At 67.5% G+C, this 57,671-nt stretch carries 52 protein-coding genes and 1 pseudogene (1 of these 53 running past the window's edge); 32 read left to right on the forward strand and 21 right to left on the reverse strand.

Annotated features, from left to right (window positions below; all coding sequences use genetic code 11):
• The 5 genes from OXG55_07645 to OXG55_07665 all read right to left on the reverse strand — a co-directional run.
• Positions 1–211: hypothetical protein (locus tag OXG55_07645; GenBank protein ID MCY4103114.1), on the reverse strand; the 211-nt coding region annotated here is incomplete at its 3' end.
• Between the two features lie 124 nt (positions 212–335).
• The gene (locus tag OXG55_07650; protein MCY4103115.1) at positions 336–719 is read right to left on the reverse strand and encodes a DUF4437 domain-containing protein; all 384 of its coding nucleotides are present in this window, start codon (positions 717–719) and stop codon (positions 336–338) included.
• Between the two features lie 140 nt (positions 720–859).
• Complete coding sequence (locus OXG55_07655) at positions 860–2,104, reverse strand: 4-hydroxybutyrate CoA-transferase (GenBank protein MCY4103116.1); 1,245 nt, start codon at positions 2,102–2,104, stop codon at positions 860–862.
• A gap of 34 nt (positions 2,105–2,138) precedes the next feature.
• Positions 2,139–3,899, reverse strand: coding sequence for an amidohydrolase family protein (locus OXG55_07660; protein ID MCY4103117.1), 1,761 nt, complete (start codon positions 3,897–3,899; stop codon positions 2,139–2,141).
• 128 nt (positions 3,900–4,027) lie between these two features.
• Complete coding sequence (locus OXG55_07665) at positions 4,028–5,320, reverse strand: glutamine synthetase family protein (GenBank protein MCY4103118.1); 1,293 nt, start codon at positions 5,318–5,320, stop codon at positions 4,028–4,030.
• 251 nt (positions 5,321–5,571) lie between these two features.
• Between OXG55_07665 and OXG55_07670 the strand changes: the two genes are divergently transcribed.
• Both OXG55_07670 and OXG55_07675 read left to right on the forward strand, forming a co-directional pair.
• Positions 5,572–6,786, forward strand: a complete 1,215-nt coding sequence (locus tag OXG55_07670) for a BMP family ABC transporter substrate-binding protein (protein ID MCY4103119.1) — start codon at positions 5,572–5,574, stop codon at positions 6,784–6,786.
• Positions 6,787–6,938: 152 nt separating this feature from the next.
• A complete protein-coding gene (locus tag OXG55_07675; protein ID MCY4103120.1) occupies positions 6,939–7,862 on the forward strand; it encodes a hydroxymethylglutaryl-CoA lyase in 924 nt (307 codons plus the stop codon).
• A gap of 1 nt (position 7,863) precedes the next feature.
• On the opposite strand, the gene OXG55_07680 is transcribed toward OXG55_07675, so the two are convergent.
• Together OXG55_07680 and OXG55_07685 are read right to left on the reverse strand one after the other, a co-directional pair.
• Positions 7,864–8,142, reverse strand: coding sequence for a hypothetical protein (locus tag OXG55_07680; protein MCY4103121.1), 279 nt, complete (start codon positions 8,140–8,142; stop codon positions 7,864–7,866).
• Entirely contained in the window at positions 8,085–8,249 is a 165-nt protein-coding gene (locus OXG55_07685; protein MCY4103122.1) for a hypothetical protein, read from the reverse strand. The genes OXG55_07680 and OXG55_07685 overlap by 58 nt, the downstream gene beginning before the upstream one ends.
• A gap of 135 nt (positions 8,250–8,384) precedes the next feature.
• Here OXG55_07685 and OXG55_07690 point away from each other — a divergent pair, with 135 nt between their 5' ends.
• Both OXG55_07690 and OXG55_07695 read left to right on the forward strand, forming a co-directional pair.
• Positions 8,385–9,128 carry a gamma-glutamyl-gamma-aminobutyrate hydrolase family protein gene (locus OXG55_07690; protein MCY4103123.1) on the forward strand — a complete coding sequence of 248 codons (744 nt, stop codon included), beginning with the start codon at positions 8,385–8,387 and terminating at the stop codon, positions 9,126–9,128.
• On the forward strand, positions 9,115–9,429 hold the full coding sequence (locus OXG55_07695; protein MCY4103124.1) for a HigA family addiction module antitoxin: 315 nt from the start codon (positions 9,115–9,117) through the stop codon (positions 9,427–9,429). The genes OXG55_07690 and OXG55_07695 overlap by 14 nt, the downstream gene beginning before the upstream one ends.
• An 87-nt stretch (positions 9,430–9,516) precedes the next feature.
• Here OXG55_07695 and OXG55_07700 read toward each other — a convergent pair whose 3' ends face one another.
• Positions 9,517–10,728, reverse strand: coding sequence for a hypothetical protein (locus tag OXG55_07700; protein MCY4103125.1), 1,212 nt, complete (start codon positions 10,726–10,728; stop codon positions 9,517–9,519).
• Between the two features lie 132 nt (positions 10,729–10,860).
• Positions 10,861–12,666, reverse strand: coding sequence for an AAA family ATPase (locus OXG55_07705; protein MCY4103126.1), 1,806 nt, complete (start codon positions 12,664–12,666; stop codon positions 10,861–10,863).
• Between the two features lie 304 nt (positions 12,667–12,970).
• Here OXG55_07705 and OXG55_07710 point away from each other — a divergent pair, with 304 nt between their 5' ends.
• Positions 12,971–14,242 carry a DUF4143 domain-containing protein gene (locus OXG55_07710; protein ID MCY4103127.1) on the forward strand — a complete coding sequence of 424 codons (1,272 nt, stop codon included), beginning with the start codon at positions 12,971–12,973 and terminating at the stop codon, positions 14,240–14,242.
• 26 nt (positions 14,243–14,268) lie between these two features.
• On the opposite strand, the gene upp is transcribed toward OXG55_07710, so the two are convergent.
• Complete coding sequence (upp, locus tag OXG55_07715) at positions 14,269–14,892, reverse strand: uracil phosphoribosyltransferase (GenBank protein ID MCY4103128.1); 624 nt, start codon at positions 14,890–14,892, stop codon at positions 14,269–14,271.
• A gap of 195 nt (positions 14,893–15,087) precedes the next feature.
• Between upp and deoC the strand changes: the two genes are divergently transcribed.
• The 10 genes from deoC (at position 15,088) to OXG55_07765 (ending at position 25,009) form a co-directional block, all read left to right on the forward strand.
• On the forward strand, positions 15,088–15,966 hold the full coding sequence (gene deoC / locus OXG55_07720; GenBank protein ID MCY4103129.1) for a deoxyribose-phosphate aldolase: 879 nt from the start codon (positions 15,088–15,090) through the stop codon (positions 15,964–15,966).
• Positions 15,967–16,042: 76 nt separating this feature from the next.
• Positions 16,043–17,515 carry an aldehyde dehydrogenase family protein gene (locus OXG55_07725; protein MCY4103130.1) on the forward strand — a complete coding sequence of 491 codons (1,473 nt, stop codon included), beginning with the start codon at positions 16,043–16,045 and terminating at the stop codon, positions 17,513–17,515.
• A complete protein-coding gene (locus OXG55_07730; protein ID MCY4103131.1) occupies positions 17,512–18,420 on the forward strand; it encodes an aldehyde dehydrogenase family protein in 909 nt (302 codons plus the stop codon). Before OXG55_07725 ends, OXG55_07730 begins: the two co-directional genes overlap by 4 nt.
• 58 nt (positions 18,421–18,478) lie before the next feature.
• On the forward strand, positions 18,479–19,165 hold the full coding sequence (locus OXG55_07735; protein MCY4103132.1) for a hypothetical protein: 687 nt from the start codon (positions 18,479–18,481) through the stop codon (positions 19,163–19,165).
• Entirely contained in the window at positions 19,158–20,144 is a 987-nt protein-coding gene (locus OXG55_07740; protein ID MCY4103133.1) for a 3-phosphoglycerate dehydrogenase, read from the forward strand. Before OXG55_07735 ends, OXG55_07740 begins: the two co-directional genes overlap by 8 nt.
• On the forward strand, positions 20,141–20,830 hold the full coding sequence (locus OXG55_07745) for a class II aldolase/adducin family protein (protein ID MCY4103134.1): 690 nt from the start codon (positions 20,141–20,143) through the stop codon (positions 20,828–20,830). Before OXG55_07740 ends, OXG55_07745 begins: the two co-directional genes overlap by 4 nt.
• Positions 20,831–21,109: 279 nt before the next feature.
• On the forward strand, positions 21,110–21,808 hold the full coding sequence (msrA, locus tag OXG55_07750; GenBank protein MCY4103135.1) for a peptide-methionine (S)-S-oxide reductase MsrA: 699 nt from the start codon (positions 21,110–21,112) through the stop codon (positions 21,806–21,808).
• Between the two features lie 40 nt (positions 21,809–21,848).
• Positions 21,849–22,706 (forward strand): bifunctional 5,10-methylenetetrahydrofolate dehydrogenase/5,10-methenyltetrahydrofolate cyclohydrolase, encoded by an 858-nt coding sequence (locus OXG55_07755; protein MCY4103136.1) that lies wholly within the window; start codon positions 21,849–21,851, stop codon positions 22,704–22,706.
• Positions 22,707–22,755: 49 nt separating this feature from the next.
• A complete protein-coding gene (gene icd, locus OXG55_07760) occupies positions 22,756–23,976 on the forward strand; it encodes an NADP-dependent isocitrate dehydrogenase (GenBank protein MCY4103137.1) in 1,221 nt (406 codons plus the stop codon).
• Positions 23,977–23,998: 22 nt separating this feature from the next.
• On the forward strand, positions 23,999–25,009 hold the full coding sequence (locus OXG55_07765; GenBank protein ID MCY4103138.1) for a malate dehydrogenase: 1,011 nt from the start codon (positions 23,999–24,001) through the stop codon (positions 25,007–25,009).
• Between the two features lie 25 nt (positions 25,010–25,034).
• Here the strand turns inward: OXG55_07765 and OXG55_07770 are convergent, their stop codons facing one another.
• The 6 genes from OXG55_07770 to OXG55_07795 form a co-directional block, all read right to left on the reverse strand.
• Positions 25,035–25,418, reverse strand: coding sequence for a hypothetical protein (locus OXG55_07770; protein MCY4103139.1), 384 nt, complete (start codon positions 25,416–25,418; stop codon positions 25,035–25,037).
• A gap of 38 nt (positions 25,419–25,456) precedes the next feature.
• Positions 25,457–26,053, reverse strand: coding sequence for a superoxide dismutase [Fe] (locus OXG55_07775; protein MCY4103140.1), 597 nt, complete (start codon positions 26,051–26,053; stop codon positions 25,457–25,459).
• Positions 26,054–26,101: 48 nt separating this feature from the next.
• Positions 26,102–27,088: a DUF368 domain-containing protein gene (locus OXG55_07780; GenBank protein MCY4103141.1), complete on the reverse strand. Its 987-nt coding sequence runs from the start codon at positions 27,086–27,088 to the stop codon at positions 26,102–26,104.
• A 14-nt stretch (positions 27,089–27,102) separates the two neighbouring features.
• Positions 27,103–27,864, reverse strand: coding sequence for a succinate dehydrogenase/fumarate reductase iron-sulfur subunit (locus tag OXG55_07785; protein MCY4103142.1), 762 nt, complete (start codon positions 27,862–27,864; stop codon positions 27,103–27,105).
• A gap of 20 nt (positions 27,865–27,884) precedes the next feature.
• A complete protein-coding gene (locus OXG55_07790) occupies positions 27,885–29,807 on the reverse strand; it encodes a fumarate reductase/succinate dehydrogenase flavoprotein subunit (protein MCY4103143.1) in 1,923 nt (640 codons plus the stop codon).
• 148 nt (positions 29,808–29,955) lie between these two features.
• Entirely contained in the window at positions 29,956–30,663 is a 708-nt protein-coding gene (locus OXG55_07795; GenBank protein MCY4103144.1) for a succinate dehydrogenase cytochrome b subunit, read from the reverse strand.
• 424 nt (positions 30,664–31,087) lie between these two features.
• Here OXG55_07795 and OXG55_07800 point away from each other — a divergent pair, with 424 nt between their 5' ends.
• From OXG55_07800 to OXG55_07810, 3 genes are all read left to right on the forward strand, one after another.
• The gene (locus OXG55_07800) at positions 31,088–31,351 is read left to right on the forward strand and encodes a WhiB family transcriptional regulator (protein ID MCY4103145.1); all 264 of its coding nucleotides are present in this window, start codon (positions 31,088–31,090) and stop codon (positions 31,349–31,351) included.
• 145 nt (positions 31,352–31,496) lie between these two features.
• Complete coding sequence (tatA, locus tag OXG55_07805; GenBank protein MCY4103146.1) at positions 31,497–31,691, forward strand: twin-arginine translocase TatA/TatE family subunit; 195 nt, start codon at positions 31,497–31,499, stop codon at positions 31,689–31,691.
• A gap of 126 nt (positions 31,692–31,817) precedes the next feature.
• Positions 31,818–32,132, forward strand: coding sequence for an AbrB/MazE/SpoVT family DNA-binding domain-containing protein (locus OXG55_07810; protein ID MCY4103147.1), 315 nt, complete (start codon positions 31,818–31,820; stop codon positions 32,130–32,132).
• Positions 32,133–33,248: 1,116 nt separating this feature from the next.
• Here OXG55_07810 and OXG55_07815 read toward each other — a convergent pair.
• A complete protein-coding gene (locus tag OXG55_07815) occupies positions 33,249–34,244 on the reverse strand; it encodes a nucleotidyltransferase domain-containing protein (GenBank protein ID MCY4103148.1) in 996 nt (331 codons plus the stop codon).
• Between the two features lie 114 nt (positions 34,245–34,358).
• Complete coding sequence (locus tag OXG55_07820; protein MCY4103149.1) at positions 34,359–34,661, reverse strand: nucleotidyltransferase domain-containing protein; 303 nt, start codon at positions 34,659–34,661, stop codon at positions 34,359–34,361.
• A 20-nt stretch (positions 34,662–34,681) separates the two neighbouring features.
• Here OXG55_07820 and OXG55_07825 point away from each other — a divergent pair, with 20 nt between their 5' ends.
• Together OXG55_07825 and OXG55_07830 are read left to right on the forward strand one after the other, a co-directional pair.
• On the forward strand, positions 34,682–35,110 hold the full coding sequence (locus OXG55_07825) for a HipA domain-containing protein (protein ID MCY4103150.1): 429 nt from the start codon (positions 34,682–34,684) through the stop codon (positions 35,108–35,110).
• Positions 35,111–35,429: 319 nt separating this feature from the next.
• Positions 35,430–35,558 (forward strand): hypothetical protein, encoded by a 129-nt coding sequence (locus tag OXG55_07830; protein MCY4103151.1) that lies wholly within the window; start codon positions 35,430–35,432, stop codon positions 35,556–35,558.
• A 294-nt stretch (positions 35,559–35,852) separates the two neighbouring features.
• Here OXG55_07830 and OXG55_07835 read toward each other — a convergent pair whose 3' ends face one another.
• The gene (locus OXG55_07835) at positions 35,853–36,221 is read right to left on the reverse strand and encodes a hypothetical protein (protein MCY4103152.1); all 369 of its coding nucleotides are present in this window, start codon (positions 36,219–36,221) and stop codon (positions 35,853–35,855) included.
• Between the two features lie 13 nt (positions 36,222–36,234).
• Here OXG55_07835 and OXG55_07840 point away from each other — a divergent pair, with 13 nt between their 5' ends.
• The 4 genes from OXG55_07840 to OXG55_07855 all read left to right on the forward strand — a co-directional run bounded on the left by OXG55_07840 (position 36,235) and on the right by OXG55_07855 (position 49,266).
• On the forward strand, positions 36,235–39,618 hold the full coding sequence (locus tag OXG55_07840) for a hypothetical protein (protein ID MCY4103153.1): 3,384 nt from the start codon (positions 36,235–36,237) through the stop codon (positions 39,616–39,618).
• A 50-nt stretch (positions 39,619–39,668) separates the two neighbouring features.
• Positions 39,669–42,992, forward strand: coding sequence for a hypothetical protein (locus tag OXG55_07845; protein MCY4103154.1), 3,324 nt, complete (start codon positions 39,669–39,671; stop codon positions 42,990–42,992).
• Positions 42,982–45,756 carry a hypothetical protein gene (locus OXG55_07850; GenBank protein ID MCY4103155.1) on the forward strand — a complete coding sequence of 925 codons (2,775 nt, stop codon included), beginning with the start codon at positions 42,982–42,984 and terminating at the stop codon, positions 45,754–45,756. Before OXG55_07845 ends, OXG55_07850 begins: the two co-directional genes overlap by 11 nt.
• 789 nt (positions 45,757–46,545) lie before the next feature.
• Positions 46,546–49,266: a tetratricopeptide repeat protein gene (locus OXG55_07855; protein ID MCY4103156.1), complete on the forward strand. Its 2,721-nt coding sequence runs from the start codon at positions 46,546–46,548 to the stop codon at positions 49,264–49,266.
• 18 nt (positions 49,267–49,284) lie between these two features.
• Here the strand turns inward: OXG55_07855 and OXG55_07860 are convergent.
• A pseudogene (locus tag OXG55_07860) lies at positions 49,285–49,817 on the reverse strand (HipA domain-containing protein).
• Between the two features lie 111 nt (positions 49,818–49,928).
• Between OXG55_07860 and OXG55_07865 the strand changes: the two are divergent.
• Both OXG55_07865 and OXG55_07870 read left to right on the forward strand, forming a co-directional pair.
• A complete protein-coding gene (locus tag OXG55_07865) occupies positions 49,929–50,186 on the forward strand; it encodes an antitoxin (GenBank protein ID MCY4103157.1) in 258 nt (85 codons plus the stop codon).
• A 67-nt stretch (positions 50,187–50,253) separates the two neighbouring features.
• Positions 50,254–50,679, forward strand: a complete 426-nt coding sequence (locus OXG55_07870; GenBank protein MCY4103158.1) for a type II toxin-antitoxin system VapC family toxin — start codon at positions 50,254–50,256, stop codon at positions 50,677–50,679.
• A gap of 266 nt (positions 50,680–50,945) precedes the next feature.
• On the opposite strand, the gene OXG55_07875 is transcribed toward OXG55_07870, so the two are convergent.
• A complete protein-coding gene (locus OXG55_07875; GenBank protein ID MCY4103159.1) occupies positions 50,946–51,245 on the reverse strand; it encodes a WhiB family transcriptional regulator in 300 nt (99 codons plus the stop codon).
• Positions 51,246–51,417: 172 nt separating this feature from the next.
• Between OXG55_07875 and OXG55_07880 the strand changes: the two genes are divergently transcribed.
• The 6 genes from OXG55_07880 to pstB form a co-directional block, all read left to right on the forward strand.
• Entirely contained in the window at positions 51,418–51,717 is a 300-nt protein-coding gene (locus OXG55_07880; protein ID MCY4103160.1) for a hypothetical protein, read from the forward strand.
• 11 nt (positions 51,718–51,728) lie between these two features.
• A complete protein-coding gene (gene ppk1, locus OXG55_07885; GenBank protein ID MCY4103161.1) occupies positions 51,729–53,834 on the forward strand; it encodes a polyphosphate kinase 1 in 2,106 nt (701 codons plus the stop codon).
• Between the two features lie 123 nt (positions 53,835–53,957).
• Positions 53,958–55,112: a substrate-binding domain-containing protein gene (locus OXG55_07890; GenBank protein ID MCY4103162.1), complete on the forward strand. Its 1,155-nt coding sequence runs from the start codon at positions 53,958–53,960 to the stop codon at positions 55,110–55,112.
• Between the two features lie 41 nt (positions 55,113–55,153).
• Positions 55,154–56,617, forward strand: a complete 1,464-nt coding sequence (pstC, locus tag OXG55_07895; GenBank protein ID MCY4103163.1) for a phosphate ABC transporter permease subunit PstC — start codon at positions 55,154–55,156, stop codon at positions 56,615–56,617.
• A gap of 4 nt (positions 56,618–56,621) precedes the next feature.
• Positions 56,622–57,578 (forward strand): phosphate ABC transporter permease PstA, encoded by a 957-nt coding sequence (pstA, locus tag OXG55_07900; protein ID MCY4103164.1) that lies wholly within the window; start codon positions 56,622–56,624, stop codon positions 57,576–57,578.
• A gap of 49 nt (positions 57,579–57,627) precedes the next feature.
• Positions 57,628–57,671, forward strand: partial view of a phosphate ABC transporter ATP-binding protein PstB gene (gene pstB / locus OXG55_07905; GenBank protein MCY4103165.1) — the 5' end (the start) only. Its footprint extends 856 nt past the window's final position; only the first 44 of its 900 coding nucleotides appear in the window; it begins with the start codon at positions 57,628–57,630; its stop codon lies off the right edge, out of view.

The following is a 57,671-nucleotide window of genomic DNA, read 5'->3' on the forward strand; positions in this document are numbered from 1 at the left end:
CCGCGGCGGCTTCGGCTGCTGCGTCGGCCGCGGTGGCGGCGCTGTCGGCGGCGGTGGCCTCCGATCGGGCCGCCTGCGCGTCCGAGAGCGCATCGGCGGCGGCGGCGCTCACCGCCGCCGCCTCATCGTCGCCGGTCTCGGCGCAGGCCGCGGCGAGGAGCAGGAGAACTCCGAACAGCAGAGAAGTACGGACGATTCGGGAGCGGTTCATGGTCGACCTCCTGACCGCTGCAAGCGCCTGACGGCCTCACTCCCCCGCGAGAGAATTCCCCTACCGGCAGATGCCGGGCCGCACTATAACCCTCGGCGGACCCTGGCTGCTGAGGCTCGTTCGGTCAGCCGTCGTGCGCCACGTGCGTGATGTCCAGCGGTCCCGACAGCATGCTGAGCACGACGTGGCCCTCCGATCGGGCAGGGCCGTGCACGGTGCCCGGCGGCAGGCAGAAGTAGGCGGGCGCCCGTAACTCCACGTCACCGTTGTGGTAGGTGCCCTCGAGGATGAAACCCTCCTGCAGCACGCTGTGCACCTCGGGGGCTGCGGTGCTCCACCCCGGCGGGGCCTTCACGAGCACGGTGCTGGCCCCGCTCTCGTCGTCGGTGCTGAGGACCTTGACGAGCAGCCCGCCGGGCACGGCCTCGCCGGTGTCGTCCCACAGGGTCTCGGCCGGCTCCCACTCCACGTCGTCCAGATTGATGCCCATCACGATCGGTCGGCCCATGGCGGCGACCCCCTCCCGTCTCCGAGTTCGGTCGTAGGTTGCTCCGGTTGATTCTCCCCGAAGCGGCGGCGTCCCGCTCAGCGCCGAGGATCACGCCGAGCCGGCGTCCCGAGACGAGGTCGTCCAACGGGTTCGGCCCCTCAGCCGAGGGAGTTCGCCAACCCGTCGCGGAACTGCGGCGCGGCCACGCCGATGAGAGCCTCCGCCCGCTCCCGCAGGCCGAGACCCGACAGGTCGGCGACGCCGTGCTCGGTGACGACGTACTGCGTGAAGTGCCGGGGAACGCCCACCGGAGCGGTCGGATCCAGTTGCGCCACGATGCGCGACACGTCGCCGCGGCGGTTCGTGGAGGGCATGGCGATGATGCTCTTGCCCCCGGGGGAGAGCCAGGCACCCTGCGCGAAGTCGTAACCGCCGCCCACGCCGCTCAGCTGCGCGCCGGCGAGATGTTCCACGTTGGCCTGGCCCATGAGGTCGACCTGTACCGCCGAGTTCACCGACACGAATCCCTCGAAGCCGGCGATCTGTGCCGGATCGAGGATCGTGTCGAAGGGATGCATCTCGAGAGCAGGGTTGTTGTCGGCGTAGTCGTACAGCGTCGCCGTGCCCATCAACTCCGCGCAGAGGGACGACGGCTGCCCGTCACGGACCGATCGGAGCTTGCCGGCGTCATCCAGCGCCGCGATGGCGTCGACGCCCATGCCGTAGATGCGCAGGTCGCCCACATCTGACGCGCACAGGTTCTGCAGCAGCGCCTCGGGAATGGCGCCGATACCGGCCTGCAGCGTCGTCCCCGACGGGATCAGCGCCACGAGGTGGTCCCCGATGGCCGCCGCGGTCGGGGTGACCGCCGCCCGGGCGTGCTCGCCGAGCGGTTCGTCCACCTCGGTGAGCCAGTCGATCTCGGAGACGTGCAGGCTCGCCTCGCCGGCGACCCGCGGCATCCGCGGGTTTACCTGGGCGATCACCGTTGGCGCCATGCGGGCCAGCGTCAACGGGTAGCTGGTCGAGGTGCCGAGGCTGCAGCGCCCGTCAGCGTCGGGAGGCGAGACGTGCACGACGGCCACGTCGAGCGGGAGGCGCCCGGTGCGGAACAGTTGCGACACCTGCGAGCCGCGGATCGGGAGGAATCGCACCGACCCGTCGGCGATGGCCGTCCGCACCGGGCCCATGACGTGCCACGTGGTGTAGGAGATGCCGTCGCGCAGGAACGGGTAGTCCGACAGCAGCAGGCCGCTGTAGACGTCGAGCCCGCGGAGCCGATCCGCCTGCCGGCCGATCTCACGCTCGATGGCGCCGGCGCCCCCGGCCCCCGGCGGCAGGACCACCGCGGAGGTCGGCTCGAGAGTTCCGACCGCTTCGGCGAGCGACACCCACCGGCCCATCGGGCGCCCCGTCGCGGTCCGGGGGTTCGCCGGCCTAGACCCGGCGCACCAGGGGGCTGCAGAACGAGAGCGTGGCCTGCTCCACGAAGCCGCGGTCCAGCAGCGAGTACTGCGGGATCGCCGTGATCGGCAGGAAGATCAGCCACATGAACGGGTTCGCCAGCCCGCAGCCCAACTCACCGGCGGCGGCGATGAGCCGGTCCTCGGCGGCCACCATCTCGGCGGGCGAGATGTCGCTCATGATGCCCGCCAGCGGCAGCGGCAGCTCGGCCAGGACGTCGCCGCCGCGGGCCACGACCTGGCCGCCGTTCAGTTCGATCACCCGGTTGATGGCCGTGGCCATCGACTCCGTGTCAGCGCCGATGCACACCACGTTCTCGTCGTCGGGTGACAGCGAGGTGGCCAGCGCCCCGTCGGTGAGACTGAAGCCCGACATGAAGGCGGTGGAGCGCGAGCCCGTGTCGTTGTAGCGCTCCAGGACCGAGACGTAGGACACGTCGATGGACGGGTCGGCCAGAACGAATCCACCCTCGATGGTCAACTCCACGTCCCGGCGCAGCCGCAGCGGGATCTCCGGTGGGATGAACATGGAGATGGCCTCCACGCGGCCGTCTTCCATGTCGGTGCGGAACAGCAGGTCGTCGGGCTCCACCGGCGTCAGCGAGAAGGTGCGGAGCAGCTCGGGCGGGCGTTCCGGCGGCGTCAAAGTCACCTGCAACGCGCCGCCGGAGGCGACGAGCTCGCCCCCGGAGTACACCGCCGACACCTCGAAGTCCGCCAGGTCCTCCACCAGGAGGATGTCGGCGTAGCGGCCCGGCGCCACCGCCCCCACCCGGTCGTCGACCCGCAGGGCGTCGGCGGCGTTGATGGTCACCATCTGGATGGCCGTCACCGGGTCGACGCCCTCGGCGATGGCCCGGCGCACGATGTGGTCCATGTGCCCGAGGCGCACCAGCGTGGAGGTGTCGGTGTCGTCGGAGCAGAGGCTGACCCGGCGGGTGGGCAGTCCTGCCTCGGTGACCGCCTTGATGCAGTCGGCCAGGTTGAAGGCCATCGTGGCCTCCCGCAGCAGGCAGAAGAACCCGTTGCGCAGCTTGTCGATGGTCTCCTCGGCGGAGAAGCACTCGTGATCGTCGCGGGCGCCGCAGTTGGCGTAGGCGCCGAGCGCCAGGCCGGTCACGAACGGGGCGTGACCGTGGACGGGCAGCTTGTGCGCCTCGCAGAGCCCGATGGACTCGATCACGTCGGTGTCGCCGGCGCGGATGAAGTCGAAGGTGGTCTCGGCGATGCCGTTGGCCTCGTCCCACTGCATGGCGATGCGGTGGTCGTCGGGTCCCACGCTGGCCCCCAGGGTGCCCTCGGGGATCGTGTAGGGGATCTTCGAGGGCGGCGGGTTGAAGATGCGCAGCGGCAGGTCGGCCGCCTCGTCGAGCATGTAGCGGATGCCGTCGATGCCGCGCACCGGGGCGATCTGATCGAAGGCGGTGCAGACCGACGTGGTACCGCGCGCCAGGACCACCGAGGCGAACCGGGTGATGGACATCTTGGTGACCTCGGTGTGCACGTGCGGATCGATGAGCCCCGGTACGAGGTGCATGCCGGAGGCGTCGATGACCTCGGTGTCGTCGCCGATGGTCTCGCTCACATCGCCGATGGCGGCGATGCGGTCGCCGGCGATGGCCACGCCGGCGTCGTACACTTCGGCGGTGAACACGTTGACGAGCTTCCCCCCGGTGAAGACCTTGTCGGCGGGGCGGCGCCCGAGTCCGACGTCGATGGCTCGCTGGCTGTACATGGCTGACCTCCGTGTGGATCGGGTCGGGAGTGCTGTGCCGGTGCTCGCGATCCGGGCCGGCACGCGCCGAGGCCGTCGTAGCCGGGGAGTCTAGGTTCGCAACCGCGGCCCGGTCCGGGCCGGGTGGGCTAGTGGAAGGCGAGGTACTCCCGTAGCTCCCAGTCGGTGACGGCGCGGGCGTAGCGGGCCCACTCGGCGCGCTTCATGGCCACGAAGTGGTCGGTGATCTCGGTGCCGACCGCTTCGTAGAGCGCCTCGTCGGCCTCGAGGGCGTCGAGGGCCAGCGAGAGGTTCTCCGGACAGCAGCGCTCGGTATTGGCGGTCTCCAGGGAGTCCCCCGTCTCCGCCGGCGGCGGAGGATCGCCGGCCTCGATCCCCAGTCGGGCGGCGGCCATCAGCGCCGCCGCCGACAGGTACAGGTTGGCGGTGCCATCGGGGAGCCGGTGCTCGAGGCGGCTGGCAGGCCCCCGCCCCGAGGGCACCCGCACCGCCACCGAGCGGTGGTCGTAGCCCCAGTTGGCCCAGTAGCCCGCCAACTCGCCGGGCTTCAGGCGCTTGTAGGCGTTCACGGTGGGCGCGCACAGGGCGGTCAGCGCCTCATGGTGGGCGAGCACGCCGGCGATGGCTCCCTTGGCCATGTCCGACAGCCCGTCGTCGCTCTCCGGGTCGTCGAAGAGGTTCCGGCCGTCGTCAGCGGTGACGCTGAGGTGGAAGTGGGTGCCGTTGCCGCCGCGGTCCTGGAACGGACGTCCCAGGAAGGTCAGCAGCAGGCCGTGGCGCAGTGCAACCTCACGGCACAGCTGCCTCAGCAGGAAGGCACGGTCCAGCGCCTCGAGGGCATCGCCGTAGCCGACCACCACCTCGAACTGCGGGTTGTCGTACTCGCTGCCCGCCGTCTCGATGCCGATCCCACAGGTCGCCGCCGCGGCCAGGATGTCGTCGAACAAGCCGACCGGATCCACGACGGCGCCGGTGCCGTAGCAGTAGGCGCCGGGCGTGTCCCATGGCTCCCAGCCCCCCGAGCCGTCGGGCTGCAGTACGTAGGCCTCCAACTCGACGCCGATCTTGGGGGTGCCGCCGGTGGCCGCGGCGAGCGCCTCGATGGCGCGCTGTGCCGCCAGGCGCGACGAGATCGCCAGCGGTCGGCCCAGCCGCTCGAGGTCGGCGATGACGACACCCGTGCCCTCGTCCCAGCTGGGACGCACGTCCTCGAGCGAGTAGAGCGCCGAGAGGTCTCCCATGCCCTCCAGCACCTCTGCTCCCGGCGCCGGGATGAGGTCGCGGTCGTAGCCGACGCCGAAGATGGTCACGGAGAAGCCCACCTCGCCGGTGACCGCGGCGGCAGGCACGTATTTGCCGCGGGCGAAGCCGAACTGGTCGGCGAACAGGACGCGGATCCGGTGCATTCCTTCTGGCAGCATCGTTGCTTTGCTCTCTCCGGTCGGGGTTCGTGGCTGGCGGCGCCGGACGCCGACGGACCGCAATGGCCCCCGCTGCACGCCGTCGCTCCGGCGCGGCGGATAGTAGCCTGCCGTACTGGTCGTACCGGCTGCGACCACGGCGAGTAGCACACGGGCCGCTGGTCCGCGATGAGGCCACACATCGGGGTGTGGCGTCGGGCTCAGCGCCGAACATCGAAGCGTCCCGGCGGGGCGCCCGAGGGGAGGACACCTTGAACGAATCCACTGCACGATGCACGACGAGGCGACGGGCACGGCGGCGCCCTGCCGGCCTGCTGATGGCCCTGCTGGCGGTGGCGCTGATTGCGGCCGCCTGCGGCGGGGATGACGACGACGCGCCGGCCGCGCCGCCCCCTGCGCCCGAGCCTGCCGCTCCGGCGCCCGCGCCTGAACCCGCGCCTGAGACCGCGCCCGCGCCCGAGCCTGCGCCGGCTCCGGAACCGGCCCCCGAACCTCCGCCGCCGCCCGAGCCGGCCCCGGCGGCTGCCGAGGACGAGGGGCTGCGCGTGGCGCTGCTGCTGCCGGGCATCAAGAACGACAACTCCTTCAGCCAGGCCGCGGCGGAGGGTCTGCTCGACGCCGTGGAGGCCGACGGCCACATCGCCGAGTTCCAGATGCTGGAGGAGATCATCGAGCCCACCGATTCACTGCCGGCGATCCGGGGCTTCGCCAGCCGGGGCTTCGACCTGATCATCGGTCACGGGATCGAGTACGTGGACCCGATCATGGAGCTCTACGCGGAGTTCCCCGACGTGGACTTCGCCATGACCGGCGGTGTGCTCGTGGAGGGCGCCGACCCGCAGGACAACGTCGTGGACTGGCTCTACAACGTCCAGGACATGGCCTATCCCAACGGCATCGTGGCCGCGCACGCCCTGATCGGCGACACAATCGGCATCGTCGGCGGGCCGGAGTTCGACTTCGTGAAGGTCATGCACCTCTCGTTCCAGCAGGGCGTGGCCTCGGTCAACCCCGACGTGCAATTCCTGGAGGGCTTCGCGGGCGACTTCGTGAACGTGCAGAAGGCCGCCGAGGTGGCGACGTCGCTCATCGACCAGGGCGCCGACCTCATCTACTGCTCCGGTGACGGCATCTGCATCGGCGCCGCCCAGTCGGCCTCGGCCGCCGGGATCCCGATCCTGGTGGGCTTCGGTTCGCAGTACGAGACCGCACCCGACGTGTACCTCGGGGCCACGGTCATCCGCCTCAGCGAGTTGTTCCAGACGTACTTCGACACGGTGCGCGACGGCTCGTTCGGCAACGCCTTCTATCCCGGCAGCCTGCAGAACGGCGGCATCGAGGTGCTGCCCATCAACATGGACGCCACCGTGGAGACCGCCACGAGTCTCGAGGAGTTGCAGCAGATCCTCGACGACTTCGTGGGTGCCGTGGTGGCCGGGGAGATCGAGATCCCGTTCCCGTTCTAGGGGGCAATCACCCGACCGCATAGACCTGAGCCCCCGCCGCTGGGCGGGGGCATCGGGTGCGGCGACATCCGGCGGGCCGCCGTGGCCCCGTGCCCGCCGGCCCCTGTACGATCCGCGCCAGTTGTGCAGAGAGCGCGATCGGGAGGTCGGCGATGCGATCAGGACCTGCAGCAGCAGTGGAGATCGTCGATGTCGCGGCGCGGGACGGGCTGCAGAGTGATCCGACGGCGGTCTCGACCGCCGGCAAGGTGGAGTTGATCGCTCGGCTGGTCGACGCCGGTGTCCGGCGCCTGGAGGCTGCGAGCTTCGTCAACCCCGAGCGCGTTCCGCAGATGGCCGACGCCGAGGCTGTCATGGCTGCGCTCCCACGGTCCGACGACGTGACCTACATCGGTCTCGTCATGAACCGGAGAGGGCTCGACCGGGCGCTCGCCGCCGGCGTGGACGAGATCAACGCTGTGGTGGTCTGCTCGGACACGTTCTGCGAACGAAACCAGGGCACGGACACCGCGGGGGCGGTGACGCTCTGGGAGGAGCTCGCCGAGGGTGCGCGTGCCGGTGGGATCTCCGCGGGGGTGACGCTCTCGGCGGCATTCGGATGCCCCTACGAGGGCCCCGTGCCTGTCGAGCGCCTCGCCGCGGTGGCCGCGGAGGTGGTCCGGAGCGGCCCCGCCGAGATCGCCATCGCCGACAGCATCGGTGTGGCCGTGCCGCAGGATGTGACCGGGCGCGTCGCAGCGGTCCGGGAGGCGGTCGGCGGCGGGGTGCGCCTGCGGGCGCATTTCCACAACACCCGCAACACGGGCTACGCCAACGCGCTGGCCGCGGTCCACGCCGGGGTGGAGGTGCTCGACGCCAGCCTCGGCGGGATCGGCGGCTGCCCCTTCGCTCCGAATGCCACCGGGAACATTGCCACCGAGGACCTCGTGTACCTGCTGGACCGCTCTGGTGTCGAGACCGGTGTCTCGCTGGAGTCGCTGTGCGAGTCGGTGCGATGGCTCGAGGGGATCCTCGACCACCCCGTCCCCGGTTACCTCTCCAAGGCCGGCGGTTTTCCCGACGGCGCCGCCCCCTGACTCAGCCTGCGTGCGCCGGGCAGCGGCAGCAGACCAGCACGGGCAGGAACGTCTGGGTGAACGTGTCGATGAGGCCCTTCTCGGTGAGGCCGTCGTCGGGCACGCCGGCGAGGCCGACGAACGACAGGATCATGAACGGCGAGGCGATGGCGCAGCCCAGCGACCGGGCCGCCGCGGTCACCTCCTCGAGGCCCGCGTGGACCTCCTCCCACGGCCGGTCGCTCATGCAGCCGCCGTAGGGCAGCGCCAGGGTGGCCAGCACCTCGCCGCCGGCCAGCACCGGCGGGGGCGGACGTCGGTGAGATCCTCCAGCAGCATCAGGTCGGCGAGGCGAGTGGGCGTGATCGAGCCGACCAAGTGGGCGCCGATGAAGTCGACGTCGCTCACGGACTCTCACTGTACGGGAAAGCTCTCGGGCGTCTGGATCCGGTCGGCGGGCCTTCGCACGAAGCTCGGCGGCGCAGTAGGCGGCGGCCGGCCCCCCCGGTGTGGCGGGCATCGGTGTCCTTACACTGGCCACCCATGCCGCCATCTGCGGGGAATTCGGGGCAGCGCCCGCCCCTCATCGGGCTGCCGGGACGGCGGAAGAGCGCCGGCGGCGTGGCGGGCATCCTCCCGGTACTGGCCAAGCTGGAGTTGGAGCTCTATTTCCGGGACTACGCCCGGCGGGTGGCCGAGGCCGGCGGGCTACCGGTTCTGCTGTCTCTCGAGACCGATCCGGCGCAGGTCGTCGAGCGCCTCGACGGGATCGTGCTGCCGGGCGGCACCGACGTGGACCCCGCCCTGTACGGTGCCGAGCCCGAGCCCGATGCACTGGACCCCGAACCCGCCCGCGACGCACACGAGTTGGCGCTGCTCGACGCCGCCGCCGAGGCCGACGTGCCGGTACTGGCCATCTGCCGGGGCCTGCAGGTGGTGAACGTCTGGCGGGGCGGGACGTTGAACCAGCACGTCCCCGAACACGGACTGTTCGACGAGCCCCCCGAGAAACTCCAGCACGAGGTGACCTTCGCGCCGGGTTCGGTCCTGGCGGGTGTCTACGGCCGGTCAGTGATGGTCAACTCGCTGCACCACCAGACCGTAAACCGCCTCGGCGAGGGTCTGGAGATCACCGCCGAGGCGCCCGACGGCTCCGTCGAAGGCCTCGAATGCGGCGACGCCCCCGTGGTGGCCGTCCAGTGGCATCCCGAACTGTTGCCCGAGCGAGACCCCATCTTCGACTGGTTCGTCGCCCGCACCCGGCGAGTCGGCAATGAACAGCGGTAGTGGTATGCAGCCTGTGCATCCCGGGGAGATTCTGGGCGAGGAACTCGCTGAGCGAGGCCTGTCGGCCAGTGCTCTCGCGTCAGCTCTGGGTGTTCCCACCAATCGGGTGACGGCGATTCTTAACGGCCAGCGCGGTGTCACGGCGGACACGGCTCTTCGCCTGGCGCGCTACTTCGGCACGACGCCACAACTCTGGCTGAATCGGCAGAAGACGTTCGAACTGCGCGTCGCGGAGATTCGATCCGGAAGCGAGATTGCGCGCCGGGTGCAGCCCGCCGAACCCATACGGGCAACCGGTTGACGAACACAGGGGCATGGTGGCCGTCAAGAATCTCCTACATGCGGGTGAGGATCGATCCGATAGTCGTGCGCCGGCGAGTCGTCGGGCTCAGGCGGCGTTCGGCCACGCTGTTGCCTCGTCGCGCAGGGCCTTCACTCTGTCCGCGATCGCGCTGAGGCGCTCCAGCACCTCGTCCAATGTCCCCGACAGGTCGAGGGCGACGACTTCGAGTCGGCGGTGTGATCCCCTGAGGCGGTAGATCGCGGGTTCGGCCTCGCCCTTGGCATAGACGAGCAGTCCGCCGGGCAGGTCGGCGGCGGTGACGTAGGCGAGCAATTGGTAGATGTCGGCGTTCGGCAGGCCCCCGGCGAGGTTCTTGTACTTGGCGTCGCCCACGAACACCACCGAAGCGCCGTGGCGCCAGGTGAGGTCGGGTCGGAGGCTCACCGCTCCGCCCTCGTCGAGGCTCCGGATCTTCTGTTCCCCGAATGTCTCGGCGGAGAGTCCGAGCGCCTGCCGGAGCCCGGTGGTCACGAGATCCTGGAAGACGGTGGTCATGTCCACCCGGAATCCGGACGCCCGCAAGCCGCCGCGGCCCGACTCGAAGGCGCAGTGCTGTAGCACCAGGCGAGCTAGCCCCACGACCTCGCGGTAGTGCTCGTTCAGCCGGTCGAAGTGAACGCCCGGGACGGCGCCGGCCGGATACTCCACCGTCGAGACGTTCGTCAGGATCCCAGCGATCCAGCCGAGTTCCCTGCGGGCGGCCGGCGAGCGGAGCCGCATCCGGCCCAGTATGCCGACCGCCGACTTCACGAGCCGGTTCGCTGTGATGTCGTCGGTGAATTCGTCGAAGCGAACCTCGATCGGCGGTGCAATGCCGTGCCGCCGGCGGATCTGCTCGTCGATCCTGATCCGGCCGCGCACCGTCGGCAGCGCGTCGTCCTCACTGCGGTACCCGTGAAGCAGGCCGCGCCCGAAGGCCCGGCGGGCGGCTGATCCCAGCGCCAGGGCCAGCACGTCGGCCGGTGCCTCGTCACGCGGATAGTCGAACAACTCGTGCCTGGGTTCGAAGGTGCCGGCGGCGAAGCAGACGAGCGTCAGCAGCTGCGGGATGCCGATCTTCGGTGCGATGAGCACCGACAGGTCGCCGACCTCGACCGCTCCGACGACCGAACCGGGTGTGAGATGGTACGCCCCGTCGGTCCCCGCAGCGGGCTCCATCGTCAGCGACAGCCCGGCCTGATCGAGGGAGTCGCGCTGCTCGACGGACAGGCGGTGCGGCCCGCTGCGGACGTGCTCCCGCAGGTCAAGCCGCCTCACGACTCGGGCCCCTCGGCGGAACCGGAGATGCCACCTGTTCGGGGGGCGCCCCGCGGTGGGTGCCCTGGGCCAGCCAAAGGGCCGGGAGATGTCACCTGTTCGGGGGGTCCGCTGCCCGCGGCGGCGAATGCATCACCCGGTCTCCTCGCCGTCGCCGGAGCCGTCACGATCCGTCCTGCCGTGCTCGTCGGGTGGTTCGCCGTCGGCCTGTGGCGTGCCCGGTCCGCCCGTCTGTTGCAGCGCGGCGAGGTCGAATTCGCTCAGCCGGTCGTGCTGCCCGTAGAGGCACTCCTCGACGTAGGGGAGGACGCTGTGCGTCCAGATGCGCTCCACGGCCTCGTCGTCGAGGCCGGACTTCATGAAGTGGCTCGGTCCGACGGCGGCGTGCCGGTCGTCGCGGAGGAGTTCGTTGGCTCGTTCCAGAACGTCGGCGACCCAATCCATGCCGCGGGCGTTGACCTTCAGCCAGCGGCGCAGCAGACCCTTGATCGGCTCGGCGTCCGGATGGAACTCCACGAAGTAGAAGCGCCGGCGCAGCGCCGAGTCGACCAGCGCGATCGATCGGTCGGCCGTGTTCATCGTGCCGATGAAATAAAGGTTGGGTGGGAGCGAGAAGTCCGCCTCTTCGCCGCTCTGGTACTGGAGCCTGATTCCCCGCTTGCGGTACTCCAGCAGGAAGTACAACTCCCCGAACACCTTGGCGAGGTTGCCGCGATTGATCTCGTCGATGATCAGGAAATGCTTCGCGGCCGGATTAGCCCGCGCCGCCTCGGCGACCCGCGGCAGCGGGCCGTCGCGCAACTCGAACCCTGGCTGCCCACCCTGCATCGTCGGGCGGAAGCCCTGCACAAAGTCCTCATAGGCGTAGGAGGGGTGCATCTGCACGAGCGTGACCCGGTCGTCGGACCCGGCAAGGTGTTGAGCCAGCGCCTGCGCGACGTACGTCTTCCCCGTGCCCGGCGGCCCCTGGAAGATGATCTGCCGCTTGTCGTCGAGCAGTTTCTCGATCCGGTGAAGGAAATCATCGGGCTCGGTCAGGAGCAGCTTGCGGGCGAGTTCGGCGAGACCAGGTGCCGGGGGTTCGCTGGCATCCTCCGCGGGGTCGTCCTCACCGGTGGCGTCGTCGTCACCCGTTGCTTGCAGTACGTTCACATAGAAGTCGAAGTCCGCGCCGTGCTCGGCCTCGAGGGCGCTGCGGATCTGTTGCAATTTCCGGTCGGTGTCGGTCGTCTCCTCGGTCACGAGATCTGCGAAATCATTGACGAGCTTCTCGCTATCGTCGGCAGTGAGGATCCGCTCGAACGTGTCGGGGTGCACCAAGTGGAGCACGGCCCTCCGCTGCGCACGGGCCTTGTTCGGGTGCCCGCGGAGCAGTCGGCCACGAGGGTCCACCCCGTTGACGAACTCCTTGAACGCCCACGGATCGTCCAGTCGGGGCCCTCGCTCGACACGCGGGACCTCCTTCCACTGCTCGGCGAACTCGATGATGAATCCAACCTGCTCGGGGCGGTAGAGGTTGAGCGCCTGACTGAAGGCGACTCCAGGTGTGAGGCCCTTGGCGACCGCGTCGGGCATTGTTGCAATCGGCGCCCCCCAGCCGAGCACCACATCGATCTTCCTGCGCTTGGTCTCACCTTTCATGCTGTTCCGGCTGATGATCAGAAGGTGTGCATACAGCACCTCTGCCATCAGCTGGTGGACCTCCGGCGGGCTTCCTTCGAGTTGCTCCCTCAGCTTGTCCTCGAAACTGCCAGCGCCCTCGTCGGGTCTGTCGAGAAATCGTTCCCGCAGCTCGCGCAGCCTGCTGAGCGTCCAGATCGGCGCGCCTGGCGTGAACAGCGAATCGTCGTCGCGCAGAGCGCGTTCCACCCAGAGGTCTGCCGCGGCGTAGACGTTCTCGACACCCTCCCATACCGCGCTGGTCAGTCTGCTGGTCATCGGTGTGGTGCCTCGCTTCGGTCGGGAGGATCGTCACGGTTCGATGGGAACTCGGGCTCATCGGTGTTGAACCGGTGGTGAGCCCGTCGTCCGCCGGGCAGCCTACGCCCCGCCGATAGGCGGTCGTCGTGGCCAGCGCCGCCTTGACGGAGTCTGCCGGGCCCGACCCGATCTCCGGCTGGTTCGTCGCCCGCGCCGCGCTCGACTGACTGGGCGGGACTTGCACAGTGGTCTGCGCAATACTTGTACTATCAAATGTGCAGTTCTTGTATTATTAGTTGTGCGAGAGGTGTAGTATCGCGGTGTGAGCGATGGCGGACACCTCAGCAGAGCGGCCACCCACGCCGGATCGGACGGCTATTTGCCCCGGTTGGTGGACCCTTGGATCGCCGAGATCCTGGACTCGGCGCCCGCGGTGATGATCACCGGGCCGCGGGCCGCGGGCAAGACCACGACAGCGTCGCGGCACGCGAGGCGCGTCGTGCGCCTCGACGAGGAGTCCGAGGCGCTGGCGTTCAGAGCCGATCCCGACGCGGCTCTGCGAGGTCTCCCCGAGCCTGTTCTGCTGGACGAGTGGCAGGAGTGCCCCGGGGTGCTGGGCGCCGTGAAGCGCGCGGTGGACAGTCAGCGGCAGCCGGGCAGGTTCATAATCGCCGGATCCGTGCGCACGGAGTTCGACCCGGCACTGTGGCCCGGAACCGGGCGCTTGATCCGGGTGGCGATGCACCCCTTGACCGCTGCCGAGCGCCTCGGCTCCGGCAGCCGCCCGTTTCTGAGCCGGCTCTTGGATGACGCCCCGCCGATGCCGGCGCCCGATACTCCGGACCTGCGCGGCTACGTCGAGTTGGCCGTAGTGGGCGGGTTCCCCGAGCCCGCGACCCAACTGCAGGGACGGGTGAGGGACGCCTGGTTCGAGACCTACCTGACGCAGCTGACCGTTCACCGGCCAGGGCCTCCCAACGGCCCCGACCCGGCGCGCATCGGCGCGTTCTTCCAGGCGTACGCGTTCAACACGGCGGGTGTTGTGAACGACGCCACCCTCGCCGGCACCGCCGGCATCAACCACCGAACTTGCGTGGCGTACACGCGGCTGTTGATCGACGAGGGGGCCATCGGGCAACTTCCCGCATGGAGCAGCAACCTATTGAAGAGGCTGACGCGAAGTCCGAAGCGGTACGTGGCCGATACCGGACTTTGGGCGGCTGCGGTCTCTGCCGACGCAAGCGTGGTCATGAGCAACGGCGACCTGCTGGGCCGCCTGATCGAGACCTTCGTGGTCAATCAGTTGCGGGCCGAGTCCGTGGTTGATCCGTGCCGGCCGCGCCTGTACCACCTACGAGACCGCGAGGGCAGGCACGAGATCGACGTGATCGCCGATCTCGGGGCCCGTGGGGTCATCGCCATCGAGATCAAGGCCCACAGCGCGCCCGGTGCGCGGGACGCCCGGCACCTCCTGTGGCTGCGCGACCAGTTGGGGCACCGCTTCGTTGCCGGCGCGGTGCTTCACACCGGCCCGAGGCACTTCCGGCTGACCGAGGGAATCGAAGCGATCCCGATCAGCGCCCTCTGGTCCTGACCACTCCGACCCGGTCTGAAGTTGGCTCAGGCCAGGCCGAATTGGCGGTCGCCGGCGTCGCCGAGGCCGGGGACGATGAAGGCGACCTCGTTGAGGTGGCTGTCGACGGCGGCGGTGAAGATGTCGGCGTCGAATCCCTTGGCGCGGAACGCCTCGACGCCCTCGGGGGCGGCCAGCACGCAGACGACTGTGATCGGCCCGGCGTTGGAGTCGGTGAGCAGGCCGCAGGTGTGGATGAGCGAGCCGCCGGTGGCGAGCATGGGGTCGAGCACCAAGACCGGGTGGCCGTCCAGATCCTCGGGGACGGTGTTGACGTAGGCGTCGGGCAGCAGGGTCTCCTCGTTGCGTTTGGCGCCGACGAAACCCACCCGGGCGTTCGGCAGCAGTTCCAGCGTGGCGTTGAGCATCCCCAGCCCGGCCCGCAGCACCGGCACCACCAAGGGTGGATCGGTGATTTGCACGCCCACCGACGGAGCCATGGGCGTGTCGATCTGCACGGTGGTGACCGGTTGGGATCGCAGCGCCTCGTAGACCAGGAAGGTGGACAGCTCGGCCAGGTTCCGCCGGAATCCGGCCCGCTTGGTCTCGGTTCGGCGGAGGCGCGTGAGCCTCTCGGCCGCGAGGGGATGATCGACGACGGTGACGTTCACGGCGTCAAGCATGCCCGATGGTGCCGCCGCCAGCCAGCGAGCCCGACCGCAGCCGCGCCGTGGACGCCGACTGTCCGAATCCGGGGCGCGGGCTCTAGTGTCAGGAATGTGAACACCGTGGCGACACGGGCGGCATCGGTGGCGGTCGCCGAGCGCACCGGCGAGCGAGAGGCGCTTCCCGAACGTCTCGTCGGTCTGCCGATCACTCCCACCGACGCCGTCGGGTTGACCGAGCGTGCCGACGCCCTCGCCAAGCGGTCGATCAAGACGACGGCCAAGGCTGCCGCGCTCGCGCTGGCGGTGCGCTGCATGGACCTCACCACCCTCGAAGGCGCCGACACGCCGGGCAAGGTGCTGTCGCTCTGCGCCAAGGCGCTGCGGCCCGAACCGGCCGACCCGGCGGTCCCGCCCGCGGCGGCGGTGTGCGTGTACCCCGAACTGGTGGGTGTGGCCGCCGGCGCCCTGGCCGGCGCGCCGGTGCGCGTCGCCAGCGTGGCGGGTTCGTTCCCCGCCGGGCTCGGCCCGATCGGGGTGCGCCTGGCTGAGATCGCCGACGCCGCCGCCGCCGGTGCCGACGAGATCGACATCGTGCTGAACCGCTCGGCGTTCCTGGCGGGCCGCTACCGGCAGGCATTCGACGAGGTGGCAGCCTCGAAGGAGGCGGCAGATCACGCCCACCTGAAGGTCATCCTGGAGACCGGCGAGCTGGGGTCCTACGACGCGGTGCGCAAGGCGTCGATGCTTGCGATGGCCGCCGGAGCGGACTTCATCAAGACCTCCACCGGCAAGATCGGCACGTCGGCGACCCTGCCCGTGGCGCTGTGCATGGCCGAGGCCATCAGGGATTTTGCCGACGCCGACGGCCGAGCCGTTGGCCTGAAGGTGGCCGGCGGCATCCGCACGGCCAAGCAGTCCTGGCAGTACCTGGTGGTGATGGCCGAGACCCTGGGGTCGCAGTGGCTGCACCCCGACCTGTTCCGCATCGGCGCCTCCAGCCTGCTGAACGACGTGCTGCTGCAACTGGATCGACTGGGCACGGGTCGCTACCCGCGCCCGGACAAGACAGTGGTGTGAGGCGGTGAGCGACCCCGGCGACCACCTGCCCGCCCCGCCTGCCGGGGACTCTCCCGGCGCCGAGGTCCCCGAGAGGGTGCCGGCCGCGCCGGCGGACTTCGGCCCGGCCTCCTACGCCCCGGCGCCCGAAGGCACCGACCTGGTGCAGATCGCGGCGGACTACGGCCTGTTCATCGGCGGCGAGTTGGTGCCGGCCCGCAGCGACCGGGCGGCGCCGACGGTGAACCCCGCCACCGGGGAGACCCTGGCGACGTTCGCGGTCGGGGGCACCGAGGACGTGGACCGGGCGGTGCTTGCCGCCCGCGACGCCTACGAATCGCGATGGCGGGACACGCCGGGCCGCGTGCGGGCGCGCTATCTGTACCGCATCGCCCGGCTGCTTCAGGAGCGGTCCCGGGAGTTCGCCGTGCTGGAGACGCTCGACGGCGGCAAACCCATCAAGGAGTCCCGCGACGTGGATCTGCCCCTGGCGGCGGCGCACTTCTTCCACCACGCCGGCTGGGCCGACAAGCTGGACTACGCCTTCGCCGGCGCCGAGGCGCGGCCGGTGGGCGTGGTGGGGCAGGTGATCCCCTGGAACTTCCCGCTGCTGATGGCGGCCTGGAAGCTGGCCCCCGCCCTGGCCGCCGGCAACACCGTCGTGCTGAAGCCGGCGGAGACCACGCCGCTGACCGCGCTGCTGCTGACCGAGGTGCTGCAGGACGCCGACCTTCCGCCGGGGGTGGTCAACATCGTCACCGGCGACGGCACCACCGGTGCCGCCACGGTGGCCCATCCCGGCGTCGACAAGGTGGCGTTCACCGGGTCCACGGCGGTCGGCAAGGAGATCCAGCGCACCCTGGCCGGCACTGGCCGGCGCCTCACGCTGGAACTCGGCGGCAAGGCGGCCAACGTCATCTTCGAGGATGCGGCGCTGGATCAGGTGACCGAGGGCATCGTCGGTGGCATCTACTTCAACCAGGGGCAGGTCTGCTGCGCCGGTTCGCGCCTGCTGGTGCAGGAGAGCGTGGCGGACGTGGTGATCTCCAAGCTGCGCCATCGCATGGACACACTGCTGGTCGGTGACCCCTTGGACAAGAACACCGACATCGGGGCCCTCAACTCGGCCGCCCAGCTGCGCAAGATCACCGAGCTCGTGGAGTCGGGCGTGCAGCAGGGCGCCGAGCTGTACCAGCCGCCCTGCGCCCTGCCGGAGCGGGGCTGGTTCTTCCCGCCGACGCTGTTCTGCGACGTGTCGCCGTCGCACCGGATCGCCCGGGAGGAGATCTTCGGCCCGGTGCTGTCGGTGCTGACGTTCCGCACCGCGGAGGAGGCCGTGGAGAAGGCCAACAACACCCCCTACGGGCTGTCGGCGGGCATCTGGACCGAGAAGGGGTCGCGGATCCTGTGGATGGCCGAGCGGATGCAGGCCGGCGTGGTGTGGGCCAACACGTTCAACCGCTTCGACCCGGCCAGCCCGTTCGGCGGCTACCGGGAGAGCGGCTTCGGGCGCGAGGGCGGCCGTCAGGGGCTGCTGCCGTACCTGGAACTGCAGGGAAGCGTCCGATGACCGGCGCGGAGCGGGGCCGCCTCGGGGTCCCCAAGACCTACAAGATGTACGTCGGCGGGGCGTTCGTGCGCTCGGAGTCCGGTCGCACCTTCCCGGCGCGCTCGGCGGGTGGCGAGCTGCTGGCCCACGCCGTGGCCGGGTCGCGCAAGGACGTGCGCGACGCCGTGCGGGCGGCGCGTGGGGCGCAGGCGGCGTGGGCGGCCCGCACCGCCTACAACCGGGGTCAGATCCTCTACCGGGTGGCGGAGGTCATGGACAGCCGCCGCGCCGAGTTGATCGGCGAGCTGACCCGGGCCACCACCGGCGCCGAGGCGGCCGCCGACCCCGCCGCAGAAGTGGACGTGGCCACCGAGCGATGGGTCTGGTACGCCGGCTGGTGCGACAAGTACCCGCAGGTCCTGGGCGGGGCTAACCCCGTGGCCGGGCCCTACTTCAACTTCACCGTGCCCGAGCCCATGGGAGTGGTGGGTCTGGCGGCACCCGACGAGGCGCCTCTTCTGGGAATCGTGTCGCGCCTGGCTCCGGCCCTGGTCCCGGGAAACGCCGCGGTGGTGCTGGCCGGCGAACGCCACCCGCTGGTGGCGGTCACTCTGGCGGAGATCCTGGCAACCAGCGACGTGCCCGCCGGCGTCGTGAACGTCCTGACCGGGCGCCGGGCACCGCTGGTGCGGGCGCTGGCCGGACACGGCGACGTGGACTGCGTCGACCTGACCGGCTGCGACCCGGCGGGCGACGACGGTGCCGACGTGGCGGGCGAAGCCGAGCGGCTGGCCGCGGAGACCGTGACCCGGGTCGTCCACGCCGCGCCCCGCGAGCGCCGCTGGCTGGAGGCCGCCGCCCAGAGCCCCTACGCCATCTCCGCCTTCTGCGAGTACAAGACGGTGTGGCACCCCAAAGGCCGCTGAGCCGACCCGTGCGCACGATGCCGCCGTCGGGTCCGACGCGTCCCGAGGCGTGGCCGCGATGAGCGAGGGCAGGCAGTTCGTGCTCGGTGTGGACCTGGACGGCGTGTGCGGCGACTACATCGGAACGTTCCGGCGGATCGTGGCCGAGAGGTTGGGCGTGCCCGCCGAGTCGCTGAGCAGGGACGTCTCCTGGGGATGCGAGGAGTGGGGCATCCGGACCCCCGAGGAGTTCGACGAGCTGCACCGTCACGCCGTCCTGGAACGCCACATGCTGCGGCACATGGACCTGATCCCGGGCGCGGCCGAGGTGCTGTGGCGGCTGTCCGACGCCGGGGTCTGGATCCGCATCGTGACTCACCGGCTCTACGTGAACTGGGGCCATGCCGTGACCGCCGGCGACACCGCCGAGTGGCTCGACACGGCCAGGATCCCCTACCGCGACCTCTGCTTCATCGCCGCCAAGTCCTCGATGAACGCCGACGCCTTCGTGGACGACGCCCCCCATCAGATCGAGGACCTGCGCGCCGCGGGCCAAACCGTCATCGTGTTCGACCAGCCCTACAACCGCCATCTGGCGGCCCCCCGGGCCGCCGACTGGGGCGAGGTGGAGGAACTGGTGCGCGACCTCGTGGTCGAGCGCACCGGCAGCTTCCCGATGCAGCTCCCCGGCATCGACCCCGGGGCCGACCGCTTGGCCCGCCGCCTCTACCGCCACCCGGCGCGGACCGCTGAGGACGGTGGCTGAGCGAGGCGGCGCCCGGCTGCGGGCGTTCGTGACCGCTCCGCTGCGCGGGCCCGGCTTCGAGGCCCTGCAGCGCTTGGCCGACGTGGTCTACGAGCCGTGGCTGGAGTACACCCCCGTCCGCCTCTACGACCCGCCCCGCCTGGCGCAGCGGCTCGCCGAGGTGGGCGCCGACCTGCTGATCTGCGAGGCCGACTTCTGCTCCGGAGAGGTCATGGAGCTCCCCTTGCGGGCCATCGTGGCCACCCGCGGCGAGCCGTCCAACGTGGACGTGGCCGCCGCCACGGCCGCCGGCATTCCCGTCCTGTACACGCCCGGTCGCAACGCCGACGCCGTGGCGGAGCTCACCGTTGCGTTGCTGTTCGCCGTGAACCGAAGACTCGTCCCCGCCGATCGCGCCGTGCGCACCGGGCGGATCTTCACCGAGACGCTGCCCTACCAGCGCTACCGCAGCGGCCTCCTGGCCGGGCAGACCTTCGGGATCGTCGGCCTGGGTGCGGTCGGCCGGGCGGTACGCCGGCGGATGGAGGGACTGGGCCTGGGGGTGATCGCGCACGACCCCCACGTCGGCGAGGCGCGGCACAGCCTCGAGGACCTGCTCGCTACCGCCGACATCGTGTCGATGCACGCCCCGCCCAGCGCCGAGACTGCGCACATGATGAGCGCGCCGCAGTTCGCGGCCATGCGGCCCGGAGCTGTCTACCTCAACACCGCCCGGGCGGTGCTGCACGACTTGGACGCCCTCGTGGCGGCGCTGGAGTCGGGACACCTCGGCGGCTGCGGGCTCGACCACTTCGACGGCGAGCAACTGCCCGAGGGCCATCCGCTGTGCGGGCGCGACGACGTGGTGCTGACGCCGCACATCGGCGGGGCCAGCTACCACACCGAGCAGGTGCAGGCCTCGATGGTTGCCACCGACCTGCAGAGGCTGCTCGACGGTGAGCGGCCCGCCCACGTCGCCAACCCGGAGGTCCTCTCGTGAACGCCGAAGACCGCGCCGCACCCAGCCGGTCCCGCCAGGAATCAGCCCGGGCCGTGCTGGAGACGGCGCAGGCCATGTACGCCAAGGGGCTGGTGGAGGGCACCGCCGGCAACGTCTCCGGACGTGTCGGCGACGGCACGTTCTGCCTCACGCCGTCGTCGCTGGGCTACCAGGCGATGCGAACCTCCGATCTGGTCTTCGTGGACGCCGGCGGCGATGTGGTGGCCGGCGACGGCCATCCCTCCAGCGAGAAGTCGCTGCATCTGGCCTGCTACCGGCATTGGTCCGAAGTAGGCGGCGTGGTGCACTGCCATCCGCTGTACGCCTCCATGTTCGCGGTGGCCCGCCGGACCATTCCGGCCGCCATCGAGGAGGTCGTGATCTACATCGGCGGCGACGTCGAGGTCTGTGACTACCACCTCACCGGGAGCGACGAACTCGGCGAGGCGGTGGCGGCAGCGCTCGGCCGGCGCAGCGCCGTGCTGATGGCCAACCACGGGTTGGTGACGGTGGGGCGCGATCCGGCCGACGCCCTCCACGCCGCCCTCGTCGTGGAGCGCACCGCCCACATCGTCTGGGGAGCCCGGCTGCTCGGCACTCCCGGCAGCGTTCCGGAGAAGGTGAACCAGGACTTCGCCGGCGTCTACCGCTGGGTGCGCGAGTCCAGTTGGGGCGGGGAGGCCTGAGAAGGTCATGGCGCCGCGCCCGGCCCGCCCGGCCCGAAAAGAAGAGCAGCGGACCGGCGAAGAAGGGCCGGTCCGCTGCTCAGGGCGGTGATGGTGGCTCCCCACCCTAGTGGTCGCACCTTGTGTCCGCAAGAGGTGTCCGCAAGAGGCTCCGGCGACGGACCGCACCCGGCCGCGACCGGCGGGAGCCTCGGGCGCGCGAGACTGCGCGACGAGGCGATGACGCGAGCAGGTCCGGTCCTGAGTCCAGCCCGGAGCCAACACAGACAGGGGAGGCCGATGGCACCGTTCGGTAGGGACAAGACGCGAATGCCCACCACCGAGGAGATGCTGCCCGGCCGCTCCAGGGCCATGCCGGTGGCCGCCACCCACGCCGTGTTGGGCACGCCCACGCAGCCGCCCTTCCCGCCGCAGATGCAGACCCTGATCGTGGGGATGGGCTGCTTCTGGGGAGCCGAGCGCTTGTTCTGGCAGGCCGAGGGTGTCTACACGACCGCGGTCGGCTATGCCGGGGGCGGAACCCCGAACCCCACCTACGAGGAGGTGTGCTCGGGGAGAACCGGCCACACCGAGGCAGTGCTGGTGGTGTTCGCCCCCGCGGTGACCGACCTCGACGCCATGCTGCGCATCTTCTGGGAGAACCACAATCCCACCCAGGGCATGCGCCAGGGCAACGACGTGGGGACCCAGTACCGCTCGGCCGTCTACACCGCCGACGACAGCCAGCGAAAGGCAGCGGAGCGGTCGCAGGAGCGCTACGGCCCCGTGCTGGCCGCCGCCGGCCTCGGCCGGATCACCACCGAGATCGCACCCGCGCCGCCCTTCTATTTCGCCGAGGACTATCACCAGCAGTACCTGGCCAAGAACCCTTGGGGCTACTGCGGCATCGGCGGAACCGGCCTGGTCCTGCCGGATGACCAGGAGGCACAACACCGCCCCGGAACGCCGGTTGCCGGCGCCGAGGCGGCTGCCCGGTGAACCGGCCGGACCTCCCCGGCGCGCCGCTCCGACCGGTCCGGTGAGCGCGGTCACCCTCGACGGCGAACGTCTCGCCGGCGAGATCCGCGAGCAGTTGCGCGGCCGCATCGAGGCGCTGGCACGCCGGGGTGCGACCCCGGGGCTGGGCACCGTGCTGGTGGGCGACGACGGCCCCTCGGCCAACTACGTGGCCATGAAGCACCGGGACTGCGCCGAACTGGGCATGGAATCCCACCACGTGCACCTGCCCGCCGATGCCACGCAGGCCGACGTCGACGGCGTCGTCGACCGCTTCAATGCCGACGACGCCGTGCACGCCTACCTGATGCAGTACCCCTTCCCGGGCCACCTCGACTACGAGTCCGCCCTGCTGCGCGTGGACCCGACGAAGGACTCCGACGGGCTGCACCCGGTGAACCTGGGCAAGCTGGTGCAGGGCATCGATGCGCCGCTGGCGTGCACCCCTGCGGGAATCCAGTACATGCTCGAGGCCTACGACATCCCGATCAAGGGCGCCGCCGTCGTGATCGTGGGGCGCGGGCTCACCATCGGCCGGCCCCTGGCCAACCTGTTGACCCTGAAGCGCCCGGGCGCCAACGCCGCGGTCACCGTGGTGCACACCGGCGTGGCGGACCTGGCGATCCACACGCGCCGGGCGGACATCCTGATCGCGGCGGCGGGGTCGCCGGGCCTCATCACCGCCGACATGGTGAAGCCCGGGGCGGCAGTGGTCGCCGCCGGTGTCTCGTTCTCGGGACGCCGGCTGCTGTCGGACGTGGACGACGGCGTGGCCGAGGTGGCGGGATGGCTCTCGCCCCGCATCGGCGGTGTCGGACCCATGACCCGCGCCATGCTGCTGCGCAACACCGTGGCCGCTGCCGAGGCCGCAGCGGGGTGACGCATCGGGCCGGCGTGGTGCCGGGGGGATGCCCGTAGGCTGCACTTCCATGCGAGACGCCAGCGGAAGTACAGCCGCGGCACGAATCGCCATCGGCAGCGACGGCGTGCTGCAGGTCCCCGACGTGCCGATCATCCCGTATGTGGAGGGCGACGGCACCGGGGTGGACATCTGGCCGGCGGCGCGAGCCGTGCTCGACGCGGCCGCGGCCCGCTTCGGCAGGCGGGTCCAGTGGATGGAGGTGCTCGCCGGGGAGAAGGCCTTCAACGAGACCGGCGAGTGGCTGCCGACCGAGACGATCGACGCCTTCCGGGACTACCTCATCGGCATCAAGGGGCCGCTCACGACGCCGGTGGGCGGCGGGTTCCGCAGCCTCAACGTGGCCATCCGCCAGCTGCTGGACCTCTACGTCTGCCTGCGGCCGGTGCGCTGGTTCCGGGGCGTGCCCTCGCCGGTGCGCAACCCCGAACTGGTGGACATGGTGATCTTCCGGGAGAACACCGAGGACATCTACGCCGGGATCGAGGCTGAGGCCGGGACGCCCGAGGCGGCGCGGGTCCGGGAGATCGTCCGGGAGGTATTCGGGCGGGAGTTGCGCGCCGACAGCGGGATCGGCATCAAACCGGTGTCGCGCACGGGCTCGCAGCGCCTGCAGCGTGCCGCCCTGAACTACGCCGTGGCCCGCAAGCGCTCACGGGTCACGTTCGTGCACAAGGGCAACATCATGAAGTTCACCGAGGGCGCCTTCCGCAACTGGGGCTACGAGTTGGTGCGGGAGGAGTTCGCGGCGGCAGCGGTGGGCTGGGACGACTGCGGGGGCGATCCCGGAGGGCGGATCCTCGTCAGCGACACCATCGCCGACATCGCCCTCCAGCAGGTACTGACCCGCCCGGCCGAGTTCGACGTGATCGCCACGATGAACCTCAATGGCGACTACCTGTCCGACGCCCTGGCCGCCCAGGTCGGCGGCATCGGCATCGCCCCCGGCGGCAACATCAACTACGTCACCGGCCACGGCGTCTTCGAGGCCACACACGGCACAGCCCCCAAGTACGCCGGCCAGGACAAGGTGAACCCGTCATCGGTTCTGCTCTCGGGCGTGATGATGTTCGAGCATCTGGGCTGGGACGCCGCCGCCGATGCGATCGTCGCCGCCATGGAGGAGACGATCGCCGCCGGGATCGTGACCTACGACTTCGCCCGGCTCATGGAGGGTGCCACCGAGGTGCGCTGCTCGGAGTTCGCCCAGGCGATCATCGACCGGCTCTGACAGAGCGGGGACGGGGAGCGACATGAGCGAGACCGCAACGCAGAAGCACGCGCCCGCGCGGGTGGCCGTCACGGGCGCCGCCGGCCAGATCGGCTACAGCCTGATGTTCCGCATCGCTTCGGGACAACTGCTGGGGCCGAACGTGCCGATCATCCTGCAGATGCTGGAGATCCCGCCGGCCGTGGGCGCCCTCGAGGGCGTGGCCATGGAGTTGGACGACTGCGCGTTCGGTCTGCTGGCCGGCATGGAGTTGACCGACCGACCCGAGACGGCTTTCTCGGGGGCCTCCTGGGCCCTGCTGGTCGGCAGCCGGCCCCGAACCAAGGGCATGGAACGCAAGGACCTGCTGGAGGCCAACGGCGGCATCTTCACGCGCCAGGGTGCGGCCCTGGCCGCCAACGCCGCCGACGACATCCGTGTCCTGGTGGTGGGCAACCCCGCCAACACCAACTGCCTCATCGCCCAGCGCAACGCCCCGGGCGTCCCCGCCGAGCGCTTCACGGCGATGACCCGGCTCGACCACAACCGCGCCATCGCCCAGCTGGCGGACCGGGCAGGTGCCGCCGTGGCTGACATCAGCCGCATGACGATCTGGGGCAACCACTCGGCCACGCAGTATCCCGACATCTTCAACTGCCGCATCGGCGACCGGCCGGCGAGCGCGGTGGTCGACGACCAGGATTGGCTCGAGGGCGGATTCATCCCCACCGTGCAGCAGCGGGGCGCCGCCATCATCGAAGCGCGAGGGGCCTCATCGGCCGCCTCGGCCGCCAACGCGGCCATCGATCACGTCGGGGACTGGGCGGCAGGGACACCCGCCGGCGACTGGGTCAGCGTGGCGCTGCCCTCCGAGGGCAGCTACGGGGTCCCCGAGGGTCTGATCAGTTCCTTCCCGTGCACCAGCGACGGCACGAGTTGGCAGATCGTGGAAGGTCTCGAGCACAACTCCTTCAGCCGGAGCCGGATCGACGCCTCGGTCGCCGAACTTGCCGCCGAGCGGGACACGGTGACCGAACTGGGCCTGATCGGCTGAGGCATCGGCATGAGCGGGGGCCGGGCTAAAAGTCGGTGATCTCCCGGAGGCCGGCGAGCGCGGTGCTGAGCCTCTCGAGCGCGGCGCGGTGGCCGACGAGGGCCTTGGTGTCGCCGGAGACGACGACACGACCCATCAGGAACTCTACGTGGGCGTCGAGTTCTCCCCTGGCGATGCCGCGCGCCACCTCGTAGCTCTGGCGGTAGACGACCGTGGCCTCGCCGGAGAACCCGCCGAGTGCCTCGGCGCCGTCCGCGTCAATCCGGATCCGGTAGGCACTGCGGATCCCGCCGGGGTGCTCCACGAGTTGCTGGATGACGAGCGGTGGTCCGCCGTCGGTGGTCACCCCGGCCTTCTGCAGCGCCTCGCCGGCGGCTGCCACCCATTCGGCGCTGAGGAACCCGACCACGGAGCACGGACCTCGTTCGTGGCGCAGCCGCGGTGTGTTCAGAGAGCTGCGAGGTTCGCCGCGGCGAACTCCCAGTTCACGAGCTTCTCGATCCAGCGCTCTACGTAGGCGGGACGGGCGTTGCGGTAGTCCAGGTAGTAGGCGTGCTCCCAGACGTCGATGGTCAGCAGCGGCGTCCGGTCACAGCGCTGGGGGAGGTCGGCGTTCGCCGTCGCCATGACCTCCAGGTCGTTGCCGCCCGCCACCAGCCACACCCAACCCGAGCCGAAGTGACCGCATGCGGCGTCGGTGAACTGCTTGCGGAACCCGTCGACCGATCCGAAGCCGCCCTCGATGGCGGCGCGCAGCCGGCCGCTGGGGTCGCCGCCACCGGCGGGATGCATGGAGTGCCAGTAGAAGGTGTGGTTCCAGACCTGGGCCGCGTTGTTGAAAAGGCCCCCGGCAGTGGTGACGATGAGGTCCTCCAGCGGGGCGCCTTCGGCTGCGGATCCCGCCACCAGCCGGTTCACGTTGGCCACGTAGCCGGCGTGGTGCTTGCCGTAGTGCAGCGCAACCGTGTCGGCGCTGATGTGCGGGGCGAGCGCGTCCTCCGGGTAGGGGAGCGGCGGCAGGTGAACGGTCGCCGGGTTACTCACGAGGGACCTCCGGGGGACGCAGGGGGTGGTCGCGTCCTGTGATAGCTGTCAGGGTGCCTCCAGTAAACCGTCTCGGGGCCCCGATCCGGCGGGCGCGCGGTGCGCGGTCCGGGAGGCCGCCAGTGCCAGGGCGAACGCCGCGACGGCGCAGACCACCGGCCAGAGCACCTCGCCGCGATCAGGCCACTCGAGACCGGTCCCGCTGATCACCTCGCCGTCCCCGGCGAGGTGCCCGACGCCGTTCGGCCAGGGCCAGAGCACGCGCAACGAGCCCAGCATCAACCCGACCATCGTCGCCATCACGTTGTCGTGATGCCTGGCGAGAAGCTTGCTGAGCAACGATGCGAACACCAGGGCCCCCGCCACCGCGCCCGCCGCGAACAGCCCGATCGGCGCCCAGTCCCGGTTGCCGAGAGCGTCGACGAAGGAGGCGTACAGCCCGATGATCAGCAGGACGAACGCACCCGAGATCCCCGGCAGGATCATGGCGCAAATGCCGAGCGCGCCGGCTCCGAGCCAGACGATCGTGACCGGCTCCGCCACGGGCGTGGCGCTGAGCCCGAACAGCCAGGCGCCGAGGGTGGCCACGGCCGCGGTCAGCAGCCCGCGGGGGACTCGCCAGGCGCGCACCTGGCGTGCCGCAACCAGCACGGCGGCGCAGACCAACCCGCCGAAGGCGCCGGCAGTGGATTCGGGGCGGTTCGTCAGCAGCCAGTCGACGGCACGTGCCAGCGCGGCCAGTGCCACGACGGCACCGGCAGCCACCGGCGCCACGAGTGCCCAGTCGATCCGGCGCAACCGCCCCGCAGCCCCTCGCGGGTCGCCGCGCAGCAGGTGCGCCAGTGCCCCGGCAACGCTCCTGACTGCCTCCAGGAGCCGCTCGTAGACACCGAGCAGCACCGCCACCGTGCTGCCGGAGACCCCGGGCACCAGATCGGCCACCCCGATGCAGAATCCTCGCAGGCCGTCGCCGGCCCACCGCAGCACGCCGGCGCCGCTCGGACGCTGCGCCGCTTGGCCGATCCCGTCGCGCACGCGTCCGGAGCGTCTCAGCGCTGGCCGGTGAGCTTGCGGTTCTTCAGCTTGGCCCTGACGTAGTCCCGGTTCGTCCAGGCGATGAAGTCGATGGAGATCTCCTTCGGGCAGGCCTCCTCGCACTCCCCGTGGTTGGTGCAACTGCCGAAGAATCGCTCCATGGTCTCCACCATCGCCTCGGTGCGCGCCCAACGCTCGGGTTGGCCCTGCGGGAGCAGGTTCAGATGCTGCACCTTCGCCGCCGTGAAGAGTTGTGCGGCGCTGTTCGGGCAGGCGGCGACGCAGGCGCCGCAGCCGATGCAGGCGGCCGCGTCGAAGGCACACTCCGCCGCCTCCTTGGGGACGGGCACCAGGTTGGCGTCGGGCGCCGCGCCGGTGTTGACCGAGATGTACCCGCCGGCGGCGATGATCCGGTCCAGAGCCGTCCGGTCGACCGCGAGGTCCCGGATTACCTCGAAGGATCCGGCGCGCCACGGCTCGACGGTGATGAGGTCCCCGTCGGAGAACTCGCGCATGTGGAGTTGGCACGTGGCCGTGCCCTTCTGCGGGCCGTGGGCGCGCCCGTTGATCATCAGGCCGCAGGTGCCGCAGATGCCCTCCCGGCAGTCCGACTCGAAAGTGATGGGTTCCCGGCCTTCCAGCGTGAGACGCTCGTTGAGCACGTCCAGCATCTCCAGGAAGGAGGCGTCGGGGCTGATGCCGCCGACGTCGTAGGTCTCGAAGCGGCCGGCGTCGCCGGGACCGTCCTGGCGCCAGACGCGCAGGCGCACGTTCAGCATTCCGTTCTCGCCGGCGCTCACTTGTAGGACCTCGTGGTGGGTGTCACGGCGCTGAAGGTCAGTTCCTCGCGGTGGCGGATCGGCTCGTCGTCCGGCCCTGCCCATTCCCACGCCGCCACGTGCGTGAAGTGCTCGTCGTCGCGGCGGGCCTCGCCCTCGGCGTCCTGGTGCTCCTCGCGGAAGTGCCCTCCGCAGGACTCCTCGCGCTCCAGCGCGTCGCGCGCCAGCAGCTCGGCGAGCTCGAAGAAATCGTCGACCCGTCCGGCCTTCTCGAGGGACTGATTCAGGGAGGCGGCCGAGCCGGGGACACACACGTCGGCGTGGAACTCCTGGCGTAGGGCGGGGATCTCCGCCAATGCCTTCCGGAGCCCGGCGGCGTTGCGCGCCATGCCGCAGTGGTCCCATACGATCCGTCCCAGCTCGCGGTGGAACCAGTCCACGGTGCGCGACCCCCGGGCGGCCGTCCAGCGGGCGGTGCGATCGCTCACCTCCGAGACGGTGTCGGCGAAGGCGGGATGATCGGTGCGGGGTCCCTCCTCGCCGAGGCGCCCCGCCAGGTAGTCCCCGACGGTGTAGGGGGCGATGAAGTAGCCGTCGGCCAGCCCCTGCATCAGCGCCGAGGCTCCGAGGCGATTGGCTCCGTGGTCGGAGAAGTTGGCCTCTCCGGCCACGAAGAGCCCCGGCACGTTGCTCATGAGGTTGTAGTCCACCCACAGCCCGCCCATCGTGTAGTGGACCGCCGGGTAGATCCGCATGGGTGCCCGGTGGGGATCCTCACCGGTGATGCGCTCGTACATGTCGAAGAGGTTGCCGTACTTGGCCCCCACCACGTCGGCGCCGTCACGCGCCAGCGCATCGGAGAAGTCCAGGTAGACCCCGTTGCGCAGCGGGCCAACACCCCGGCCGGCGTCGACGACGGCCTTGGCGTTGCGCGAGGCCACGTCGCGCGGCACCAGGTTGCCGAAGGCTGCGTACTTCTCCTCGAGGTAGTAGTCGCGTTCGGCCTCGGGTATGTCGGCGGGCGCTCTCGCGTCGTCGAAGGCTCTCGGCACCCAGATGCGCCCGTCGTTGCGCAGCGACTCGGACATCAGCGTCAGCTTGGACTGGAAGTCGTCGCCCGCGGGGATGCAAGTGGGGTGGATCTGCGTGTAGCAGGGGTTGGCGAAGAGGGCGCCACGCCGGTGTGCCCGCCAAGCCGCGGTGACGTTGCACATCTTGGCGTTCGTCGAGAGGAAGTAGACGTTGCTGTAGCCGCCGGTGGCCAGGATGACGGCGTCGCCGGCGTGGGCGGTCACCTCGCCGGACAGCAGATCCCGCACCACGATGCCGACCGCCCGCCCTTCGGCGACCACCAGGTCGAGCATCTCGGCCCGGGTGTGCAGGTTGACGGTGCCCGCCGCCACCTGCCGCATCAACGCCGAATAGGCGCCGAGAAGGAGCTGCTGGCCGGTCTGGCCGCGGGCGTAGAAGGTGCGGGACACCTGCGCGCCGCCGAAGGAGCGGTTGTCCAGCAGGCCGCCGTACTCGCGGGCGAAGGGAACGCCGGCCGCGACGCACTGGTCGATGATCGCCAGTGACGTCTCGGCGAGGCGGTACACGTTGGCCTCGCGGCTGCGGTAGTCGCCGCCCTTGATGGTGTCGTAGAACAGGCGGAAGACGCTGTCGCCGTCGTTCTTGTAGTTCTTGGCCGCATTGATGCCACCCTGGGCGGCGATGGAGTGCGCCCGGCGTGGCGAGTCGTGGTAGGTGAAGGCCTTGACCCGGTAGCCCAACTCGCCGAGGGAGGCCGCCGCCGCCGCCCCGGCCAGGCCGGTGCCCACCACGATGACGGTGAAACGGCGCTTGTTGTTGGGGTTGACGAGGCGCAGGGCGAACTTGTGGTCCGTCCAGGCGTCCTCCAGGGGCCCTTCGGGCAGCCGTGCGTCCAGGCTCCCGTTCATGGCGCGCCTCCCGCGGCGGTCCGGCGGCGGTCCGGCCGGGGCTGCCGGTGGCGCTCCGGCGGCCTAGAATGGCCGCCTACGTCGCCCCCGGCATCCCCGCCCTCGATTGCGGGCGTCAGTCCTCTGGGGCTGTGATATCTGACGTCGGTCATGACTCGGCTCCGGCGTGGTCGATTTGCTGTTGCCGTTCCCGCACGACGGAGCGCCCGCCGTCGTCGATCACGCCGGCCTGCACCAGGATCGGGAAGCTGAGGTTGCCGACGAGGATCACCGCGGCGAAGGCTTGGGCGAACCTGCGCCGCAGCGGGTTCCAGCGCGGGCTGTTGATGCCGAGACTCTGGAACATGCTCCAGGCGCCGTGGTAGATGTGCACCGCCAACGCCACGTTGGCGACGATGTACCAGATGGCGACGGGCAGGTTGGAGAGGCTCGCCACCACGTTGTGGTACGGGTCGCCGCGGATGTAGTCGGGGTTGAAGTGGCCCCAGGTCAGGTCGGCCAGGTGGTACACGACGAACAGGCCGGCAAGGGGACCGGTCCAGCGCATCGTGCGCGAGGCGTAGTCGGCGGCGATGTAGTCGCGGCCCCCGGCGTAGCGCCGGTCGGCCGACCGGCTCATCCGGGTGAGGCTGTAGGCCGAGTGGATGTGCAGCGCGAAGGCGGCGATGAGGCCGAAGCGCAGGGCCCAAAGCACCCAGGTCCGGGGGATGACCTCGGTGCCGAGATCGCGCAGGGTCTCGGCGTACTCGTGGGTCTCCCACGGGCCCTCGTAGAGATGCAGGTTGCCGAGCATGTGCACCAGCACGAACCCCAGCAGGGCGAGACCGGTCAGCGCCATCACCCACTTCTTGCCCACCGCCGACTGGTAGAGGTTCAGCGGCCACGGGAGTTCCCGGCGCGCTGACCGCCGGGATTGCCGGCTCGCTGGCTTCTCGGCAGTCGGCGTCGGGGTGGCTGAACTCAGCGTGCTGCTCCTGCGTGCGGTCGCGGGGCGGATCCGGGGGACCGGCGACTCGGTGGGGCTCTGCGGGTCGTACGTTACCGGCGAGAACCCCCGTCGCCGGGAAACCCCGGAAAATCCCCGCTCCCGCACTTGATTTTGGCCGAGACGCCCGGCATACTCTCTATGACACGCTTGTAATTACACAGGTGTGAATAGACCTGTGGACAACACAGGTGCCAACAGGTGCTCGGACGGCTGTCGAAGGCAACCACGCCGGGGGTCCCCCTGGGTCCGAGACTCCAAGGATCGAGAGGATGTCCGGATGTTCACCCAGGAGATGCGAGTCCAAGATCCGTGGAAGCAGTACGCCAACTGCCTCGGGGTGGATCCCGATCTGTTCTTTCCCGAACGCGGGGCTTCCACCAAGGAGGCCAAGCGGGTCTGCGGTGCATGCGTTGTGCGCACGGAGTGCCTCGAGTACGCCCTCGAGAACGGCGAGAAGTTCGGAATCTGGGGCGGCATGAGCGAGCGGGAGCGCCGTCGCGTGCGCCGCGAGCGGGCCCTGGCACGGCGGCAGGCGAGCGAGTCCGCCACGGCCTGAGGGACCTCCGGTCGGCGAGCGGTTCTGGCCCGCTGCCGGTCTCCGCGAGCGCGGCGTCGCCTCATCCTCGACGGCGCCGGTAGGTCGGCAGACTATTTTCGCCCGCTGCCGGTCTCCGCGAGCGCCGAGCGGGTAACCTGAAGTCGTGGCAGTAATCGGAACGACCGAACTGATCATCATCCTGGTGATCGTCTTGGTGATCTTCGGCGGCGCCAAGCTACCGAAGCTTGCGCGGTCCCTCGGGCAGGCCCAGAGAGAGTTCCGCAAGAACGCCGGTGACGAACTCGAGGAGTCGACCTCGAGCGGATCCGCCGAGACCAAGAACACCAGCGACACCTAGCCCCGCCGGCACGGGTGAGCCCGGCCGCGCAAACTGGCGCGGCACTCGCCGCCGGAGACCAGGGTGACCCCGTTCCGGCGTCCGCGGCCTCTCGGATCGCCGCAGTCAAGCGGTACAGTCTTGCCAATGGCATCTGCGAGGTTGTGCTCCGACGGCCGAGTGACGATCCCCAAGGACCTCCGCGACGCCTGCGGGCTCCGTGTCGGCACCGAGTTCGACGCCGAACTGACCGACGACGGAATCCTGCTCCGCCCGCGGCCTGAGCGGGACCCCGATCAGTGGTGGTTCTGGACCGAGGAGTGGCAGGCCAAAGAGCGCGAGGCCGAGGCGGACATCGCCGCGGGCAGGCACGGGCCGGTGTTCTCGTCGGGGGAGGAGTTCCTGACGGCGCTGCGCGAGATCGCCGGTTTGGGGCCTGGCGGCGACAGCACGGCGGACTGAGGCCACCGGAGCGCCCCGCTTTGCGCCGTGCCCACACATTGAGGCCACCACCTACAGTGTCGGAGCGACAGGCGATTTCACGCTGCGAGTCCGCGGGATGCGCGCAATGTCGGAACCGAAAAATGTCGGACTTAGCCTTCGTACCGATGCGTATGGCCACCCAAGTTCGGAATTCGCTATCGCTTGGGACGCCCCAGACCACACCGGCGGTTCTCCCATCACAAACTACCAGGTGACAATCTCAAGCCCCGCGACACGGAGGGGCCTGAATCTGGGCTTGGACAATAGCCGACCCGAAAGGGTGGCCTTCAACACAACGGATAGAGACGCAACCTACGTCTCAGCCTACATGGTGTACGAAGGAAACTTCTACAGGACGTACACGGTAGCTGTACGTGCCGAGAACAGCACCGGTCTGGGCCCTCCATCGACTGCCGTGCAGATAGAGACGCCGTGTCCGCTCACTTGGTGGGCTGCTGGAGATTCTTTCTCGTCTGGCACCGGCGCAGGGAATCAGGAGGGGGATTGCAGAGGATCGTTGGTAGACGTGTATGTGCGCGGTGTCGAGAACCACCTGAGTGATCGAGGGAGGTTATATGTCATCGGATATCCGAGTATTGTTGCACCTACAGTGGAGTGGAGTTGCTGCAAAAGGGTTGGGGTTGGGGCCCGAACCTAGGTCATGGCTGCTGGGGTATTCATAGGATCTATGCCTCAACTCTTATCAGAGCTGCAACTTATCTTACACAGGTCTTGGTGCTGCAGTTCAAGAAGTAAACAGACTACTTGGAGAAAGTCGCGTTCGTTTTGTCGATGTACAAGCTGTATTTCGGGAAGGTGGGCATGAGCTTTGCGGAAGTGGTGACGATTGGCTGCATGGAATTAAGGGTACTGACAACGCTGCCTATCATCCCAATCAGCTGGGACACGCGGCAATTGCGCAGGCTCTAGTGGATCAGATTAGTTCTGACTGGTCCTAACCCTTGGATAGTCCTCCATCAACGCCTGGATCGACAACTGGAACCAGAACCCCCGCCCCTTCGTGTGGCGCAAGACCGCAGACGAGTTCGTCGAGACCATGGCCACATGTCTGCAACGAATTCCCCACTCAGGGCACTAGACGTGCGGGCCGCGGTCCTCGATGCCGCGGCGCACGTCGCGGCCGGCGATGACGCCGCTGAGGTGGGCGCGGCGGGCCTCGGCGGCGGCGAGGTCGGGGTCCGCTCCGAGCGCCTCCTGCAGTTCGTTGGCCAGCAGGGCGGTCAGTGTGGTGGCCATGGTGGTGTATGTCTCGGCGAGGCTGTCGGCGATGGCGCCGTCGGCGGCCACGTCCGCGGTGTATCTGCCGCGCAGTCGCCACTGCGACAGGGTGGCCGCATCGACGCCGAGTCCGTCGAGTACGCCGGCGGGGGAGCGGTGCGCCGCGTCCGGGAGGAGGTCGAGGCAGGCGGCGATGTTGTGGCCCGCGCGGCGGAGTTCTTTCTCGCTCGGCGTGGGCGTGCCGTGGAGGACTGCGAGCGCCTTGATCGCGGTCTCGGCGGTGATCGCCGCGGTCGTGCAGATGCGGACCATGCGCTCTAGGCGGGCCCGTTCGGCGACCTCCGGGGGGAGGGGCGCGTCGGCCTCTTGTGTCCCGCGGTGGGTGGCGGCCTCGAGTTCGCTGAGCCGCGGCAGGACCCAGTGGTCGAACTGGCGGAGGGCCTCGTGTGCGTCGCTCATGGGCAGAACCATCTCCTTGTTCCAGTTGACGGGGGCCCGTTCGGCGGCCGTGGCCACCGCCACGGCGGTGTCGTGGATGCGCCGTTCCAGGGAGGTCGGCACGTTGTCGATGCGGGCGCGCCATTCGGGCCGGTCGGTCACGTGTACCTGCACCGGCCACGGCGCGGCGGCGGCCCCCGCGGCCGCCTCGAGGGCTTGGCGGCGGGCCGCGCGCTGGGAGTAGTCGAGGTCGGCGTAGATCGCCACCAAGTCGATATCGCTGGACAGCGTCGCCATCCCGTCGGCGACCGAGCCGAACAGGAGGACCTCCTCGGCACCGATCTCCAGGAGCGCCGCGGCGGCTCGGCCGGCTGCTGCGAGCGTCGGCGCGGCGGGGGCGGCGATGGTCGTCACGGCGATCAGCCTACGCGCCGCGCCGTTGCGGCGGCGCCCGGGCGGGGGTATCACCAGCGGTCGCCTTCCGGATGTGCCGGACCCGGTCCTCGTCCGGCACTCGCCTGCGGGGGTTCAAAGGATGATCGCCTCGAGGAGCATCGCCCGATGCCCCTCGTACTCGTCGGGCTTGAGGCCGCCAGCAGAGACGACGTCCACATCGACGCCCAGCAGCTCCGCGAGGGCGCCTTGGAGGCGCGCCAGGTCGAACAGGGACGACCCCGTCTCGAACCTGGCCAGGAAGTCCACGTCGCTGGCGGGGCCGTCATCGCCGCGGGCCGCCGAGCCCACCAACGCGATGGAGGTGGCCTTGTTGGCGGCCGCCGCGGTCTTGATGGCAGCGCGGTGGGTGCCCAGGACGAGTTCACGCCGAGTCATGCTCCCGGAGTCCCCGGCGAGTGCGACGCCGCGACGCGCATGCCCGCAACTACAGCTTCCTGCTGACCGGCAACGAGGCGAGGCTCAGCCCGCTGTACGACCTGCACTCGTCGTTGCCGTACGTGGCCCGAGGCGTCGGTGAGCGGGAGATGGCCATGCGCTACGGGTCCACCTTCACCGTCTACAGCGCCGGCTCGGACCACGCCCTGCTCGATGTCGCTGCCCGTCTCGGGTTGCCGGAGCGCCGATTGTTGGATCGCGCCGAGGATCTGGTGTCGGGGGCCTCAACCGCGCTCGAAGAGGAGGTCACTGCCTTGTCCCCCGAGTTGCAGGATCTTCCGGAAATCGAGCGGTTGCTGCGCAGGCTTGGGCGGCGCGTGGTTGGAGTCGAGCGGACGATCGAAGCGAATCGCCGCCGCCTCCGGGAGCCTCACCGGCGGCCTCGCTGACTACCGGCGGCTTCGCCCCCGCCGCGCCCGCGGTCGGTCACCACCGAGGCCGTCGAGTCCGGCGGCGGACCGCGACGGCGGCGCGCCGATCACGCGGTACCGGGCTGAGATCTATAGAGGCGCGACCCGACGGCGAGGATCGTCCGAGCGGGCCGCGCTCGGAGGGCTGGCCACCTGAACAGGGCCCCCGCGCAAGTGCTTGACATGCGGGGGGGGGGTACCTTGCCCACCGGTCGGCCGCCAGAGGTGCTGCGCCGACCGCCCCGTCCGTTGACACGAGCGGCCGCGCCCGAGCCGATCCAATGGAGCGCAACGCGCTATGAAGTCCCGAGTTCACCTCGTCGCCATGATCGTGACCGCCGTGTTGGCCGGGTCGTTGGTGCCGGCGGCGGCCTCCTCCCCGGCGGTGGCGCAGGAGCAGACGTCCTGGCTCGGATTCAGCTCCTGAGGAGATGTGATCGTTCGGATGGATACTCGACGCGGTAGTCGGCCGTCCCGTCAGCTGGGGCGAGGCACGAGGCAACCATCCCGTGCGCAGTCGGGAGGCACGTCGAGGCGGACGGATCGGAAGAGTGTTGTGGGCCGTAGCACGCCTCCGCGCTCCGGGACTCGCCGCGACCTGACCGGTGGCGGCAAACGAAGGATTCCCCCAATCTCAGCTTTGCCGGTCCTGTTGGCGTTGGGGAGTTCGGCATTGCTCATTGCGTCGATCGTTCTGATGGTCACAGCAACCGACTCGCTCTCAACCCTCAGGCTGTCGTACGTGCTGGGCCTTGCCGGCTTCGCCGCTGCCGCGGTGGCCGACACCGTGCACAAGCGAAAATGTGATCGAGAGATGCGAAACGATCGATTTACCGCGGCAACGATGCTGTGGTTCGGTTCTTTGGTCGTCACTGTCATCAGCGCGTATCTTGCAGCTGGCGAGGCTGCACTCTGAAGCCAAGTCGCAGTTGGTGATCTTCTTGTGCTCTGCACGACGACCGGCTTTCAGCTTCGACGGCACGAGATCGCCGTCGAAGCTCAGATCGCGCGGCGGTCGTGCGGCTGTTTCGGTCCGGGGAGTGTCCGCGAGTTCGGCTATTGGACGAGCGGGTGCCGCGCTGTCGCTCATCGCCACGGCGTCTGTGCTGGGCGCGGTGCTCTTCGTAGTTCTTGCATTGCCCGTCAAAGCCGAGGAGTCTGCCCAGCGGTGCGATGGACGCGAGTCGATCCGCGTGCTTTTCCTTCTGGACACGTCGCGGAGTCTGCGCGTGAATGACCCCGACGGCCGGCGGGAGACAGGCACGGTGGATGCGCTCGACGATCTGGGCCAGATCGTCGAAGACTACCGTCTGCGATTGCGGCGCCACTACCCACACTGGTCGGTCTTTGCGGCGGTTGACACGTTCTCTGGACTCCACGACGAACCCGAGTTGAACAATCCATACAACCGCCTAAGCGGCAGCTGGCAGGATCTGGGAGATCTAGGCGGTCTTCAAGCCCTGCGTCAAGCTGCGGGTCGCGCGCTCGAGCAGCCCGGATACTGGACTGACTACCGGGAGGCGATCCGCGGTGTGCTCGACCGCTTCGCTGAACCGTTGCCGAATGGGATCCCTTCGTGTGACTATCTATTCTGGTTCACTGACGGCGATCACGACACAATTTCAGCAGGCGTTTCTACGCCGGCAGAGCAGGCACAGATCGATGATATGTGCCGTGTCGGAGGCTTGGTCGATCAGCTGCGACGCACGGGCGTCAATGTCACCGCTATCGAACTCCGCGTGCAGCGGGACTCGTCGGCGCAACTCCGCCGCTTGGTGGTCGGCGGCCCCGACTGTGTAGGACTTGACGGGGAGGTCGCCGATGTCGCGTCCGTGGCGGATCTTGCGACCGGAATCGAGGAGACCGTATTCCGCTTGGTCGATCCCGATTTCCCGCGCGAGTTCCTGGATCCATGCGAGTCGAATCCGGCGGAATGCGAATACCGCTTCACTCTCTCCGACGGCGTCGAGTGGGTGAAGGTCTACGTGGACCTTCGAGGAGTCAGGGACCGCTCCGACGTGTCGATTGCCCTCCACGGACCTGACGGGACTCCGATTGCTCCGTTCGCATTCGGAGATGACTGGACCCGGATTTCAACGTCAGGAATGTTGGGCAGGCAACCGACCCGGAACATCAGTGTCGCCTGGGCGCATCGGGTCGCACGGCAGGTCTACGGCATGGAATGGGGAGATGATCAGGTCTGGACGCTCGTCTTCTCCGGCGCGGAGGCTGCGAACGCGCGCGCCGGAATCCGCAAGGACGAGCGCGGTGCCCCGACCCTCGAGGAGTTGCAGTTCAGCGGCAGCGACTTGAGGGGGAGAATCAATCCGGCGCCCAGTGAGGATGAGATGGCGCGGCTCGTCCTGCATCTCGATGACGGGCGCAACGTCGAGGTCAGTGGGTTGGATGGCAGGATCAGGTCCGGCGGCCGGTTCACGATTCCTGGCATTGTCGATCGCGTGGCCCGCGCCGCGCGGGGCGACGATTACCTGCCGACACGGGGCTGCGTTGGGACAGCCGAGCTGTCGGTCAACAAGGTGGTCGACTACGGGAGCTTCAGCGGTCCTTGGACTGCGCCGCTGCGGGCATCGGTGGTCGAGGTCCCCGTTCCGAGAGCACTGTGTGGATTGTCCGGCCGAATGGTGCCGACGCTCAGGGCGATCGCCGCAGACCCGGCGGACCGGTTCGACCCGGCGGGAACACTGGCGATCACGGCGGACGGTGGATTCCTTGACGGGTTGCTGACCGTGACCGATGTGCACATCGAGTCTGTCTCGGGGTCATCATCCGTGGACTTCTCGCCCGAGTGGTCGAGCGGGTGGCGATGCGACGTTCCGGCCGATGCCGTCGACTACTCCTGCGGCGATGCCTTTCGGCTCACTGTGAATGCCGACTCCGACTCCGAGGTCGACATCAGGTTGTCCCTGTCTTCCATCAGCGCCGATCCGATGCAGGAGCCGCCGGTTGTGGAGAGGACCACATACATCATCCGGGACGTCCTGGTGGACGGCAAATTGCCGGGTCCGGTGATCGCCGCGGTAGACGAGAGCCGACCGGGCGGATTTCTGGATGTCTCCGCTGACGGCGGTACCGCGGACGGAGTATTGGTGTTGGACGGGCTGATCGCGGAGTCCGTGAACGGTTCCGCCGAGGCGGCACCGCCGATCCTGAGTGTCGGGGACTGGCGGTGCGTGATCCCGGCTGGAGCGAGAGCGCAGACCTGCCCGCCGTTGCAGGTTCTCTCGGGTCTCGCTGCGGGAGACGTCGCCGTCGACGTGGTTCTGTCGATTCGAGGCCTTGTCGACGATCCGAATCATCCACAAGTCGCTCAAGACATGAGGGTGGTAGTTCGTGACATCATTGTGCCTTCGGCGCTGCCGGCCGTCTCCGATGTCGTGGTTGAAGATCGGTTCGATCCGTCGGGCTCGCTGCGAGTCATCACTCAGGGAGGGGTGTTCGCCGGCTCGGTGACCGTTGAGACCGCATCGGACGGCCTGCTGCCCGTCGAGTCCGTGGACGGCGTTACGCCGCGACTGCGGCCCGGCGCGGAGTGGCGCTGCGAGGTGCCGGCAGGTGCAGTGGACCATGTGTGCCCTACCATGGTGATCGAGGCGACCGCTGAAGGCGACGCGACGATGGATCTGATCGTGCCGTTGCGTGCAGCGGGCGGCGATCCGGCGACGGTTCCAGGATTGACTAGTTATGTGCGGGTCGAGGACATCTCGATCGGCGTGAGGGAGACGGGCGAAGTCCTCGAGCACTTCATGCGCTACCTACTGATAGCCGTGGCTGTGTTCTTGGCGGTCCGGGTGCTGTCGGCGGGGGTGCGGCGCCGCTGGACGAAGTTGTCCAACAATATGTACTTCGTCGCCGACGGCCGGGTCGAGGGCGATGTGATCGTGCCGGGTGCCCTGCAGGATCATCGCTGCCGCGAGCTTCGGCGATCTGTAGCGAAGGCGGAATTGAGCAAAGCCGATGTCGCGCTGCGAGTACCGTGGTGGCCCCTGCTCGCCGGCTGGCCGTTGCGGATCGTGGCGACGGCAAAGGGGCGAGGGCGCAGCATCGCTGCGAGCGGTCAGGTCGACACGGACGTGACCAGGTTCGCAATCCGGTCCGAGCCTGACTCCAGGACGGTCGGTCAAGCGCTGAACGGCGGATGGGTCATCGTCGAACGCGATCACAACCACTATCAGCTGGTGTTGTGGGACGGACCCCGGGATGAGAAGGAACTGCTGGCGACCGTGGAGAGGATCTGGCGCGAGTTCGAGCGGCGGCCGCGGAACCGGGAGCCGTCCGACCCGAGCCGGCAGAGTCTAGCCCAGAGCGAGCCGCAGGCACCGCCCACGGGGGCCTTAAGGGACAGTCCAAATGGCTGCCCGGACGAGCAGGACGAGCAGGACGAGCAGGGTCCGCCCGCGTCTCCGGGCCTGTCCCGCCGAAGGCAGCGACCACCGAAGGAGCCTGAGGCCCGGACGGGGCGCGCCTGAACCTCAAACCCAACGGACAAGGAGAGATGCACATGTTGAGTCCAGTAATCATGATCGGCTGCGGTGGGTCTGGCTCCAAGGCGATTCGCTATGTGAGATACGCCGTCAAGCGGAAGCTTCACACAGCAGGCTGGCCAGACGATATTCCCGCTGCGTGGTCGTTCATTGGAGTCGACGCCCTGAGCAAGCAAGAGGGTGGGGATGCCGACGAGATTCCGGACCTGCCCAAGGATGATTTTGTACAGATCACCAAGGGGCTCAGCGACTACTCGATGCTGAACGAAGCGCTCCTGACCATGTATCCGACGAATGATCCCTCGTATCAACATCTCATCGGTTGGCGTCCCGATCCGGATCAGGTGCAAATCGCCGTTGAGATGGGCTGCGGCCAGATCCGCACCATCGGGCGAGCCGTCGGTCTGTATACACTTCAACGCAGCCTAGGTAAGAGGATAAGCGATGCCTTTGATCGTGCTCAGGCTGGCTCGGGACTCAAGGAGGTTTCGGCCACGCTGGGGAAGACCCGATCAACCCAATCAAGTGGAGATCAGACGGATAAACCGCCGCTTGTCGTGGTCTGTGCGTCACTTGGGGGAGGGACCGGGGCTGGGATCGCTCTCGATGTCATTGATATGTTGCGACGGACAAGTGATTATGGTAAGGACACAATTCTCGTTCTATTCAGTATCGACATCTTCGGCAGGTCCGCGAGAGATATGGCGGGAAACTCGCTTGCCATGCTGTCCGAAGTCCTTGCCTCGTATTGGAAGATGCCGAGTGAGCCCGGAGCAGGAGACGTCTTTGGACAGCTGGAGGGCAGGCCGGGTCATGGGCCAAAGGCGATCTTCGTAGTCGGCTCGCAGAGCATGCAGGGCGCGACAATTGGCAGTTCGAAGCGTGACGCGGACAACCTGGCTGTGACGGCTTATCGGTCTGTCGGAGAGGTGCTGTCCACTTGGGTCGTCGATGAGAGTGTTCAAGAGTTAGCTTCGCATTATTTGGCGACGAATTGGGCAAATCAGCAACGCAAAACGCCGGGCGGTTATGGCTTCGGTGCCAAGGAGCAGCAACCCGGCATGGTGTCGTCCTTCGGGGCGGCGACTATCACCCTCGGTCGCGAGTATTTCAGTGCTTGGGCAGCTGATCTTCTGGCGCGCCAGACGATCGGTGAACTCGTTGAAGGTCACCTTAGGAGCGATCAGTCTGGCACGGGTGGTGACGAGCGTACTGACTCCGAAAGAATCCTGCACCTAGCCGAACGGAACTTGTGGAGGCTGTTCGATGCCAAGGATCGAACGAATCGCGAGCACCGCGCTGATTCGCCTGTGGATGTTCCGAGCCTATACGACGAGATTATCAGCCACGCCGATGCATCCGCTGTCGAGAGCAAATTCCGGGAACCGCTCAGCTATAGCGACGAGCTACCAGGCCGAGAGTGGCAGAGCAATATTCATCAAGAGTTGAATCGTATCTGGGAGTGGGTTGGAGAGCAGGGCTCTCGGTCGATCGACTACGATAAGTTGAATAGCGTCGCAAAGTCTTTCCCCCAAGCGGTGTGTCAAGCCGTCACCGAGATCATCGCGGATACCTCGATTCCTGTGGCCATCGAAGTGCTAAAGCAGGCGAAAGCGCAGGCAGCGTCGTATGTTGAAGAGCGACTGTCAGCCACAGTGCGAAACTATGATGAGTGTGAGAAGCGTTACGACGATGTCCGAAGTCGACTCAATACGAGACGCAAACTGAAGTACACACATGACGACTGTGCGGTGTGTGTGGATGCCGCAGTGAGCTATCTGGAAGCCCTTTGGGACGAGAGACGGCACTGGGAGATCAAAGGCGTGATTGATTCAGCGTGCAATAATGTCTACGAGGAGATCATTCGCGGCCTATCAAGGGATTTGCGGGTGCTCGCGGAGAACATGCGTAAGGAACCGGTCAAGAGTTGGCCGAATGATGCAAGCGATCGGCCGGTATCCTACTTGCCCGGGCCCCTAGAATTTGCGCTCGAAGATCCGGAATGCTGGCCCGGGATGCTTGAATCTATCTGCAAAAGACTCGACGGCTATAGGCCGGGTCGAGATCCGCTGGACATGGCGCGGCGCGTGCTCATCCGAGGCTGCGAGGATGGAGAGATCGATCTTCCTGCTGGACTTAGACACAGTTCAGGCGATAGGGGATGGTTTCCATCAGACGGATCGCTCATCACAATTACGTCCGAATTGGTCGGCGATAGGATTGTGAATCGCACTAGGACTCTCATGAACTTGCGAGCATTTCGAGGGGTGATTGACGAAGGGTTGAGACAGTACCTTGGGGATCCCCAGAAAGGGGACCATACGAATCGGCTGAAGAGATTCGAGACATGCTTGGGGGATGCGCTTAGCCTGTCGCTTCCGCTGGTGCAGCTTGACAAGGATCTCTGTCAGAAGTTATACAACGATAAGGCAGGTCCGGAGGCGGTCAATCGCGTGTGCTCGGCCTTCCCATTTGATGCCGGGCATCCAGCCTTTGATATTGCTAAGACCGCTCTGGGGGATCACTATCGGCGGGTGAGCGCTGGCGATCCGCCATCAGTGATGATTTCATCGGTTATGGAGTATCCGGTTCATCCGATCGCCGTCAGCTCGCTCATGCACCCCATCGCCGAAGCCGTGCAGCGCTGCAAAACAGCCGACAGCCTGCAGGCTGACTTCTGGAACTGGCGCCGGGGTAGGACACTCCCTTCATTTATCCCTGTACCGGCCGAGGTGCGGCGCGCACTGATATGCGGTTTCGCGATAGGGAGGATGTGCGGCTATGTCACGGCTGACACCAAGAAGGCGGTGAAGATCAGCGGGACCCCGAAAGCTCTCGGTTCGAGCGAGACTGTGACCTTTCCGTGGCCGTTGTTGTCTGAGGTAAGGGATCCCCGTTGCCTGCTGCCAGCGCTTCTGGAGTCGTTTGTTCTATGCATTGCCAAGGCAGCCGCTGATCATGAAGCGGCCTTCGAGCCGTATGCGCGGCTGTATGATCTCGGCAAGGACCTTGAAGATGCCCAGAACTCCGAACTGCATTCCCTTATCAGGAACGGCGACGTACCGAGGGCACAGGTTGATGAGCCGAAGGTGCGAGGCCATGACGAATGTGAAAGGATGACGGCAGCCGAGAATTATCTCAAGCCCCAGATCGAATTTCTCAAGCAGCTTGAAGTCGAGCCCTTCAAGGGCGATGAGTGGTGCACCAGCAAGGGTATAGGGAGTGAAGCTGCATTTCAGAGCGAAGGCGCGTCAAGTCTGGTGCCTGTACGCGAGCTGCTGCCAGAAATGAGGGAATGCTTCGAACACATCCTTAGTTCGCTAAGGAAGGACAGAAGGGCGGAAGGCTATGACATCTGAGCAAGCCATGTTGACGATCTGCGCTAGCGCTGCGGTCGAGCGTGTGGATCAGCTGCTCGCGTCATGGACGAGATCGCATCTGGTGAAGAACGTAGCCGTGTCTTCTCCTAGAGAGATGGCAAAAAGTGGTCCTAAGGCCGCCTGCACGTACTACGACTCAGGGGATGAGAACGCGATTAGTGAGATGCAGCTGACCGAGGTCTTGGGCCGCCAGCCTGCGGGCACCAGAGTCACCTTGGCGGTGTTTCGAGATGGAGCAGACGACCACGGCGATGCAGATGAACGTTGGAGGGAGAGCATTGAATTGGAGAAGTCGGCAAGACGTTGCCTCGAAGACGTCTTGGAGCGGAGGGTTGTCCGTAAGAGCATCACGGTTGGTGTATATGACTATCCGTGCCCCGTGGAAGCGTTTTCCGCCGATTGGGATCAACACTTGGTGCACGACAGGGTAGTTCTTCAGCTGCCTATGAGAGTCTTGAAACTTGGCACCGGTGACCTTTCGGGCCTCTGTGCGATGATGGCATTGTCTGCTGGTGGTAGCTGGGCCTTCAGTGATGGTGCGGTATTGAACTCGACATATGATGACCAAAAACAGCGGGCGAGACAGTGGGGTGCGGTGCGCATCGTTCGACCGGAGATTCGTATTGTGACCGTCGGATCGTTGGACGCAGAGATCGCAGAGGTGACGGATCGAAATTTCGTCGAAAAACCTCCATGGCCTCTCCCATGCGATGAACCGGTCCGTTCATCGAGCAATGATCCGTTCACCAGTGTGCCCAAGGAGATCGCGCTGCCCAAGACTAGCGTCTCGGAACTGGTGAGGACGTGTGGGTTTGATGTTGATGAAATCGTGGAGTACCGCGAGTGCAATCAGTTCAGGCTTGAGCTTCGTGACGCGTTGTTCAGCATGAACGTGGCGACGCTTGTCCGGATGCATCTGAGGGAATGGATTGCGGTATCGCAGGAGGACATTAGCGAGGCTGAGGCGGTCGTTGACGCGATCGATCGTTTCGACCATCGAGTGACGAATCTAGAAGCTGCTGTCGCGGCGCTGCGCAAGGCCAACGTGGCGGACCTCGAGCTGGGAAGGGATGTCGCGCGCCGCGCTCGGGAGCCGTGGAAAAAGATGCGCGAGTTCTTTTTCAGCCTGGTCGACGGTGGCGACTTGCCGCCGGGTGTGTCGCCGCTGAACCCGCCTGTGGACGCGCGGCCCGACCAGATGCCCGTTTGGTCAGACCCGTCGGCCCTTGCGCCCGCTCCAGATCGACCGCTCGATCCCTTCGATCTCGTTGGACTTGACCGGGCAATTGTGGATCGCCTGGGCGTCCGATGCATTCATCCGTTGGACGTACTGCATGCGCCCAGACTCGACTCCATCATCACACGCGAAGAGGATCCATTTCCGTATCTGACTGACGGTCTGCGCCCCGACCTCAGGGGCAAAATCGCCCCCGAGATTCGCGATAGGTGGATAGAGTGGCGAGATACGTGGTGGTCCACTCCTCTGGGAGAGTTGTCGAATATGCTCGGCAGCGCGATCGAGCGCGCGTACGGCAACTTCGTAGAATCTGTAAAGGCAATTAAGCAGATCAAGACTGACCGCTATGTCGTTGAACAGTACTCGTTCAACCATCGGCCATTCACCGCTTGCTTGCTTACGTTCTTGAGTGCGGCGGGGCTCTTGGCGTGGCGACTGCTCGGCAATGGTGGACCGGTTCCAGAAAGCGGAAGCGGATTTGTTGGCACGGTCATACTCTGTGGAGTTCTGCTTCTACTGCTGCACATTTGCTACCGAAGAGAGCTTAAGCTGATCGATCAATCAGAACTCTCTTCGAGAGAATTTCTGGATGAAGTTCAGCGAGTGCAGCACCACGCGCTTGAGGTGGCACGCCTGCATGGACTTGGCCGAGCCTTCATGGACCACCAAAGAGTTGCACGCGTACTGCTTTACGAACCCTTTGGGATCGGGGGGATCGAAGCAGAGACTGTGACGTCATCTGAGGACGCCAGCAAGCGATTCGCGAATCTTGGACCGCCCTCTGTTCTCTGTGGCTCTTCGACGCTGAGCGATGAACAGAGAGAGGCGCTTGCGAGGCTTGACAGGGACGATGTTTATCGAAGAGGCTGGCTCACTACGGCACATACGGAGATGACCGAGTCCTGGAAGCAGGCTTTCTCCACACTCATCGGATCGGAGCATTTTGCGATGCCTGATGACGACTATCTACCCCCGGACGAGGTCCCCTATCAGGATTCGACAGAGCAAAGGTTGCCAGGCCCGCGCCAGCACTTTCGCGAATCAATTGAGCGAGATGCGGGACTGCGGACGAACGGACGTCTCCAGATCGTTAAGGATTTGGCACAGCTGGCACGCGGTGCCGTGCAGCAAGTTGAGGAGTTGGGCTCGATCAAGGTAGAGAGGTATCCTGAGTTGTCAGGATTGGCTAGTGACTTCGTTACATTCGCTGGCTCGGAACTTTCATCGGTTGAATTCGATCCCAGCATGCTTGAGTTCATGGAGCCCGTCTCTGTGGACGAGAGCTGTAGCATTGGTTCGGTCAGTGCGTTCCGGATCCAAGCCGATGGACTATCGCAGCCGGCCTTCGTTTCTTGGCGCATGCTGGTCTCGAAAGCATGTTTGGCTGCCGGGCTGCGGTGCGTCGCAGATGAGAACAAGCGACGAGAAGATGAGAATAGCCGACGATCGTTCGAGACGCAGACATCGCGACAACCGACGGAAGTTCTCCAAGTGCCCGAGATCTAGTTGCTTGGCGGACTCCACCAGTGGAGTGCGGGCGCAACCCCACCGCGGTCGGCGTGCGCGGCCAGCAACGACACCTCGCCGTCTCCGCTCAACGAGGCCAGCAACACTCCGCCCGCTTACTCCTCGCCTACGACCCTCTAACGCCGTGGAACCAACCATCTTCGACAAGCGAGCGCCGCGCCGCTGGTACGCACGAATTCGCCGCGGCGGCCGGACTGGAAGGAACAGTGCATGAGCAAAATGTCGAACAAAGCGGAGAGGGGCTCGACACATGGCCTTTCGATGGGGTCACAGGACCTGGTCAGGGGAGGTGCGTGCAAGCCCTCTGGTGATGAGAAGAGAGAGTTGGTCGGTCGATCTCGAATTCTCTTGGTCGATGGCTTAGAAGCGATTTATGATGATGTCTTGAAGAGCAAATGCTGCTCGTGGGTGTCTCTAGAGGGCCCGTCGGGCTGGGGCAAGACGCGCGTTGTACACGAGTTATTCAAACGCCTGTCCAAGCGCCAAGAGCAGCCGCGGTACTGGCCTGATGTTATCGATGATCCCACCTTGGGCCGGAAAGCTGCACAGCCGCTATTCACGAGGACCGGTAATTCTTTGCCAGAGTTTTTGTGGTGGGGGATAGGATGCTCAACTAGCGTAGGATTGGGGACGCAGGCTCTAGAGCGCGACGTTAAGCGGTTGTACGAGCATCGTACGTTTCTGAAGAAAGCTCGTCAAGGGCTGATTTCGCGTGGACAGTCGGTGCGAGAGACGTTCGCGCAGCGTACGCACAGCATTGGCCGAGCGGTGAAAGAGGAGGGTAGTATTGAGGCCATTTCTTACTTTGTCCAGGAGGCTGCAGGCGCGGTAATTCCTGGAAGCGGCTTGGTCTACAAGGCAGCACAACTGGGCGTCGCTGCCGGAAGGCGCAAATTGCAGCAGAGCAGGGAGGTTGCCTCTGAGACGACATTCGGTGAGGAGCGTTCTAAGGACCTCGTTGATGAAGTCGTCTACTTCCTCGGCAGCTTCACTGCGGTGGGCTTTCCTCTCGTCATATTTGTCGAAGACGCACACGCAGCCGATGACGGAGTTGTTGAACTGCTCGGCAAAGTGTTGAGCCGCGGGGGTACGGTGTTTGCCATTACGACCTCATGGCCGGACTTTGCGGCCAGGAACCCTGCCCTAGATGAACTCATGAGTGAATATGAGGGGCGCTTACACCGCGTGGGGCACACGAGCTCTGCCGGGGAACCGTTCCCCGAAGGATCAGGGCTATGCGAACTCGAATATGGTGCTCGGAGAACAATACTTCACCATCATTATGGACGAGTCGAGAAAGAGACAGAGAAATTTCTATTGGAACGCTTTGTGAATCCCTTGGCTCTAAACTTGTTCTGCGAAGTAGGCAAGTATCGTAGGGACGAGGAGTATCGTACTCGTGATGGCGCACTGTGCCTTCCGCCCAAGGAACGAGATAGCGTTCCAACGAGTATTCGCGAACTCTACCGTGATCTCTGGAGGGAATTGTCTATCGAGACGCAATTTGCCTTGGCGGTCGCGTATATTCTGACTCCAGCCAACATCGATTCGGCTGTCGCCAAGAATGAAGACGTATGGATGGACAGGTTGCTGATAGAAGTGATTGAGCGTTTCGAGAATCTTGAGGATCCGAATATTGGCGACGTCGTGGACGCACTCGCCAAAGCGCCGACCGCGAACGCGTGGGTCCGAATAGTCGATGATTATCTGCGTGCGTTCTCGGAGGAAGATCAAAAGGCTATTGTCAATGAGGATGGCGGCGGAGTGTTGAATGATCGGTTGGACGACCCGAGCGGACAGATACTCGCCAAATTGACGGATATTTTGCTGAGTGCAGACAGCGACGTTAGGTGCACGATAAACGGTGCCCGGAGTATCTTGGCACTGCACGCGGTAGGAAATATCACTGATCACGGGATGGTTGCAGAAGCCATTTGTTTGCTGATGGAGGACCTCGAAAGTAACCTGCGAGAACTCCCCGAGCGCCTCCGCCTCTTTGAGATATTTGGAGATTTGGACCCTCGACCACTAAGCAGTATTACCACCTTCAAGCTCCGCCAGTGTGGAGCGTGGGCGCTCGCCGAGGCGGGGAAGACCGGCGAGGCCATCACAGTATGCGAAGACTTGCTAAACGAGCAAGTTGGGGAGTTGGGCACCGAGCACCCTAGCACTCTCGATACCCGGCGGATCCTCGCAGGCAGGCTTGCTGAGGCGGGGCGACTCGAGGAGGCCATAACCGAACTTGAGAATGTGCTGACGGAGAGTGAACAGGTGTTGAAGCCCGGACATCCCGACACGCTGCGGATACGCCATAACTTGGCCGGTTGGGTCGGATCGGCAGGGCGCGTCGAAGAGGCGGTCGATCGGTTCAGGGCTGTGTTGGAGGATCGGTCGCGTGTCTTGGGCGCGGACGACCCGCAGACGCTGCATACTCGTCACAACCTTGCGTACTGGCTAGGCAGGGCGGGAGGCATTGATGAGGCCGTTCGAGCGTACGAAGAACTGCTGGTGGATCGGTCGCGTGTCTTGGGTGTTGACCACCCCAGCACTCTGGACACTCGCAACAATCTGGCGCGTTGGGTTGGTGAGGCGGGGCGCGTCAAGGAGGCAATCGATGAGTTCGAGGCTGTGTTGGAGGGTCGGCGGTGGGTCTTGGGTGCTGACCACCCCCACACACTCGTAACCCGGGACTATCGGGCGCGTTGGTTGGGGGAGGCGGGGCGCGTGGAGGAGGCGATCGGGCAGTTCGAGGCTGTGTTGGAGGATCGGCGGCGGGTGTTGGGCGCGGATCACCCCCACACACTCGTAACCCGGGGCAAGTTGGCGCGTTGGTTGGGGGAGGCGGGGCGCGTGGAGGAGGCGATCGGGCAGTTCGAAGCTGTGTTGGAGGATCGGCGGCGGGTGTTGGGCGATGACCACCCCCACACGCTGCTAACTCGCCACAATCTGGCGCACTGGGAAGGTAAAGCGGGGTTTGTCGAAAAGGCCGTTACCGCCCTTGAAAGGGTATGGGATGACCGGGTACGTGTGCTGGGACCGAAGGATCCCGACACTCTGTTTACTCGTCATGTGCTGGGGGGCTGGCTCGGCGAGGCTGGGCACGTGGAGGAGGCCGTCAGAGCCAACAGAGAACTGTTGGACGATCGGTCGGCGGTTTTGGGGCGCGACAATCCCGACACATTGGATACCCACCATAACCTGGCGTACTGGCTTGGTGAGGCGGGGCGCGTCGATGAGGCGATCGATGAGTTCGCGGCACTGTTGGAGGATCGGCTGCGGGTATTGGGCACCCACCATCCCCACACGCTCGCAACCCGCTACAACCTCGCGCGCTGGCTCGTTACGGCGGGACGTGCTGACGATATGGTTACAGCATATGCCGAGGTTATGGGAGATGAGTCGAGTGAGACGGCGCGCGACCAACTTGACCGGCTGAGCACTTGCCAAGACCTGACGGGCTGGCTCGGTGAGGCGGGCCGCGCCGAGTGAGCAGCAGCAGAGGAACTGGCGGCTCCAGAGTCGTTGGCGTTGGTGGTCGGTGAGTTCGGCGCGGTCGCAGGCGGCGTGCCACTCGTTGCGGATGGCGTCGATCTGGTGGTCCACGACGGCGGCGGCCTCGGCGGCGTTGAGCCGGTAGGTGGGTGCGTGGGCGATGCAGCGGGCGACCTGGCGAGGCGGTCACCGTCGGGGCTGTAGGCCATCGCCTGGGCTGCTTCCCCGCTGAGGCGGGGTTGGGGGCAGATGTCGTAGGCGGGCGTGAGGGTCAGGGCGGTGCCGTCCCAGAACGCTGCGTGGTTGCGGGGGTGGTCGTCGGTGTTGCCGACGAGGATATTGAAGGTGATCCGGGCGAAGAGTTCCCGGAGCGTGGCGGTGGGGTTCGCGAAGCGGGAGCGGACCTCGGTGGCGAGGTCGGGGTAGGTGCCGTAGCGGCCGGCCATTCCGTCGGCGTCGTGCAGGCCGAGCAGGGTGAGCGCCGAGTGCATCAGGCGCCGGTGCCCCTCGGAGGTGCGGTCGAAGCGTTCCACGAGCAGCACGTACCTGAGCCGACCCGGACGTGGTGCGAGCCGTGAAGCGCCAGTTCAGCGCCGACGCGGTGTGTCGGCCCCTGCTGGCATCATGACATCAATAAAATATGATGCTATGATGAGCGAATGCGGACGACCCTGACTCTGGACGACGACTTGGCCGCGGCCCTTAAGGAACGCGCCCGGTGTCTGGACGAGCCGTTCCGCAAGGTCGTCAATGACGCCCTGCGGCGGGGGCTGTCCCCGGCGCTGCCCGAGCCGGAATCCCGATACCGGGTGCAGCCCCATGAGAGCGGGTTCAGGCCCGGCGTCGATCCGAGGCGCCTGAACCAACTCAACGACTCTCTGGAGGCCGCCGCGTTCGCCGGCGCGCCGGAACGGTGATCGCCCCGGATCTGAACCTGCTGGTCTCCGCCTCGTTCACCGCCGTCGGCGCCCACACCGCGCAGACGTGATCGTCCCGGATCTGAACCTGCTGGTCTACGCCCACAGTACCGGCGCGCCGCTGCACACCCCGGCGCGCCGGTGGTGGGAGGAGCTGGTGAACGGTACCGAGCGGGTCGGCGTTCCGTGGGTCGTCGCGGCAGGGTTCGTGCGGCTGCTGACCCATCCCGGCGTGCTCAGCGATCCGGCCGGGCCGGAGCAGGCCGTCGACCTCATGGCCGAATGGTTCCGCGCGCCGAGCGTGTCGCCGTTGAACCCGGGCGCCCGGCACCTTGCGATCTTCCGCAGCATGCTGGGCGCCGCCGGCGCGGGCGGGGACCTCGTCACCGACGCCCACATCGCCGCGCTGGCCGTCGAGCACCAGGCCGAGGTCCACTCCAACGACAGCGACTTCGCCCGTTTCCCCGGACTCCGGTGGCGCAACCCCATCTGAGCGCATGCCGCTCCTCGCCAGCCGGCTGCCTGGCGACGAACACAACACACTTGGGTTCAAGAGCGCTTCAGGTCCTCGACGTGCTGGGCCACGGCGTGGAGGTGCGGTCAACCGAATACGGCGCTGGACCGCGGTGGCGACGGTTGGGGCGTGCCGATCGGGAATGCGCCCACGACCCACATCCTGAAGCACGGATCGGCGCACCTGCGCCGGCCGCCGCCGACCGGTCCTGAGCCGATGGGTCCTGAGCCCGCCCTGGTGTGCGCTCAGGCGACGGCCGCGGGCCTCTCCTCCACGGGACGTTGCAACCGCTCCTGCTGCCGGCGGCGTTGCAGGCGGCGGCGCCGGCGCTCGGAGGCCCCGCCCCAGACACCGTGGGCGATGTGATTGGCGAGCGCGTACTCAAGGCACTCGTTGATCACGGGGCAGTCCGCGCAGATCTTCTGGGCGCGCAGGACACCCACGCCGTCGGAGGGGAAAAAGACATCCGGGGACTTGCCGGAGCAGCTAGCTCGCCCCATCCAGCCCGTGCTCGGCATCCTTGACGGCACGGTTGTGGTGTCCATTGCGCTAAGTACGGGCCGAGGCGGCTAAAGGCCCCGTAAAGGATCCGCGGCCACCGCAGGAACGGCCGCTGACAATCGGAAACGGCGATTCGGCCGGCGCATGACACGGCGGTAGCCTTGAGGCAGGGATCGCCTCGATGCCGAGTTCGCCGGGGTGCCGGAAGGAGTGTTCATGACAAGCATCGGGCTCGACTACGAGCAGGAACTGCCGCCGCCCATCGGCCACGTCAAGGTCGTCTACATGGGTCCCGTCGCGCCGCACTGGGAGTTCCGGTCGGACTTCGGCGACAGGCAACTCATCGAGGACTTCCGTATGCGCGCGCAGGCGAGGCTGCTGCTGCTGCCCAGGGACGACCCTCAGTTCCGCCGCAACCGGGAGCGGATCAATCGGGACGGCGTGCGCCAGAACCTCCTGATCGAATGGGACCTCGGCTACGACGAGGACGAGTTCGATCCCTACAGCGAGCCCTGAGGGGGAGACAGGTGCTCATCGGCGCGCCCATCGAGATCTCATCGCCTGCCACGAGTGTGACGACCGGCGAAGACTCGGACGCGGCCGGCCGCTACCTGAACCGCGAGCTCTCCTGGCTGGACTTCGATGCCCGGGTGCTGCATCTGGCGCGTGATGAGAGCATCCCGCTGCTGGAGCGGCTCCGCTTCTGCGTCATCGCCGCCGGGAACCTGGACGAGTTCTTCCAGGTGCGGGTGGCGAGCCTCAAGGCGCGCATGGCCGAGGGCCGGCTGGAGCGTTCCGTGGACGGGTTCACGCCGCAGGCGCAGCTCGCCGGCATCCATGCCCGGGTGGAGAAGCTGCTTGCGGGCCTCGAGAGCGTTCTCCGCCACCAGATCCTCCCCACGCTGGCGACCGAGGGAATCCAGGTCGTGGACTGGAGCGATCTGGACCTGGATGACCGGAAGTTCCTGGAGGGCGAGTTCGCCGACCGGATCTACCCCATCCTGACGCCCCTGGCGGTGGATCCCGGCCATCCCTTCCCGTACCTCTCGAACCTGTCCACGAGCCTCGGCGTGCGGCTCGTGGATCCCGGCAGCGGCCGGCACTGCTTCGCCCGGATCAAGGTGCCGTTCACCTACGGGAGGCTGCTGAGCCTCCCCGACGGCGAGCGCTTCATCCCCATCGAGCAGGTCATCTCGGCGCATCTCGAGGCGCTCTTCCCGGGCATGGAGGTCTTGGAGCACGCCTGCTTCCGGGTGACGCGCAACGCCGACCTGTCCGTCGACGATCAGGAGGCCGAGGACCTGCTGACGGCGGTGGAGGCCGAGCTGCAGAGGCGCCGGTTCCGCGCCGTGGTCCGTCTGGAGATGTCGGCGTCGGCCTCGGTGGCGATGCGCAACCTGCTGATGGACGAGTTGGACGTTCTGCCCGACGACGTCTACTCCACGGATCTCCTGCTGGACGTCGAGGGTCTGGCCCAGTTCTGCCGCCTCAAGCGTCCCGACCTGCTGTGGCCGCAGCGCCACCAGTTCGTGCCAGCCCCGCTGCGGCCCACCGGCGAGGGCACGCCGGACTTCTTCGCCGCCATCCGCAACGCCGACGTGCTGGCACACCACCCCTACGACTCGTTCGGCGCCTCGGTGCAGGAGTTCATCCACCAGGCGGCGGAGGATCCCGACGTGCTGGCCATCAAGATGACCCTCTACCGCACCGACGGCGACGGCGACATCGTGGAGGCGCTCATCTCGGCCGCCGAGAGGGGCAAGCAGGTGGCGGTGGTCGTGGAGCTGAAGGCCCGCTTCGACGAGCAGGCCAACATCGGCTGGGCGCGGCAGCTGGAGAACGCCGGGGTGCATGTGGCCTACGGGCTGGTGGGGCTGAAGGTGCACGCCAAGATCTGCCTGGTGGTGCGCGCCGAGCCCGACGGGATCCGGCGCTACTGCCACGTCGGCACCGGCAACTACAACGCCCTCACGGCCCGGACTTACGAGGACCTGGGGCTGCTGACCGCGGACGAGGACATCGGCGCCGACCTCTCGCACCTGTTCAACCGGCTCACCGGTTACGGCCACGGGTTCACCTACAGCGAGCTCGTGGTGGCCCCCGAAGCGGTCCGGCCGCACATGGCCGAACTCATCGCCGCCGAGGCCGCGCACGGGGACCGGGGCCGCATCGTGCTCAAGATGAACAGCCTCGTGGACGCCGAGATGATCGACGCCCTGTACGCCGCCTCGTCAGCCGGGGTCCGCATCGACCTGCTGGTGCGAGGGATCTGCTGCCTGCGCCCGGGTGTGCCGGGCCTGTCGGAGACCGTCAGCGTGCGGTCGGTGGTCGGCCGCTACCTGGAGCACTCGCGCATCTACTGCTTCGGCAACGCCAACGGCGTGGGACGGCCGGTGTACCTCATCGGCTCGGCCGATCTGATGCCCCGCAACCTGAACAGCCGCGTCGAGGCCCTCGTGCCCGTGCACGACCCGCGGCTGCAGGCCCGGCTGCAGCAGATCCTGGATACGAGCCTCGCAGCGCGGGCACGGGCCTGGACCCTGCGCTCCGACGGCGCCTGGGCCCCGCCGCGCCCGGGCACCGTCTCGCCTCACGACACCCTGCACGACATCCCCGGCGTTCCCGCAGCCTGAGTCCCGGCGCAGCCCGCGCCGCGCTGTCATTCCGAGTTCACCTTCTGTTCAGCTTCACAACGGTCAGCCGTTCCCTCGCCTCGCTACGTTGCGCAGGTCTCTCGGCGGCCCAAGGAGCAGGACGTGGCAACGACAGGCAAGCGTGGGATGTGCCTCGCTGCGATCCTCTGCGTCCTGACCGTGCTCGCAGCCGCGTGTGGCGGCGGTTCTGGGGCAGGGAGCGCATTCGGTCTGGCCGAGCGGCCGGACTCCTCGCCGGACTCCCCGGATCCCGGCGAGTCCACCGATCCCGGCGAATCCACCGATACCGGTGCACCCTCTGCCGGCGAGGGCGGTGCGCAGGTCCTGACCGACGTCTCCGGCCGGGTGACTGTCTCGGGGTCGTCGACGGTCGAGCCGATCTCGGTGCGTGTTGCCGAGCTGTTCCGGGACGTGGCACCGAATGTGAGCGTGACGGTCGACGGTCCGGGCACCGGTGATGGGTTCAAGTTGTTCTGTGCCGGCGAGACCGACATCTCCGATGCCTCTCGCCGGATCAAGGACGCCGAGGCGGAGGCGTGCGCCGGGGCGGGCATCGAGTGGATCGAGCTGCGTGTGGGGATCGACGGGATCGCGGTACTGACCAATCCCGAGAACGACGCGGTGGACTGCCTGAGCTTCGAGGATCTCTACGCCATCGTCGGCCCCGAGTCGGTGGGCTTCACCAACTGGCGCGACGCAGGTGCTCTCGCCGCCGAACTGGGCTCGTCGACCTCGTTCCCCGATCTGGCTCTCGACATCACGGCGCCGGGTGCGGAGTCGGGCACCTACGACAGCTTCATCGAGATCGTGCTGGAGCACATCGGCGAGGCCCGCGCCGAAGCGGGTGCCGTCAGCGAGGACGAGGCGGCGACAACGCGCCCGGACTATGTGTCGGCAGGTGACGACAACGTGATCCTCCAGGGGATCGACGGTTCCAGGGGCAGTTTCGGATGGGTCGGCTTCGCCTTCACGGGCGACGCCGGCGTGAAGTTGCTCGAGATCGACGACGGAGACGGCTGCGTGGCCCCCACTCCGGGCACCATCGCCGCCGGCGAGTATCCGGTGTCCCGGTCCCTGTACATCTACGTCAACTCGGCCCGCGCCGCTGCAAGCGCTGCCGTGCGTGCCTACATGGACTTCTACGTCAGCGAAACGGGTCTCGGGCGGGCCGTCAGCGATGTCGGCTACGTCGTGCTCACCGACGACGCTCAGGCGACCACGGTGGCCGACTGGCACCGCCGGAGAATCGGCGGGTGACAGCGGATCGTGCTCTCGATGCGTCCGGGTAGCGTCCCGTCGTGACCGGCATCGCCCTGCGCCTCGGCGGTCGCCGCAGCGCCCCGACGGCGGTCGCGTCGCTGCGGGAGGCGCCGGTCTCGGCGGTCGTGGCTCTCTCGGGCCTGGTGCTCCTCGCGACGTCGGCGTTCCTGCCCTGGGCGGTGAACGTCGCCACCGGACAGACGGCGAACGCCTTCGAGCGGGATCTGCCGTGGCTCCTCGGGGGGACCGATCTGGCCCAACAGACGGCCGGTTCGTTCGGCAACGGCTGGATCCTCGTCGGGATCGTCGCTGTTGCTTCCGTAGCCGGATACCCGCTGTTCAGCGGTCGCCGCATGGTCGCATTGCCCCTGGCGGGCATCGGCGCCGCCAGCTCGCTCTACGTGTACTTCACCTCGTACCGATTCGAGAACCAGTTCGCCAAGATCGAGGGGCTGGTGGTCGACATCGGCAGCGGATGGTGGCTGGCGCTCGTCGGCTCGCTGCTGGTGGTGGCCGGCGGGATGCTCGCTCAGATCGGCGCCGGGAAGGCACGGGCGGTCGCGCTGACCTCCGGTCCCGTGACTCTCGACGCCCTCTCCGGCAACCGCGATCGGCGCGACCGGGAGGCGGCGGTGCGGAAGGTCATGCTCGCCGCCGCGCTCGCATCCATCCTCGTGTCGGGGTTGATCATTCTGGCGCTCGTCCGGGATGCCCTGACCTTCATGATCAACATCGAGTGGGCATCGGTCTGGACCACCGGGTGGTTCCCGCGCCGGGGCTTCTACGACATCAAGACCCTGGTCGTCTCGACGGGCCTCGTGGTCGGCGTCTCCACGCTCATCGCCACCCCCGTCGGGCTCGGCGCGGCGGTCTATCTCGCGGAGTACGCCAAGCCGCGGACGAGACGCTGGATGAAGCCCACGCTGGAGGTCCTCGCCGGGATCCCCAGCGTCGTGTTCGGCTTCTTCGCCCTGCAATGGATCTCGCCCAACATCATCCAACACATCGACGTCTGGTTCGGCCAGGACGCCCGCCTGGGCAATCTGGCGGCGGCCGGTGTCGGCGTGGGGATCCTGAGCGTCCCGCTGATGGCCTCCATCTCCGAGGACGCCATGAAGGCCGTGCCGAACTCGCTGCGCGAGGCCTCGGCGGGCTTGGGCTCGCGCAAGGTCTCCACCACGTTGCGGATCGTGCTGCCCGCCGCCGTCTCGGGCCTCGTGGCCGCGTTCATCGTGACGACGTCCCGCGCGGTCGGCGAGACCATGGTCGTCTTCATCGCCGGCGGCGGCGGGGACACGGCCGTCTACACCCACAACGTGTTCGACGGCAGCCTCACGATGACCGCTGCCATGGCCTCGCTCGCCTCGGGCACCGACAGCGTCGTGGGTGAGGGCCTGACATTCGAGTCGCTGTACTTCGTGGGCCTGCTGCTCTTCGTGCTCACCCTCGGTATGAACCTCGTCGCCGACCGCATCGTGCGGCGGTTCCAGAACAAGTACTGAAGGGGTGGCCGTGCGACTCGGACGCGTCTTCGACGACAAGACCCGCAGGGTGGTGACATCGGAGGTCTACCGGCGCTCGCGTGACGTCCGCGGCGGCGTGTTCCGGGTCCTGCTGCAGATCGCGCTGCTCGTGGCGCTGCTGGTCCTGGCGATCCTGCTCGTCGACACGGTCACCGACGGCTGGTCGATCCTCGACGGGCGGCTCGGGGACTTCCTCGCGGGGGGGCTGCGCTCGCAGTCGGGGGATCCGGAACTGGGCGTGTTCCAGGGCATCCGGGGCTCGCTCTGGATCGCGGTCTTCGTGATCGTCCTGGCGTTCCCGCTGGGGATCGGCGCCGCTGTCTACCTCGAGGAGTACGCCCCGAAGTCTCGGCTCACGAGCTTCATCGACCTGAACATCCGCAATCTGGCGGGCGTGCCGTCCGTCGTCTACGGCCTGCTGGGACTCGCCATCTTCGTGCGGGGCCTCAAGGACCTCACCGGGGGACAGTCGGTCACCGCGGCCGGGATCACCCTCGCCGTGCTCGTGTTGCCGATCGTCATCATCACCTCCGCCGAAGCGATCCGCGCCGTGCCGCAGTCCCTCCGTGAGGCGGGTTACGGGGCCGGCGCCACCCGCTGGGAGGTCATCCGCACGCAGGTCCTGCCGTACGCGGCGCCCGGGATCCTCACCGGCACCCTGCTGTCACTCTCGCGGGCCATCGGCGAGGCCGCGCCGCTGATCCTCGTGGGCGCCGTCACCGGTTTCCTCGGCGGGCAGTCGGGGCTGGTGGACGTCTCGCAACTGCAGGAACGGTTCACGGCCCTGCCGATCATCATCACCGAATGGGTGCAGGAATCCGGCCGGGACCGCGGGTTCGCTCCTGCCGCGGCGGCCGCGATCGTGGTAATGCTGGTAGTGGTGCTGCTCCTGAACTCGGCCGCGATCCTCCTGCGGAACCACTTCGAGAAGAAGAGATGAGTGCGAGAATCTCGAGAATCAAAAGTCCGAGGACCGAGGGTGTGAACCAATGGCCACAATGACAGACGCAGCGGAGGTTGCGATGAACGGCGA

The sequence above is a fragment of the bacterium genome (assembly GCA_026708055.1).
In the GTDB taxonomy this organism is placed as follows: domain Bacteria; phylum Actinomycetota; class Acidimicrobiia; order Acidimicrobiales; family CATQHL01; genus VXNF01.

Bases quoted from the DNA above. Each gene is read 5' to 3' on its own strand.
- OXG55_07845 (MCY4103154.1), top strand. From the start codon at position 39,669: ATGATCGGCTGCGGTGGGTCTGGCTCCAAGGCGATTCGCTATGTGAGA.
- icd (MCY4103137.1), top strand. From the start codon at position 22,756: ATGCGAGACGCCAGCGGAAGTACAGCCGCGGCACGAATCGCCATCGGC.
- OXG55_07875 (MCY4103159.1), bottom strand. From the start codon at position 51,245: ATGGACACCACAACCGTGCCGTCAAGGATGCCGAGCACGGGCTGGATG.
- OXG55_07800 (MCY4103145.1), top strand. From the start codon at position 31,088: ATGCGAGTCCAAGATCCGTGGAAGCAGTACGCCAACTGCCTCGGGGTG.
- OXG55_07880 (MCY4103160.1), top strand. From the start codon at position 51,418: ATGACAAGCATCGGGCTCGACTACGAGCAGGAACTGCCGCCGCCCATC.
- OXG55_07690 (MCY4103123.1), top strand. From the start codon at position 8,385: ATGCCGCCATCTGCGGGGAATTCGGGGCAGCGCCCGCCCCTCATCGGG.
- OXG55_07850 (MCY4103155.1), top strand. From the start codon at position 42,982: ATGACATCTGAGCAAGCCATGTTGACGATCTGCGCTAGCGCTGCGGTC.
- OXG55_07660 (MCY4103117.1), bottom strand. From the start codon at position 3,899: ATGTACAGCCAGCGAGCCATCGACGTCGGACTCGGGCGCCGCCCCGCC.
- OXG55_07730 (MCY4103131.1), top strand. From the start codon at position 17,512: ATGACCGGCGCGGAGCGGGGCCGCCTCGGGGTCCCCAAGACCTACAAG.
- OXG55_07675 (MCY4103120.1), top strand. From the start codon at position 6,939: ATGCGATCAGGACCTGCAGCAGCAGTGGAGATCGTCGATGTCGCGGCG.
- OXG55_07820 (MCY4103149.1), bottom strand. From the start codon at position 34,661: ATGACTCGGCGTGAACTCGTCCTGGGCACCCACCGCGCTGCCATCAAG.
- OXG55_07865 (MCY4103157.1), top strand. From the start codon at position 49,929: ATGCGGACGACCCTGACTCTGGACGACGACTTGGCCGCGGCCCTTAAG.
- OXG55_07695 (MCY4103124.1), top strand. From the start codon at position 9,115: ATGAACAGCGGTAGTGGTATGCAGCCTGTGCATCCCGGGGAGATTCTG.
- OXG55_07735 (MCY4103132.1), top strand. From the start codon at position 18,479: ATGAGCGAGGGCAGGCAGTTCGTGCTCGGTGTGGACCTGGACGGCGTG.
- OXG55_07835 (MCY4103152.1), bottom strand. From the start codon at position 36,221: ATGAGCGACAGCGCGGCACCCGCTCGTCCAATAGCCGAACTCGCGGAC.
- OXG55_07655 (MCY4103116.1), bottom strand. From the start codon at position 2,104: ATGGGCCGGTGGGTGTCGCTCGCCGAAGCGGTCGGAACTCTCGAGCCG.
- OXG55_07765 (MCY4103138.1), top strand. From the start codon at position 23,999: ATGAGCGAGACCGCAACGCAGAAGCACGCGCCCGCGCGGGTGGCCGTC.
- OXG55_07650 (MCY4103115.1), bottom strand. From the start codon at position 719: ATGGGCCGACCGATCGTGATGGGCATCAATCTGGACGACGTGGAGTGG.
- msrA (MCY4103135.1), top strand. From the start codon at position 21,110: ATGGCACCGTTCGGTAGGGACAAGACGCGAATGCCCACCACCGAGGAG.
- OXG55_07665 (MCY4103118.1), bottom strand. From the start codon at position 5,320: ATGCTGCCAGAAGGAATGCACCGGATCCGCGTCCTGTTCGCCGACCAG.
- OXG55_07810 (MCY4103147.1), top strand. From the start codon at position 31,818: ATGGCATCTGCGAGGTTGTGCTCCGACGGCCGAGTGACGATCCCCAAG.
- OXG55_07830 (MCY4103151.1), top strand. From the start codon at position 35,430: ATGAAGTCCCGAGTTCACCTCGTCGCCATGATCGTGACCGCCGTGTTG.
- OXG55_07790 (MCY4103143.1), bottom strand. From the start codon at position 29,807: ATGAACGGGAGCCTGGACGCACGGCTGCCCGAAGGGCCCCTGGAGGAC.
- OXG55_07705 (MCY4103126.1), bottom strand. From the start codon at position 12,666: ATGACCAGCAGACTGACCAGCGCGGTATGGGAGGGTGTCGAGAACGTC.